Genomic DNA, 57671 nt, shown 5'->3' with positions numbered 1-57671 from the left:
ACCAGCACCTTGCCCGCGCCGGCGAGGATCACCAGCAGCACGCCGAGGCTGGCCGTGCCGGTCACCGGCCACACCGAGCGCAGCAGCGCGACGCCGGTGATCGTCAGCAGGCCGGCGAGGATGAAGGCCCCGTTCATCACGCCCGCCAGCGGCGAGCAGACGTGGTTGGACATGAACTGGCCGCAGGCGGTGTTGCCGAGGTCGCCGATGGAGTTGTCGCGCCAGCTGTAGGGCGGATGCCATTGCGCCGCCACCACGAACTGCGCGACGAAGTACTGCACCGAGGCGACGATCCAGAGGAATCCACCGATCGCCGCGCGCCGCTCCGCATTGGTCATGAGCCGGCCCTCCCAGTCACGTGCGAGGTTGACCCCACCGGGTCGGGCCGGCAACCGGCATCCCCCTATCGAGGGACGCTCAGGCCTGGCGGACGGTCGCCGCGAACGCGCCGAGCAGCAGGTACACCACGCCGCTGGAGCGGTCCAACCGCCGGCGGACCCGGGCCGTGCGGCGCAGCCGGCCGGCCAGCGCGCTGGCCAGCAGCGCGTACGTGCCGTCGCTGACGATGCCCAGCACGATGAAGCCGATGCCGAAGAACACCAGCTGGAAGGTGACCGAGCCGAGCGCCGGGTCGACGAACTGCGGCAGGAAGGCGGCGAAGAAGATCAGCGTCTTCGGGTTGAGCAGGTTGACGATCACGCCCTGGGTGAAGATCCGCCGCAGCGACGCCCGCGGCGGCTCGGCGGCCGCGTCCTCCTCGCCGCGGGACAGCCACAGCTTCTGGACGCCGAGCCAGAGCAGGTAGGCCACGCCGAGGTACTTCACCACCTGGAAGGCGGTCCCCGACGCGGCAAGCAGCGCGGACAGGCCGAACGAGGTGGCCAGCACGAAGAAGATCGTGCCGGTGTGCACGCCGAGCACCGAGACGAGGCCGGCGGCGCGGCCCTGGGAGACGGAGCGGGTGACGATGTAGAGCACCGCCGGGCCGGGGAACACCAGCAGCGCCAGGGTCGCCGCCACGAACAGCAGCAGGGTGGACAGGGTCGGCATCACCGCAGGGTAGCCCCGGAACCGCCGCCGCCGAACGGGATTTCGGCGGCGGCGGCCGACTTGATCAGACGTGCGGGTTCAGCGTCATGCCGAAGGCGCCCAGGATGTCCGGGGACTCCGTCCAGTACAGGTCGGCGTCGCTGTTGCCGGCCGACACCATGCCGCGCGCCTGCCGCGCGGTCGAGCTGGTCACGGTGAACACCAGGCCGCCGGAGTCGCCCTCGGTCGCCGCGTAGCCGGCCGCCCCGTGGACGCCGCGCACCGAGTGCGTGCTGCCGTCGTCCCACGAGATGGTGTACGTGACGTCCTGGTTGTTGACCTTGATGCCGCAGGGCACGCCGTGGCCGTTGTAATAGGACCGGGCGCCGTCCTGGCACACCGTCTGACCATTGTAGGAATACGCCGATGAATTGACCACGTACCACTTTCCGGTGGGCGTGTCGGCCTCGTCGGAGTTGGACCCGGCGCCACCCGAGGCGCCGGTGTCGATGACCTCGGCGTCCCAATGGTCATTCACCGACGTGGTGGTGCCGACGGAATTACCGAAATTGAAACCCCAACTGCCGACGGAGTCGCCCTCGCCGTAGACGTGCGCGCCGCTGGGGAAGCAGTGGGCGGCGGTGAGCAGATAGTCGTGACCGCCCTTCTCGGTGGCCAGGCCGGCGGTGCACTGGGCCCGGTAACCGGACTTGCGGGCATTGCCGAGCAGGACGTCGCCGCCGATGAACGGCTTGGTGTCATTCCACCGCCAGGTGTCGGCGGTGATCGGCTTCCCGGCCGTGACGGTGACCGGGATGCCGCTGCCCGCGCTCGCGGTCAGCGCCGACCGGAAGGAGGGCGACGCGGCGCTCTCCTTGGCGGTGACCTGGATGCCGGAGCCGTCGGGCGCGGCGGCCGCGCTGTAGACGGTCAGGTCGGCGGCCTTGACGCCGTCGTTGCCGGCCATGATCTTCGCGATGCCGGCGTCCAGCGCGGCCTTGGTGTAGTTCGCGTGGACGACGGTGGCCAGCCCCAGGTCGATGTCCGGGTGCGCCTTCTTGGCCGCGGCCAGCAGCTTCGCCGCCCGCCCCGCGTCGGTCGCGTACACGGTGACCCTGTTGTGGTCGGTGTCCACATAGAGGTTGCTGTACGTGTCGGCGAAGGCACCCCGTCCCTGCTCGCCGACGGCGTTGGCCACCGCGTCCAGCGGCGCCTCGGCCCGGAACTGCGCGATCACGGCCGGGTCGAGGCCGGTCGGCTGCGCGATGGCCGCGGCCGGCGCGCCGACCAGGCAGGCCGCCGCCAGCGGGGCCACGAACAGCAGGCGTCTCGCCCGCGTGGTGCTCATCATTGTGAATCGTTTCCCTTCCGATTCATGACGTTTTTGCATGCGTTCACGGCGCACGGCACACGGCATGGAAAGAAGGACACGACGGGACCTGCGGCAATCCATCCCCGTTGCCGCCGTACGGTCCAGCGAATCCCCCGTTTATGCCCCCGTTGCTTCAATCCCCTAGCCCGCTAAATTTCACCCGTGACCCCGCGACCCGGTACCGCCGTTCGGCCGACCGAGCGTGCCTGAAGCATTCGGTCGAGTGACCGGAGTTTATTCCCCGCGAACGGGCCTTTTACGCCGAGGTAACCAGTTCCGGCACCATGTCGTGGTCGGGCAGGGCGGTGTCGGCGTCGCGCACGGTCCGCACGAAGAAGCCGCAGAGGCCGACCAGCACGCCGAGCACGCCGGTGCCGAAGAAGACCAGGGCCATGCCGCCGCCGGGGCCGCCGGGCACGACCGAGCCGAACACCTTGAGCAGCGCGCCGCCGGGCTGCATGCCGGGCTCCAGCACGGTGTCGGCCAGCGGCCCGACCACCGCCAGCGCGAGCGGCAGCGCGAGGTTGTCGATGACCTGACGGGCGCCGAACACCCGGCCCTGCATGGCGGGGTCGACCTTCACCTGCCAGATGGCGTCGAGGTTTCCCCGCAGGAACGGCATGCACGCCCAGGAGCAGAACCAGCTGGCCGCCCACTCCACCATGCCGTCGCCCATGCCGAGCACGATCCGCCCCAGCGAGTAGTACGCCAGCACGGCCAGCAACACGGACCGGACGGGCCGCACGGCCGGCGGCCGTAACAGCATCACCACCCCGCCGACGACGCCGCCGACCGCGCCGACGGTCTGCACCAGGCCGGCGGCCAACTCGTCGTTCCCGGTGCGTAACAGCACCATCGGCGTGAGGACCTGCCAGCCCATCACGGACAGCATGCTCACCACGAAGAACGTCAGCTGGAGGCCGATCAGCGCCGGCCGGGCGGCGATGTAGCGGAAACCCGCGCCGGCGCCCTGCCACCAGCCGTCGGCACACGCGGCGGTGCGGTCGGGTTGCGGGATCTTCACCAGGAACACGGTGCCGACGGCGACCAGACCGGCCAGCACGGCGATCAGCACCACGGTGTTGATTCCCAGGCACCGCAAGGCAATCGCACCGAGTGTCGGCGCGACCACGTTCTGCACCGAGTCTGCGATCGTTCGCATGGCGTTGGCGCGGGACAGATCCTGCTTGGACACCATCAACGAGATCGTCGCCGAGTAGGCCGGCACCTCGAACGCCACCAACACGCCGATGATCGTGTTGGCCAGGAACAACTCCCACACCTGCACACCGTTCCAGGCGAACAGTGCCAGCAGCGTGGCGAGCACCACCACCGTGCCGGCGTCGCCGACGGCGATGGTCAGCCGGCGCGGCAGCCGGTCGATGGCCGCGCCCGCGAACGGGCTGCACACCATCGTCGCGACGAACGCGACGCCGGTCAGCAGCGAGAGGTCCAGCGCGCTGTGCGTGCGCATGAACAGCCAGACGCCGAAGCCGAAGTTCACCATCCGGGCCGCGCTGACCGAGAGGATCTGCCCGGCCCACAGCACCGAATACCCGCTCAGTCCGCCGTGACGGCTCCAGCTCACCACAGGCGCCCCATGGCGAAATCATCGGAGAGGCGACGCCGGCACCGCAAGATCAAGATCGACTTTCTGGGCATAGTGGCAGTCTGCCGGGCACATTCGGGCCTGTGACAAGTGCTCGGAAAGGACCATTCCCCACGTCCAACGTCCGGAATGGTCCCTTCACACCATCGTCAGGAGATCCGCTGGGTGATCAGCACCGACGCGGCCACCGACAGCAGCGAGATCAGCGTGCCCAGGGCCAGCCACGGCTGGCTGGCGTCCACCTGCTTGGTCTCGTAGCCGATCTGCGAGGCCAGCGAGTTGTAGACGTTCTGGAGCTGCCCGGCGCTGTGCGCGTCGTAGCTGTCGCCGCCGGACAGCCGGGCGATCTGCTGCATCTGCTGCTCGTCGCCGGGCACGTCCTCCTGCTGCCCGTCGATGTCGGCGGTGCCGCCCTTGGTGCCGAAGTAGATGCCGGAGATCGGCATCTGCGCCTGGTGCGCGGCCTTGGCCTGGGTGTACGCCCCGCGCGGCGCGTTCGGGTCCGCCGGGTTGTTCTCCCGGCCGTCCGACAGCAGCACGATGCGCGCCGGCGGCGGCCCGTCCGCGCCCGTGAGCAGCTTGCCGAAGGACTGGATGGCCTGCACCGCGGCGGCGATGGCATCGCCGGTGGCGGTGGCCTCGGCCGGCTTCAGCGCGTCGATGCCGGCCTTGACCTGGTTGCGGTCGGTCGTCGGCGACACCAGCACGGTGGCCGAGCCGGCGAACTCGATCAGCCCCAGGTTCACGCCGGGCGTCAGCTGGTCGGCGAACGACTTGGCGGCCGACTGCGCGGCGGCCAGCCGGGACGGCGGGATGTCGGTGGAGTTCATCGACAGCGACACGTCCATCACCAGCATCACGGTGGCCCGGTTGCGCGGCACCTTCTGCTCGGCGGTCGGCCCGGCCAGCGCGATGCTCAACAGGATCAGGCCGACGGCCAGCATCGCCGGCGGGATATGCCGCTGCCAGCCCGGCCGCCGCGGCGCGACCCGCTCCAGCAGCTCCAGGTTGGTGAAGCGCTTGGTGTCACGGACGCGTACCCGCTGCACCACGAGGTATCCGATGGCCAGGACGGCCACCACGGCGATCAGCAGCAACCACAACGGGTCCGTGAACCCGGTCAAACTCACTGTGCCCCCGCCTCGCTGACGCTCGGCGACGGCGTTCGCCGGCTCGCTGTGTCGATGGGTGAATCCGCAAGCTCCTTCACCCTGCGACTCCCCCGGACCAACGCCGTTTCCTGGCAACGACGAAGCGGACCATGTCGGCGATCCAGTCGGAGTCGGTGCGCAGCACCAGGTGCGCGCAGTTGGCCTGCCGCAGGCCGGCGGCGACCTGCGTCCGATGCTCGTCCGCGGCGGCGGAGAACTGGCGGCGCAGCAGCGGCGACGCGTTCACCTCACGCTGCCGGCCGGTCTCCGGGTCCACCAGCGTCACCAGGCCGACCTCGGGCAGGTCGATGTCACGCGGATCGATGATCTCCACGGCCACCAGGTCGTGCCGGGCCGACAGCCCGCGCAGCGGCCGCTCCCACGACAGGTCGCCCAGGAAGTCCGAGATCACCACGGCCAGCCCGCGACGGCGCGGCGGCCGGCGCAGCTGTTCCAGCAGCGACACCAGGTCACCGCGGACGCCTTCGGGCGCGCGCGGCATCGTGGCGACGCGGCGCACCAGGTTGCGGGCGTGCGCGAGACCGCCACGCGCGGGCAGCCGCACGGTGTCCTGACCGGTCGACAGCACGGCGCCGATGCGGTTGCCGCCACCGCCCGTCAGGTGCGTGAAGGCCGCCACGGCGGCGACGGCGAGGTCGCGCTTCTCGCACGCCGCCGTGCCGAAGTCCAGCGAGGCCGACAGATCGACCGCCATCCACGTCTCCAGCTCGCGGTCGGCGACCGTCTCCCGGATGTGCGGCTGCGTCGTACGAGCGGTGACCGCCCAGTCCATGCGGCGCACGTCGTCGCCCGGCTGGTACGGCCGCGCCTCGCCCGGCTCCGTGCCGGGCCCGGGCACCAGGCCCAGGTGGTTGCCCTGGAGCAGGCCGTCCAACCGGCGGCGCACGTCCAGCTCCAGGGTGCGCAGCGCCGCCTCCAGCTTCTCCTCACGCAGCACGGGAGGAGCCCAGCGGGGGCGTGGTTCCGTCACAGGCCCACCTCGCTGACGCTCGGCGGGACTGCGACCCAGGTCCCTGCGCCCAACGGTGACCTCGCAAGCTCGATCACAGACCCACCTCGCCAACGCTCAGCGGGACTGCGACCCAGGTCCCTGCGCCCAACGGCGACCTCGCAAGCTCGATCACAGACCCACCTCGCCAACGCTCAGCGGGACTGCGACCCAGGTCCCTGCGCCCAACGGCGACCTCGCAAGCTCGATCACAGACCCACCTCGCCAACGCTCAGCGGGACTGCGACCCAGGTCCCTGCGCCCAACGGCGACCTCGCAAGCTCGATCACAGACCCACCTCGCCAACGCTCAGCGGGACTGCGACCCAGGTCCCTGCGCCCAACGGTGACCTCGCAAGCTCGCTCACGGCCTACCGACCGGCGCGGGCGGCTGCATCGGCCCGAGGTGCGGCTGGAACGGCGGCTGCTGCTGGGGCTGCGGGCCGGTCATCGGCTGGCCGGCCTGCGGCCGCGCGGACACCTGCGGCAGCGGCACCGTCTGGAGCACGCGGGCGACGATGTGGTCCAACGGCACGCCGTCGGCCAGCGCGTCGTAGGACAGCACGAGGCGGTGCCGCAGCACGTCCGGCACCACGTCCACCACGTCCTGCGGCAGCACGTAGTCGCGGCCGCGGACCAGCGCCAGGGCGCGCGCGGCGGCGACGATGCCCAGGCTGGCGCGCGGCGAGGCGCCGTAGGCGACCCAGCCGGCGACGTCGGTCAAGCCGTGGTCGCCGGGCGAGCGGGTGGCCAGCACCAGCCGCACCACGTAGTCGACCAGCGCGTGGTGCACGAAGACCTTGGACGCCACGTCCTGGAGGCGCACCAGCTCGTCGGGACCGAGCACCTGCTGCGGCTCCGGCGGCGTGACGCCCATCCGGTAGACGATCTCGCGCTCCTCCTCGGCCGTCGGGTACTCCACGACGATCTTGAACAGGAACCGGTCGCGCTGGGCCTCGGGCAGCGGGTAGACGCCCTCGTTCTCGATGGGGTTCTGGGTGGCCAGCACCAGGAACGGGTCGGGCATCGGGAAGGTCTGGCCGCCGATCGACACGTGCCGCTCGGCCATCACCTCCAGCATCGCCGACTGCACCTTGGCCGGCGCGCGGTTGATCTCGTCGGCCAGCACGAAGTTGGCCACCACCGGGCCCAGCTCGACGTCGAAGGTCTCGCTGGTCTGGCGGTAGATGCGGGTGCCGAGGATGTCGGCGGGCACCAGGTCCGGGGTGAACTGGACGCGGCTGAAGCTGCCGCCGACGACGCGGGCGAAGGTCTCCACGGCCAGCGTCTTGGCCACGCCGGGCACGCCCTCCAGCAGCAGGTGCCCCTTGGCGAGCAGGCCCACGAGCATGCGCTCGACCAGCCGGTCCTGGCCGACGATCACCCGCTTGACCTCGAACACCGTGCGCTCCAGCAGCTGGGCGTCGCGGGCCGGGGTGTTCGGCGGCGTGCCCTCGGTGTTGGCGGGCTCGGCCACGTGCGGACCTCCTAGATGACGGCGTGCTCCGACGGTAGGTAACCGGATCACCGGTATGGGTGCTGTGAAGCTGCCCGGGCCAGGTCGACGGGCGTGTCCACGTCGGCGGTCTCCCCCGGCCGGGCGGCGACCGGGACGTAGTCCAACCGCCCCAGCGCCGAGCGCAGCGACGCGCCCGCCGGGTCCTCGGGCAGCACTCTACGCAGGGCGTCCGCCCGCCACACGCCGATCAACCACTGGGGGCGGCCGTCGTCCAGCACGGCCCCGTCGCGTTCGACGGCCGCACGCAGCCGAGCCACCGTGTCCGCCGTGACGCCGACGAGGTCGGCGGCGAGCACGGCTATCACCGGTGTCGTCACGAGATGCAGGCCGGCGGCCAGCGCGGCGACCGGACCGCCGCCGGGCGGCTGCTCCCGGGTCCAGACCACGGGCCTGGCCGTGGCACTCTCCGGCCCGACCACGACCACTTCCGACGCGGCGGCGACGGCCGTCAGGGCGCGGTCGAGCAGGGTGCTGCCGGCCACGACCAGCGCCGGCTTGTGCACCCCGCCCATCCGACTGCCGCGGCCGCCGGCCAGCAGCACCGCACCGAAGCCGGTCACCCCTGCGACTGCATCCGCCACACCGCCGGCCAGCCGCCGTGGTAGTTCTCCGGCTCGGAGATCGGCCCGACCGCGACCATGCCGCCGACCGTGCCGTCCTCGTCGATGAAGCGGACCTCGCTGTCCGTGTAGCCGTCCGGCAGGGACAGCTGCGCGACCTCGCGGGTGCCCGACCAGACCGCGGGCTGAGTGCCGTCGACGCCGACACTCATCCCGAAGGAGGTCACGGCGAGCAGCGTGGTCGCCTTGTCCGGCAGCTGGGGCGCGTCCGGCGACTTCCACAGCACTCCGGCCAACTGCGGCGAGCCGGACACCTCGGCGTAGCCGACCACGACGCCGTGGCGCAGTGCCACCGGGGTGGTGCTGGACGCGCCCGGAGGCAGGGCCAGCTTGGTGACGACGCCGTCCTTCAACAGGTACGGACCGTCGATGAGGTCCTCCATCAACACGGTGCCGTCGTCGTCGACCGCCTTCGGCGTCGAATGGGGCAGGGCTCCCTTGAGCTCCGTCGGCTGCTGGTTCGGCGCCGGCCAGTACAGCGGCACCGGGTTCATCGCGTCGCCAGACTTGCTGACGTAGCCGGCGAGGTCGCCGCGCGGCCCGATCACGGTCGCCCGCACGTCGTCGTACTGTCCGTACGAGCCGATCGGCACGAGGTTGTAGTCCGCGCCGTCGAACGTGAAGATCTTCAAGGCGCCGGCGGCGTCGGTGCTGTGCTCCTGGAGCAGGATCGTGTCGTCGTCGCTCTCGCCGTACACGGACGGCGTGTCGTAGCCGTCGGGCGCGTCGTGCATGACGGCCCCGTCCACGGTCCACGTCGTGAGCGTCATGTTGACGCCCTTACCGAACACCACGCCCGCGTAGCCGCCGTGCCCGTCGGCACCGCCCAGCATGGCGCGGGCGTCGTCGGGCACACCGTCCGGCCGGGGCAGCACCGACACCTGCCACTGTGGACCTGCGGCCACCGCCGCCCCGACCGCGGCGGGCACCGGTGCCGGAGCCTCCTGCACGGCAGCCGTTGCGGGCTTCGCCGCCGCCACGGGCTTCGTGGGCGCGGCGTTCGCGACCGGTGTCACCGAGGTCGTGGGCAGCGCGGGTGTCGCGGCCGCCACCAGCATGGCCGCAAACACGAGGCCGAACCGTTTCCACGCCATCGCTTCTCCCTCGTCCGCCGCTGCCCCAAGGTGCAACTCGGGCGGTTCGGGAGATTACCCTCCGTTTCACCCTTCGACGAGTTCCGCCAGCTTGTCGTAGGAGTCGTTCACGCCGTGCTCCATGCCGCTGGCCAGCATGGCGTCGCGGGCCTCCACCGACGGGAACACCGATCGGGTGCGCAGGCGGGTGCGTCCCCCGAGGTCGGTGTACGTCGCCGTCTCCAGGCTGACCTGGCCGGGGGCGCCCTCGAACTCGAAGGTCTGCACGACGCACTCGTTCGCGGCGACGGTGTGGAACACGCCGCGGAACCGGTACTCGTTGCCGTCGGCGTCGCGGTTGACGTACCGGTAGCTGCCACCGGGCCGGGCGTCGTACTCCTCGACGTCCATGGACAGCTCGCGCGGGCCGAGCCACTGGGCGATCAGCTCGGGGTCGGTGGCGGCGCGGAACACCTGCGCGGGCGTGGCCTCGAACTCCCGCTCGATCTCGATGAACGGGGTGCCGGGCTGGGCGGTGATGGTGGTCGCGTTCATGTCTCCTCCTTCTTGATGGCCTCCAGCACGGCGTCCAGGCGCCGGTGCCGCTGCTCGACGGCGAGCCGGTAGGTGTCGATCCACGCCGTCAGCTGCTCCAGCGCGCCCGCGTCGAGGTGACACGGGCGGCGCTGGCCGTCGCGGCTGCGGGTGATCAGACCGGCCGCCTCCAGCACCTGGATGTGCCGCGACACCGCCTGCTTGGTGATGTCGAACGGCTCGGCCAGCTCGTTCACCGTGGCGTCGCCCCGGGACAGGCGGGCGATCAGCGCCCGCCTGACGGGGTCGCCGAGCGCGGCGAAGGCCCGGTCCAGCTGCTCGTCGGAGGCCATTGTCAACCAATCTGTTTATCAACCGATGTGTTGACTATAGGCCCGGCGGGGAGAACTTGGCAACCGCCGCCCCGATCGCCTCGCCCATGGCCGGGCTGCCGGTGTGCCCGGAGTCCTCGACGATCGTCAGCTCGGCCCCGGGCCAGGCCCGGACCAGCTCCCAGGGGTAGATGAGCGGACAGCTCAGGTCGCGCCGGCCGTGGATCACCACGCCGGGGATGCCGGCCAGCCGGTGCGCGTCCCGCACCAGCTGCCGGTCCGCCAGCCAGGCCTGGTGGCGGGCGTAGTGCACGATGATCCGGACCATCGCGACCACGTCCAGCTGCTTGCCGTACTGCCCGGGGCGGCCGAGGGTCTCGTGCGCGATGATCGCGTCCTCCCACCGGCACCAGTCGGCCGCCGCCTGCTCGCGGACCGCCGGATCGGGGCTGGCCAGCAGCTTCTCGTAGCCGGCGAGCACGTCGTCGTCGGGCACGGCGGCCACGAACGCCTCCCAGGCGTCCGGGTAGAGCGGGCGCAGGCCGCCGCCGTAGATCCAGTCGTACTCGGCGGCCGAGCACAGGGTCGCGGAGATCAGCACGATTTCCGAGACCCGCTCCGGAAACCGCTGCGCGTAGGCCAGGATCAGCGTCGCCGCCCACGACCCGCCGTAGAGCAGCCACCTGTCGACGCCGAGGTGCTCGCGCAGCCGCTCCATGTCGGCGATGAGGTGCCCGGTCGTGTTGGACGCCAGGTCGACCGACGGGTCCGCGGCGCTCGGCACGCTCTCGCCGCAGCCGCGCTGGTCGAACAGCACGATGCGGAACAGGGCGGGATCGAAGGCCTTGCGGGCTCCCCGCATGCCGCCCGCGCCCGGCCCGCCGTGCAGGCACAGCGCCACCTTGCCGTCGGGATTTCCGTTGGCCTCCCAGTAGATCCTGTTGCCATCGCCCACATCCAGCAGGCCCGTCTCGTACGGCTCGATCGACGGAAACACAGTCATGCGCCGCACGCTAGTGATCACGCATCTCGCCGGCAGCGCATTTCTGCCCACCGTGGCTACACTCCGCACATGGACGATCGCTCCGCCGTGGATCGGCCGAACGCGTGACCGCACCGCTGCGCGTGCAGCTGCTGGGCCCGGTTCGGGCCTGGCGCGGCGACCAGGAGTTGAACCTGGGCTCGGCCGCCCGACGGGCGGTGTTCGCGATCCTGGCCCTGGCCGCCGGGCGGGCCGTGACCCGTGAGGAGCTGGTCGACGGCATCTGGGGCGAGGAGCCCCCGACCCGGGCGGTCGGCATCCTCCACACGTACGTCTCCGACCTGCGGCGATCGCTCCAGGAGCAGGTGCGCGCCGGCAGGCAGTCGGCGGCGCACGTGCTGGACTCGGTCGGCTCCAGCTACGCGCTGCGGATCGATCCGTCACAACTCGACGTCACCCGGTTCGACGAGTTGCGGGCCGGCGACCTGCGCTCGGTCTCGCAGGCGCTGGCCCTGTGGCAAGGCGAAGCGCTCTCGGGTCTGGCCGGCCCGTTCGCGGAGCTGCACCGGGCCCGGCTGGCGGAGCTCCGGCTGGCGACGCTGGAACGTCGCAGCGAGCTGCTGCTGGCGCTGGGCAACCACGACACGGCCATCGCCGAGCTCACGGTGCTGGCGCGCGAGCACCCGCGGCGGGAGGGCCTGCGCGGGCTGCTGATGACGGCGCTGTACCGAGCCGGCCGCCGTGACGAGGCGTTGGCGGAGTTCGAGGACGCCCGCGAGGTGCTGGTCGCCGAGCTCGGCCTCGACCCGGGGCCGGCGCTCCAGGACATCCACGATCGGATCGCGGCCGAGCAGCCGGTGCCCATTGCCGGCACGCCGGGAATGGACACCTCCGCCCGTCGGCCCGAGGCCCCGGCGGACTTCGTCGGACGGGCGCGCGAGGTGGCGTGGCTGCGGGCGATGGTGGTGGCGCTGGCCGACGGTGCCGGCGGCTGCGTGCTCGTCGACGGCGAGCCCGGCATCGGCAAGTCGGCGCTGCTGGCTGTCGGCCTCGCCGACGCCCCGGTCGCCGGCTGCCGGGTGGTGTGGGCGCTGGGCGAGGATCTGAGCCCGATCGGCCGGCTGCTGTCGTTCGTGGAGCAGGCGTGTGTGGAGGCCCCGCTGGTGCTGGTCGTCGACGACGTGCAGTGGCTGGACGAGACCGGTCTGCTGGCGTGGCACCGGCTGTCCCGGCTGACGCAGCAACTCCCGCTGCTGCTGGTCGGCGCCCGCCGCGCGACGCCCAATGCCCACGGCGTCGATCTCGGCCGCACTCTGCCACTCGGCCCGCTGCACGAGGACGAGGCGCACGAGCTCGCCGCCCGCCGCGTGCAGGCGGCGCTCGGCACCGAGCTGCGGGAGCTGGTCGACCTCGCCGCCGGCAATCCCGCGCGCATCCGTGAACTGGTCGACGGCCTGGCCCGGGACGCCCTGCTCCGCACCGTGGACGGCGTCGCCGAGGTGGAGAACGGTGTCGCCGGACACCGGTCGCGGCTTGCCGCCCGACGGCTGGAGTTCCTGTCCCCCAACGCCTTGGACCGGCTGCGGTGGGCGGCGCTGCTCGGCGTCGAGTTCGACCTGGCCGACCTGGCGGCGATCGTCGGCGCCTCCCCCGCCGACCTGGTCGGGGCGATCGAGGAGGCGACCGACGCCGGCCTGCTCGTGGACGCCGGGCACCGCCTGGCGTTCCGTGATCCGGCGGTGCGGCAGGCGTTGTACGAGGAGCGGCCGACCGCCGTGCTGACACTGCTGCACCGGGAGTCGGCCAAGGCGCTGTCCCACGCCGGCGCGCCGGCGGAACGCGTGGCCGCGCAGCTGTCGGTGGCCGGGGCATTCGATCCCTGGTCCGTGCAGTGGCTGCTGGCCAACGTGGAGGGCGTCGCCGGCCGCGACCTCGAGCTGGTGCTGGGCCTGCTGAACCGGGCGCTGGAAAGCACTTCGCCATCGGCGGAGGAGCGGGACGCGCTGCTGGTGAGCCAGGTGCGCTGGCAGTTCCGGGTGGGCCGGCAGCCCGAGGCAGCCGCCCGCGCGCTGCTCGACGTGACGCGGGATCCCGCGCACGCGGCGGAGATGCGGTGGATCCTGGCCTGTCTGACGTACCGGCGGGGCGATGTGGCGCAGGCGATCGAGGATCTCCGTGCGGCGGCGGTGAATCCGTCCGCCCCGGACTTCTGGGTGGCGCGGTACGACACGCTGCGCGCCCAGTTCGAACGGACCGGCCTGGACGACCTGGACACCGCCGAGGCGACCGCCACCGAGGCGCTGCGACACGCCACCGACACCAACGACGCCCCGGCCATCGCCGGCGCCCTGCACGAGCTCTGGTACGTGGAATCCGTGCGCCGCAACCACTCCGCCGCTCTGACCCACGTGAACAACGCACTCGCGGCAGCCACCGGGAACCCGCTGCTGATCGACCTCCAGCTCAACCTGCTCGGGGCTCGGCTGTTCAGCCTCCAGAACCTGGATCGCCTCACCGACGCCACCGACACGGTCGCCCGCACGCACGCGATGGTCCGCCGCACCGGCCGGCCGTCGGGGCGGGCGCACATCGGCGCGGCGGTGCACTACTACTGGCTGGGCCGCTGGGACGAGGCGCTGGCCGAACTGGACTCGATCGTCGGCGACGAGCCGGAGATCACCATCTTCGACCTGCGGTCCCGGGTGCCGCTGTTGCAGTACGGCTGCGCGGCGCTGATCACCGGCCACCGCGGCGACACCGAGCAGCTGCGGGCGCACCTGCGGACGGCGTCCGCGTACCCGGTGATCGCGCCCGGCGACCAGGAGAACAGCGACTTCTCGCTGGCGGCCAGGGCGATGGCGGCGGAGCAGGACGGCGACCTGGCCGGCGCGCTGGCGGCGTACGAACCGATCCTGGACACGTCCTACGGTCGGATGACCTTGCGGCACCAGTGGTTGCCGGACATCACCCGCGTGGCGCTGGACGCCGGTGTGAGAGACGTCGCTTACGAGGCACTGCGCCTGGCCGAAGCCGAGGAATCGTCGGAGAGCGGGCCAGCGCGGGCACACGCCGCCGCGCAGAGGTGCTCCGCGTTGATCGACGGGGATCCCGAGCCACTGCTGGCCGTGGCGCAGCACTACCGGGATGTCGGCCGCCGCATCGAGTTCGCCACCGTGAACGAGGACGCGGCCGTGCTGCTGGCCCGGCGCGGCGAGGTCGACCGGGCGCGGCAGACGTTCCAGGAAGCCATGCTCGTCTATGCGGAACTCGGCGCCTCCTGGGACATCCGGCGCGCCGAGTCCCGGCTGCGCGAGTTCGGCATCCGGCGCGCGGCCGTGTCCACCGGACAACCGACCGTGGCCGGCTGGCATTCGCTGGTCGGCGACGAGGTGCGGGTCGCGGAACTGGTCGCCACCGGCCGGAGCAATCCGGAGATCGCCGCGGAACTGGCGCTGTCCCGGCGGGTCGTGCAGGCGCACGTGTCGCGCATCATGCAGAAGCTGGGTGTCGCCTCGCGGCCCGACCTCGTGGGTAAGGTGACAGGGCATTCACGCGGCACCGCCTGACTGGGGAACTGTGGATCTGCGAGCCGAACTCCTGGGCCCGGTGTTGGTCCGGCGCGGCGACACCGAGTTGCGGCTCGGCGCGCCGCGGCAGCGCGCGCTGTTCGCCGTGCTGGCGTCCCGCCGGGAGCGGGTGGTGTCACGCGAGGACCTGATCAACGCGATCTGGGGCCACGAGGCGCCGGCGTCCGCCGAAGGCAGCGTCTACACCTACGTCTCGGGCCTGCGCAGCGCGTTGGAGCCCGGTCGTGGCAGCCGCGCCGCGACCGTGCTGCTGTCCGAGGGGCCGGGCTACCGCCTGCGGCTGCCCGACGTCGACCTGCACGAGTTCGACGCCCTTCACAAGCGCGCGTCGCAGGCCACGGACGACGCCGAGGCGATCGCCGCAGCCGATCGGGCGCTGGCGCTGTGGCACGGCGAGCCGCTGTCCGGTTTGCCCGGACCGTTCGCGGCGAGCCTGCGCGAACGGCTCACCACCGACCGTCTGGACCTGCTGGAGATCCGCGCCGCCGCCGGGCTGCGCGCCGGTCAGCACGTGGAGCTGGCGGCCGAGCTGACCGCGCTCGTACGGGAGAATCCCCTGCACGAAGGCCTGCGCGGGCTGCTGATGACCGCCCTGTACCGGATGGGGCGGCAGGCCGACGCCATCGAGCAGTTCCGTGCGGCGGCCAGGGTGCTGGCCGACGAGCTCGGCACCCAGCCCGGCGCTCTGTTGGCGGAGGTCCACCAGCAGATCCTCACCAACGACCCGGCGCTGGCCGCGGTCTCCACGCCGGCGCCGACCCGCCGCCCCTCCTGGACGTCCCGTCCGCGGCCACGGGCGCGTACCTTCGTCGCCCGTACGCACGAGCTTTCCGTGCTGCGGGAGGCGGTCCGGTCCGTGGCTGCCGGCAACGGCGGCGTGCTGCTGGTCGAAGGCGAGCCAGGGATCGGCAAGTCGGAGCTGCTCGCCACCGGCATGGCCGAGGCCACCGTGCAGCTGGTGTGGGGCGCCGGTGACGAGTTGGCCAGCCGGTTCCCACTGCGGCTGATGCTGGACTGCCTCGGCGTGGACGTCGATTCCCCCGATCCGGCGCGGGCGCGGGTCGCGGAGATGATGCGGCAGGGGCAGACCGTGCTCGGCGGCGGCGATCCCACCCTCGGCGTCGTCAACGAGCTGGTGGCGCTGGTGCGGGACATGTGCTCGCAGGGTCCGCTGGCGCTGGTGCTGGACGACATCCAGTGGGCCGACGAGGCCAGCCTGCTGGTGTTCAGCCGGCTGGCGCAGGCCACCGCGGAGCTGCCGTTGCTGCTGGTCGGGGCGTTGCGGCCGGTGCCGCGGACGGCGGTGCTCGACGGCGTGCGCGAGGTCGTGCGGCGCCGGGGCGGCGCGCTGTTGCAGCTCGCTCCGCTCGGCGGGCGCGAGGTCGCGGAGATGCTGCACGGGATCGTCGGCGCGACGCCGGGCGCGGGGCTGCTGGGTCTCGCCGACCGCGCCGCCGGAAACCCCTTGTACGTAGGCGAACTGGCGGAAGCTTTACTCCGCGACCAGCACGTCGAGGTGTCGGCCGGCCGCGCGGAGGTGTCCGCCGGCGACGTCGCGGTGCCGACCTCGCTCTCCTCGGCTTTGACGCACCGGCTGGGCTTTCTCTCGCCGGCGACGGCGGAGGTGGTGCGGCGCGCGGCCTTGCTCGGCACGGAATTCACCGTCTCCGACCTGTCCGCGGTGCTGGACCGGCCGGTTTCCGGGCTGCGGCCGGCACTGGAGGAAGCCGCCGCGGCGAAGGTGTTGCTGGCCAGCGGGAATCGGCACCTGTTCCGGCACGCCCTGATCCGGCAGGCGCTGTACGACGCAGCCTCGCCGACCGTGCGGACCGTGCTGCATCGGCAGGCCGCCGAGCGCCTGGACCGGGCCGGGGCGTCGATGGAAACCGTTGCGCGGCAACTGGTCGCCGCGCCGGTGGCGGTCGATTCGTGGGTGATCGACTGGATGCTGCGGCACGGCGAGCAGGTCGCCCACCGGGCCCCGGACATCGGCCTGGACCTGCTGCGGCGAGTGGTCGTCGGCTGCGAGCAGGACGATCCCAGGCACGTGGAGCTGACGGCCGTGCTGGCGCGGGTGCTGTACTGGCGGGACGAGCTGCCCGAGGACGAGGTGCGGTCGGTGCTCGCGGTGACCCGCGACCCCCGTCTCGCCGGCGAGATGCAGTGGATCCGGGCGGTGGTGCACTATCGCCGCGGCCAGGAGGCCCGAGCCGTTGCAACGCTTCGGGAAGCGGTGTCCGCGCCGGAGGTTTCGCCGATCTGGCAGGCCCGCTGCCGGGCGCTGCTGGCCGTACGGGAGGGCATGGGCCTCAACGAGATCGAGCGGGCCGAGGTCACCGCGGCCGCCGCGATCGAGAGCGGTGAGCGGGCCGGCGACGGCTTCGCCGTCGCGTATGCGTTGCAGGCGCTGTGGTTGTTCCAGTCCATCGCCCGCGATCACGTCGCCGCGCTGCGGTACGTGGACGAGGCGCTGGCCGTGGTCGCCGACGACCCGAGCCTGGCGCACCTGCACCTGAGCCTGTTGGACAACAAGGTGTTCAGCCTCCAGAACCTGGACCGCCTGCCCGAGGCCGACGACACCCTCGCCGCCGCCCGGGCCTTGGTGCAGCGCCGCCAACTTCCCGGCGGGCTGCCGATGTCGACCGCCGTGAACCACTACTGGGCCGGACGCTGGGGTGATGCCCTCGGCGAGCTGGCGGTGATCACGCAGTCGGGGCCGGAGCTGGCCTTCCTGGGACTGCGGGAAAGCAGCCCCCTGCTGCTGCTTTCGCACGGTGTCGCCGCCCTGATCGCGGCGCTGCGCGACGACGGCGAGCGGGTGGCCGCCCACCTCGCGGCCGCCGACGAGCTGCCCATGCTCACCACCGCCGACCGCGAGAACTGCGACTTCCTCCTGATGGCCGAGGCGCAGGCTGCCGAGCGCGACGGCCGCACCGAGGCCGCGTTGATCGCGCTGGAACCCGTGCTGGATCCCCGTTACGCGCCGATGATGCTGCGCCACCAGTGGCTGCCCGACGTCGTGCGGCTGGCCTTGCAGGCCGGGAATTCCGCGCTGGTGGCGCGGGCGCTGGAGATCTGCGACGGCGAGGCCGCCCGCGAGGTCGAGCCGGCCCGGGCGGCGGCCGCGTTGCTGCGTTGCCGGGGTCTGGCCGAGGGCGACACCGATCAGCTGACGAAGGCCGTCGCGCACTACCGGCGGGTCGGTCGGCCGGTGGAATTGGCGCAGGCGCTGGAGGATCTCGCCGTGCTGCTGGCGCGGTCCGGACGCCGCCCCGAAGGTGAGGCGGCCTTGGCCGAGGCCATCCGCGGCTACGAGGCCGTCGGCGCGATCTGGCCGGTGCGCCGCGCGAATGCCCGGTTCACCGGGCAGAACGTGGTCGCCGAGGACCGCCGCGAGGTTGGCTAGACTCCCCCGATGGGGGCAACTACGCGTGATCGGACCGATTCCCGCAAACTCTTCGCCGCGGCCGGGATTTCCCAGCTCGGCGACGGCGTCCGCACGGCAGCCCTGCCGCTGCTGGCCGTCGCACTGTCGCCGACGCCGGCCGCCGCCGGCGTCGTCGGCTTCGCCGGCACGGTCCCGATCCTGCTGTTCACCCTGCTCGGCGGGGCCCTCGCGGATCGGCACGACCGTCGCACGATCATGTGGCGTTCGGACCTGTTGCGCGGTGTCGTCGTCGGCGCGTTCGCCGTTTGGGTCCTCACGACCGCCCCGCCGCTGTGGGCGCTGGCCGCCATGACCTTCGTGCTCGGCAGCGTCGGCGCGATCTTCGACAACGCATCGAGCAGCTTCATCGCCGACCTGTTCGGCCCCGACCCGGCCGACCTGGCCGCCGCGAACGGCCGGTTCCAGGTCATTCAGCTCATCAGCTTCCAGTTCCTCGGGCCGCCGCTGGGGGCCGCGCTGTTCGCCGTCTCGACCGGCGCGCCGCTGGTGCTGGACGCGGTCTCGTTCGTCATCGCCGCGTTGCTGGTGCTGGCCATCCGCACCCGGCACGATCCGGCCCGCCCCGACCGGACCGCCACCCTGCGCGCCGACATCGCCGAGGGCGTGCGGTGGTTGTGGCGGCAACACGGCCTGCGCCTGCTGGCGCTGGAACTGGGGCTGGCCAACCTGTGCCTCCAAATGGGTACAACCATGCTGGCGCTGCTCATCGTGCACGTGCTGGCCGCGCCCGCCGCCGTGTACGGCGTCGTGCTGGCTGCCGGCGCGGTCGGCGGCTTGCTCGGCAGCCTCGCCGCCGGCGCGGTCCGCAAACGTCTGCGACCCGGGACCGGTCTCGGCCTGTCCATCGGTTTGATCGCCTGCGGCCTGCTGCTGGCCGGCGTAGCGTGGTCCATACCAGTTCTGGCGGTCGCCTACGCCCTCGGCGCGTTCGGCATCATGCTGTGGAACGTGCAGGCGGTGGTCATCCGCCAACGGCTGGTGCCGCGTGCGCTGATGGGCCGAGTCACCAGCGCCTACCGGCTGATCGGGTGGGGCGCGGGCCCCGTTGGGGCGGCGCTGGGCGGCGTGCTCGGCACCGTGCTCGATGTGCGAGCGCCCGTCATCATCGGCGGCGTGGTGCTGGCGGCGTCGTTGACGCTGGTCCCACGCCTGGCGGCGCTGGAAACAACTGGCACGGTCCAGTGATGATCCCCACGGTGAACCTGGTCAAGGCTAGGCGAAACGCCAGATCGTGTGCACTGTAGACACCTGGATCCCGTGCTCGGCGAATCACCGGGCGGGGTCGGGCCGAGATCGGGGAAGATCCCCCGAGGCGTTCACGTGTGAACCGAAATCGGTCGCGGAACGGTCATCGTGAAGGAAGATGGAACACGGGGGCCAGCGACGGACGGACAGGAGCCGTGATGGGTCGGACACTGGGCGTGGTCACCGAGTCGGCCGCCGGCGAGACGCGGGTGGCGGCCACCCCGGCGACCGTGCGCCAACTCTCCGCTCTCGGCTACGAGGTGCTGGTCGAGTCCGGCGCCGGCGCCGCCGCCAGCTTCCCCGACGAGGCGTACGCGCAGGCCGGGGCCCGGATCGCGGACCGCGGCGAGGTGTGGGCGACCGACGTCGTGATCAAGGTCGATCCGCCCACCGAGTCGGAGATCGGCGCCCTGCACGAGGGCGCCACCCTCATCGGCATGATCGGCCCCGCGCTGCGGCCGGAACTGGTCGAGGCGCTGTCGGAACGGCCGATCACCGCGCTGGCGATGGACGCGGTGCCGCGCATCTCCCGGGCGCAGTCGCTGGACGTGCTCAGCTCGATGGCCAACATCGCCGGTTACCGGGCCGTCATCGAGGCGGCCAACGTGTTCGGCCGGTTCTTCACCGGCCAGGTCACCGCCGCCGGCAAGGTCCCGCCGGCCAAGGTGCTGGTGGCCGGCGCGGGCGTGGCCGGGCTGGCCGCGATCGCCACCGCCAGCAGCCTCGGCGCGGTGGTGCGGGCGACCGACCCGCGCGCGGAGGTCGCCGAGCAGGTGAAGTCGCTGGGCGGCGAGTTCCTGGCCGTGAACGTGGAACAGGAAGCCAGCACCGACGGATACGCCAAGGCCACCTCCGAGGCGTACGACAAGCGGGCGGCCGAGATCTACGCCGAACAGGCCCGCGAGGTCGACATCATCGTGACCACCGCGCTGATCCCGGGCCGGCCGGCGCCGCGCCTGGTGACCGCCGCGCAGGTGGCGACCATGAAGCCCGGCAGCGTGATCGTCGACATGGCGGCCGCGCAGGGCGGCAACGTCGAGGGCACCGTCGCCGGCGAGGTGGTGGTCACCGCCAACGGCGTGACGATCATCGGCTACACCGACCTGGCCGGCCGGCTGCCGGCGCAGGCCTCGCAGCTGTACGGCACCAACGTGGTGAACCTCCTCAAGCTGCTGACGCCGGGCAAGGACGGCGAGATCGTGCTGGACTTCGACGACGTGGTGCTGCGGGCGATGACCGTGGTCCGCGACGGCGAGACGACCTGGCCACCACCCAAGATCAGCGTCAGCGCCGCGCCACCGCAACAGCAGCAGGAAACCCCGGCGCCGCAACAACAACCGACGCAGCCCCGTCGCGCCCGGCACGCGCTGGTGGCGGCCGCCGCGGTGGCGCTGTTCCTGCTGGTCGGCTTCTCCCCCAACGAGTTGATCGGTCACCTGACCGTGTTCGCGCTGTCGGTGGTGATCGGCTTCTACGTGATCGGCAACGTGCACCACGCCCTGCACACGCCGCTGATGTCGGTCACCAACGCCATCTCCGGCATCGTGGTCGTGGGGGCGCTGCTGCAACTGGGCCGCGGCAGCATGGTCGTCACCGTACTGGCCGCCGCAGCGGTGTTGTTGGCCAGCATCAACGTCTTCGGCGGATTCGCCGTCACCCGGCGCATGCTCCGCATGTTCTCGAGGAGCTGACCCATGACCGTGGCAACGGCGGCCCAGGCCGCATACCTCGTCGCAGCGCTGCTGTTCGTGCTGAGCCTGGCCGGACTGTCCAAGCACGAGACGTCCCGCAACGGCGTCGTGTTCGGCATCGCCGGCATGACGCTGGCCCTGGTGGCGACCATCGTGTTGGCGCTCCGGGGAATGGCCGTGCTCGGCGTCGTGCTGTTGATCGTCGCGATGGTGGCCGGCGGCGGCATCGGACTGTGGCGGGCCCGGGTCGTCGAGATGACCGGCATGCCCGAGCTGATCGCGCTGCTGCACAGCTTCGTCGGTCTGACCGCGGTTCTGGTCGGCTGGAACGGCTATCTCGACGGCGACGCCGGCGACCTGCCCGGCATCCACCATGCCGAGGTGTGCATCGGCGTGTTCATCGGCGCGGTCACGTTCACCGGCTCGATCGTGGCCTTCCTGAAGCTGTCGGCCCGGATCAAGTCCGCGCCGATGACGCTGCCGGGCCGGCACTTCCTCAACCTCGGCGCGCTGGTCGCCTTCGCCGTGCTGACGATCTTCTTCGTCGTCACGCCGAATCTCGGCCTGCTGGTCGCGGTGACGGCGATCGCGCTGGCCCTGGGCTGGCACCTGGTGGCCTCCATCGGCGGCGGCGACATGCCGGTGGTGGTGTCCATGCTGAACAGCTACTCCGGCTGGGCCGCGGCGGCCTCGGGGTTCCTGCTGGACAACGACTTGCTCATCGTCACCGGCGCGCTGGTCGGCTCCTCGGGCGCCTACCTGTCGTACATCATGTGCAAGGCGATGAACCGCTCGTTCATCTCGGTGATCGCCGGCGGCTTCGGCGTCGAGGCCGGCACGTTCGCCGCGATCGAGCAGGGCGAGCACCGGGAGATCACCCCGGAGGACACCGCCGACCTGCTGCGCGACGCCGAGTCGGTGATCATCACCCCCGGCTACGGCATGGCCGTCGCGCAGGCCCAGTACCCGGTCGCCGAGCTGACCCGCAAGCTCCGGGAACGCGGCGTGAACGTCCGGTTCGGCATCCACCCGGTGGCCGGCCGGCTGCCCGGGCACATGAACGTGCTGCTGGCCGAGGCCAAGGTGCCGTACGACATCGTGCTGGAGATGGACGAGATCAACGACGACTTCGCCCAGACCTCGGTGGTGCTGGTGATCGGCGCCAACGACACGGTCAACCCGGCCGCCGACGATCCCGGCAGCCCGATCGCCGGCATGCCCGTGCTGCACGTGTGGGAGGCGCAGAACGTCATCGTGTTCAAGCGCTCCATGGCCGTCGGCTACGCCGGCGTGCAGAATCCCCTGTTCTTCAAGGACAACAGCCGCATGCTGTTCGGCGACGCCAAGGAGCGCGTCGAGGACATCGTGCGGGCGCTGTCGGTCACTCCGGCGCCGGTTCCCTGACCCAGCTGGCGGTCCAGGTGGCGCTTCGCCGCGTGGACCGCCAGTTCTTCGCCAGGTGCCGGCGGAGTGCCACCAGCCCCGGATGCGGGTTGTCGGCCCGCCAGATCAGCGAGTGCGGGTAGACCGGCGTCGGCGCGGTGACCGGGATCAGCCGCAGGCCCTCGGTTCGGGCCGGCCGGACCCCGGTGCCCCAGAACGTCGCGAGCTCCGGTGTGTCGGCGATCAGGCCCAGCATGTGCTCGCTGCCGAAGTTCGGTCCGGTGGCGTCGATGGACAGGCCGAAGGCGGCGGCCAGCTCGTCGTAGAAGACGCCCCACTCCGCGCCGGGCACGATCCCGGGAATCCAGATCCGGTGCCCGGCAAGGTCTTTCGGCGTCAGCTCGACGGCGTCGGCCAGCTTGTGGCCGAGGCCGACCAACAGGTGCAGGGGTTCGTCGTGCACGCGCATCGTGCGGACGCCGTCCGGCGGCGGAGTCGGCTGGGCGCAGAACGCGGCGTCGATCGTGCCGGCCTGGAGGGCGGCCATGGCGGCGGCGCCATTGGGCAGCGTGACCACTTCGAGCTCGATTTCCGGGTGCTGGCCGTGGAATTCCAGCAGCATCGCCGCGCAGACCGATCGGCGGCCGAGCACGTCGACCCGCAACGGCCGCCGCCCGGGGCGCACGGATTCCCTTGCGCGGTCGGCCGTTTCGAGCAGGGCGCGGGCGTGTGGCAGGAACGCCTCGCCGTCCGTGGTCGGCCGGATGCCCCGTGCCGTGCGGGTGAACAGCCGGACGCCGAGGTCCTTCTCCAGGGCGGCGACGCGTTTGGAGACCGCCTGCTGGCTGATGCCGAGCTCGTCGGCAGCGTCCTGGAACCGGCCCTCGTCGGCGGCAACCACGAAGGTCCGCACCGCGTTGAGGTCCACCGGCCGAGGCTACAACCGTCGGTTGTGGCTCGCCGGGGCGGGGTTGTTTGATCCGGAGCGAGCCGGCCGCAGATGATCCGGTTCATGGGTAGGGACTTCGGCCGGCTGTGGGCCGCGTACGCCGCGAGCACGGTCGGCACCTGGTTCGCGTTCGACGCCTTCCCGCTGGTGGCGATCCTGGTGCTGCACAGCAGCCCGGCCGAGGTGTCGCTGCTGGCCGCCACCGGCCTGGTCGTCGGCGCGCTGCTCGCCGTGCCGCTGGGACCGTGGATCGAGTTCCGCCGCAAGCGCCCCGTGATGATCGCGACGGACCTGCTCCGGTTCGGGGCGCTGCTGACCCTGCCGCTCGCGTATGCCTTGGGCGGCTTGGCTTTCTGGCAGCTCGTGGTCGTGTCGATGGTGGTCGCGGCGGCGGACATCGTGTTCACGGCCGCCAGCGGGGCGTTCCTGAAGTCGTTGGTGGCCGGACCCGATCTGCTCGCCGCCAACAGCCGCTTCGAGGCCACCACCTGGGCAGCGACCGCCGTCGGCCCACCGCTGGGCGGGGTGGCGATAGCAGCGGTTGGCCCGTTGACGACGGTCGTGGCCAACGCCGTCAGCTTCCTGCTGTCGGCGCTCGGCATCCGCTCGATTCGCCATGGCGAGGCCGTTCCCGGCCTCGTGCCCCGGCTCACTCTTGCCGAAGTCTTCGACGGCTGGCGGCACATCCTCCGCCACCCCGTGCTGCGGCCGCTGTTCCTCAACAGCGCCCTGTTCAACGGGCTGCTCATGGCCACCGCGCCGCTGCTGTCCGTGCTGATGCTCGGCGACCTCGGCTTCGCACCGTGGCAGTACGGCCTGGCCTTCGGTATCCCCTGCCTCGGCGGCCTGGTCGGCTCTCGGCTGGCCCGCCCGCTCGTGGCCCGCTTCGGGCCGCGCCGCGTGCTGCTCGCCACCAGCATCCTGCGCGTGATCCCCGTGCCGTTCCTGGCCCTCGTGACGCCGGGGCTGCCCGGGCTGCTGCTCGTGATCGGCGTCGAGTTCGGGATCATCACCTGTTGCAGCGTCTACGCCCCCGTGTCTGCGACCGCCCGGCTGGAGAACTCCACGCCCGACACCGTCGCCCGGGTGCTGTCCGCGTGGTCCGTCACCACCAAGGTCAGCATCGCCGCCACCACCGCCGGCTGGGGCCTGCTGGCCGGCCTGCTCGGCCCCCGCACGGCCATCGCCGCCGCCGGCATCCTGATCCTGCTGACCCCGCTGGCGATGGTTCAGAGGACGCGGGTGGCGTACGGCATGATCTCGCCCCAGCGCACCGGCACGACCCGGACGTAGGAGCCGGAGTACGGCGCCTCGATCATCCGGCCGCCGCCGATGTACATGGTGACGTGGTGGATGTCGCTGGGGTTGCCGTAGAACAGCATGTCGCCGGGGGCCATCTGGGACAGCGGCACGTGCGCGCCGGCGTAGTACTGGTAGCCGCTGTAGTGCGGCAGGTAGATGCCGACGCCGGCGAAGGCGTAGACCATCAGGCCGGAGCAGTCGAAACCGATCTTGTTGTAGTCGCCGTAGTAGTCGGCGTCGCCGCCGCCGTCGCTGAAGCCCCGGCTGGGGCCGCTCGGCGTGCCGCCGCCCCACGCGTACGGCATGCCCAGCTCGGCCATCGCGCGGGCGATCACCGCGGCGGCGCGACCGGCGGCGGCCACGGGGACGGACGGCGGTGCCGGGCGGTTCGCCACCGGACGGCTGGCCGCCGCGGCGGCGGCTGCGGCGGCCGCCGCTTCGTCTTCCTTCTTCTTCTCCGCCTGCCAGTCGTCGTAGCGCTGGCGCTGCGCCTGGAGGTCGGTGACGTTGGCCTGCGCCGCCGACAGCTGGCTCTCCATGTCCGACCTGGACGCCTGGAGCTGTTTCTCCTGGTCGGCCTCGGCCTGCCGGGCCGCGATCGCGGCCGCCATCGCGGCGTCCACCTTCTTCTTGGCGGCGTCGGCCTCGTCCTGCTTCTGCTTGGCGATCTCCAGCGCCTTGCGGGCGGCGGAGTCCTTGTTGGCCCGGTCCACGTCGGCGCGCTGCGCCACGTCCATGGCCTTCAGCTCGGTCGCGCTGACGGCGTTGAGCATCTGCACGCGGGCCAGCAGGTTGTCCGGGCTCGTGGCGTCGAACAGGGCGGAGAAGCCACCGACGGCGCTGCCCTGCGAGAAGCTGGCCGCGGCGAAGTCGTCGAGGCGCTTGCGGGCGTCGTCCGTCGCCCTGGCCGCGGCGTCGGCCTCCAGCTTGGCGGCCGACGCGTCGTCGCCGGCCTGCTTCGCCGCCGCCTGCGCCGCCTCGAGGTCGACCCGGGCCTTGTTGACCTCCTCCATCCGGGCCTCGACCTGGTCCTGGAGGTCGGACAGCTTGGCGTCGGCGGCGGCCACCTGGTTGGACAGGTCGCCGACCTTGGCCGCCTTGTCCTTGACGGCGTCCTGGCCGGCGCTGATGTCCGAATCGGAGGGGTTGCTCGGCGGCGGGGGCAGGGCGGCGCCGGGCGCGGCCGCTCCCACCAGGACGGCCAGGACCACCCCGGCCAGCACTGTCGCTCGGACTCGGACCACCGCACACCTCCTCGCGCGGCTGGGCCGAACGGAGCAGCAGCACTGCGCCGAACGGCGTCAACCAGGCACGATGCCACTGTGCCACTCGTGCCCCATCTGACGCCACACATCCCGTTGAAAACTCACCCACCATCAACCACTCGTGTAACACAAACGGCCTAATACGCCCGCGAGTCCCGCCCACGAACAGGGCGAATGCGTGAAACGAATTCACACATTCGCCCTGACGCCGAGCGGGACTCGCGGGATTGGTTCAGTTGACCTTGCGGTCGCGGCCAGACCAATACGGCTCGCGGAGCTTGTACTTCTGGATCTTGCCGGTGGCCGTGCGCGGGATCGACTCCCGGAACTCCACCGACGTCGGCGCCTTGTAGCCGGCGAGCCGCCGCTTGCAGTGGGCGATCAGCTCGGCCTCCCCCACCGCCGCCCCGTCGGCCAGCACGACCAGCGCCTTGATCGTCTCGCCCCACTTCTCGTCGGGCACGCCGATGACCGCCACCTCGGCCACCGCCGGGTGGCTGAACAGGCAGTCCTCCACCTCGATGGACGACACGTTCTCGCCGCCGGTGATGATCACGTCCTTGCGCCGGTCGGAGATGACGACGTGGCCCTCGTCGTCGATCGAGCCGCCGTCGCCGGTGTGGAACCAGCCGCCGTCCAGGGCGTCGGCGGTGGCCTCCGGGTTCTGCCAGTACCCGTCCAGCACCACGTTGGACCGGGCCAGCACCTCGCCGCTGTCGGAGATCGCGATCCGCGCGCCGAGCGCCGCGCCGCCGGCCCGGGAGAGCTTGGCGGCCCGCTCCAGCGGCGGCAGGTCGAGGTCCTGCGGCCGGGTCCGGTTGAACGTGAGCAGCGGCGACGTCTCGGTCAGGCCGTAGATCTGAAGGAACTCCCAGCCGAGCTCGTCCTGCACGCGGGCGATGGTCCGGGTCGGCGGCGGCGCGCCGGCGCACACGATCCGCACCTTGTCCCGCCCGGGGATCTCGCCGCTCCACGTCTGCGCGGCGTCCAGCACCGCGTTCCACACGGCCGGCGCCCCGCACATCAGCGTCACGCCGTGCTCGTCCACGCGCCGCAGGATCTCGGCCCCGTCGACCTTGCGCAGCACGATGTGCCGCGCGCCGACGCCGGTCAGCCCGTACGGCATGCCCCAGCCGTTGCAGTGGAACATCGGCAGTGTGTGCATGTAGACGTCGCGTTCCCACGCCCGCGTGTGCATCGCGAAGGTGACGGCGTTGACCCAGATGTTCCGGTGCGTCAGCTGCACGCCCTTGGGCCGGGCGGTCGTGCCGGAGGTGTAGTTGATCGTCGCGGTGGCGTCCTCGTCGGGCTCAGACCACGGCCGCGGCTCGGTGTCGAAGCGCATCAGCTGCTCGGTCTCCGGGCCGAGCACGAACCGGTGCGCCGCGGTCACCTCTTTCAGCGACTCGTCCAGCTCGGGGTCGACCAGCAGCGCCGATGCCCCGCTGTGCTCGACGATGTACGCGATCTCGTCGGCCCGCAGCCGGAAGTTGACCGGCACGCAGATCCGCCCGCTGGCCGGGGCCGCGAGCAGCAGCTCCATCAGCCGCGCGGAGTTGTGGCTGACGACGGCGACCCGCTCGCCCTCGCCGACGCCGAGCGCGTCCAGGCCGGCCTGCCAGGCGCGGACCCGCCCGGCGAGCTCGCGGTAGGTGGTGGTGGCGACGGGATCGGCCGGCTGGCTCGGCTCGTCCACGATCGCGACGCTGTCGGCGAGGACCGTCTGTGCACGGTCCAGGAAGTCACTGACGGTGAGTGGGACCCGCATCCATGCACCTTAACTACCAAGTCGAAGGATCGCCCCATGTCGACAGGCGCCCCTTGGGCTCGATCGTTTCAGCGGCCACCAGCGCGGGCAACGACTCGCTCAGCGGCTCCCGCACGACGGCGTCGGCCAGCTCGTCGAACGGCGTCGGCTCGGCGTTGCAGATCAGCAGCCGCGCCCCGGCCCGCACGGCCAGCTCCGGCAGCGCCGCCGCCGGGTACACGGTCAGCGAGGTGCCGGCGGCGAGGAAGAGGTCGCAGTCCAGCGTCGCCCGCTGGGCCCGGCGCAGGACGTCCTGGTCGAGCTCCTGTCCGAACGAGATGGTCGCCGACTTGATGATCCCGCCGCACACATGGCACGGCGGATCAGCCTCGCCGGCGGCGACCCGCGCCAGCGCCTCCGCCATCGGCGCGCGGTTCCCGCAGCTCAGGCACTCCGTCTCGATCAGCGACCCGTGCAGCTCGACGACCAGCTCGGGATCGGAGCCGGCGCGCTGGTGCAGCCCGTCGATGTTCTGCGTCAGCAACGCCCGCAGCCGGCCGGAGCGCTCGAGGTCGACCAGCGCCGTGTGCGCGGGATTGGGCTCCGCCGTCCACGCGGGATGCACGGCCCGGCTGCGCCAGGCCCGTTGCCGCACCTCGGGATCGGCGAGGTAGTCCTGCAGCGACGACAGCCGCTGCGCCTCGGGATCCTTGGTCCACACGCCGTTCGGCCCGCGGAAGTCGGGGATGCCGGACGCCGTCGACACGCCCGCCCCGGTCAGCACGGTGATGCGCCGCGACCCGCCGATCAGCTGCATGGCCTCCCGCATGCCCTCCTGGCTACGCCACCAGGCGGCCCTTGTCCAGCCGGAGCCGGCGATCGGCCACCGCGTGCACCCGCGGATCATGCGTCGCCGCGATCACCGCTGTGCCGCGGTCGGCCACCCGGCGCAGCACCGTCAGCACCACCTCGGCGCTGGCGTGGTCGACGTGCGCGGTCGGCTCGTCGGCGAGCAGCACCGCCGGCTCCACCACGATCGCCCGGGCCAGCGCCGCCCGCTGCTGCTGGCCGTACGAGACCTCGTTCGGATACCGGTCGGCGAGGTCGCCGATGCCCAGCTCGGCCAGCACGGCGACGCTGCGCGACCGCGCCTCCGGCGATCCCGTGAGCAGCAGCGGCAGGGCGGTGTTCTCGGCCAGGGTCAGCTCGCCGGCCAGCCCGAGCGCCTGCGGCAGCACGGCGCAGCGCTGCCAGCTCGGCGCGCCGTCCAGCTCCTCGTCCCGGATCAGCACGCTGCCGACGTCCGGCCGGTCGAATCCGCACAGAATGGACAGCAGCGCGCTCTTGCCGGAGCCGGACGGCCCGCCGATGGTGACGAATTCGCCCGGCTCGACGGCGAGATCGACCCCGCGCAGCACCTCGACCCGCCGGAAGGACCGGCCGATCCCGTTGGCCACCAACGCCATCACGCCACCCGCCCCGAGCTCATCCGCACGACCCGGTCGGCGAGGTGGACGAGCCGGTCGTCGTGCGACGCGACCGCCACCGGAACTCCCCGGTCCACCAACACCTTCAGCGAATCCAGCACGAGCCCCGCCGACGTGTCGTCCAGCTGGGACGTCGGTTCGTCGGCGAGCACGACCTTCGGCTCACGGGCGAGCGCGCAGCACAGCGCCAGCCGCTGCTGCTGGCCGCCGGACAGCGCCGGCACGCGGTAGTCGCCCATGCCTTTGAGGCCGACGACATCAAGCAGATCGAGGTCCGCCTTGCGCCCAGCGCCCCGACGACCATTACTTTGGGCGGCGGCGATCACGTTCTGCGCGGCGGTCAGCTCCGGCAGCAGGTTCTCCAACGGGTTCTGGAACATCAGCGCGATGGTCTGCCGCCGCAACGCCCGCAGCTGCCGGTGCGACCGTCCGCTCACCGCCTCGCCGCCGAGTTCGACGACGCCCCGGGTCGGCCGCTCCACCAGCGCCAACACCCGCAGCAGCGTCGACTTCCCGGAGCCGGACGGCCCGGCGAACACGGTGATGCCCTCGTCGGGCACGGTGACCGTGACGTCGTCGATCGCCGTCACGGCACCGGCCGGCGTCGGATAGTCGACGCCGACGCCTTGGGCGACAAGGACATCAGCCACGGATCAGCTCCCCGACTCGGGCGGTGCGCACGCCACGCACCGCGATCCAGCCGGCCACCGCGACGACCGCCAACCCGGCGACCACCGCCAGCAGCACGAACGCCACCGAGTCCGGCAACGCCACCACCGGCCGCAGCCACGGCGCGGGATCCAGGCGCGGCACCGAGAACGCGGCGGTGACCAGCCCGGCCGTCACGCCGGCCACCAGCACCGATCCCGCCACGGCGCCGAATTCCAACAGGTGGCTGACGATCAGAGTGGCGGGCCGTAGCCCCATCCGCGTCGCCAGCGCGCCGGACAGCGCGGTCTGCTTGCGCCGCGCGCCGACCGCGAGCAGCAGCGAGGCCGCGGCGATCACCGCGAGCAGCGCGCCGACCGACGCGATGTAACCGAAGGTCCAGGCCACGGTGTAGAAGGGCAGCGCGTCCAGGGCCATCGCGGTCGTCTTGTACGCGATGTGCTCGATGCCGGCGGCGGAGAGCTGCTTGAGCACGGTGTCGGGGTCGTCGCGGGACCAGACGTAGAACGAGTTGATCTCCGACGCGGTGGTGTTGTCAGACCGGGCCGTCACGTAGCCGACGTTGGACGGCATGCCGGGGAAGATCGGCAGCGTGCCGATCGTGTGCAGCGGCGTGAAACCCGGGACGGTGATCGATCCGGTCGGCGCGCCGCCGACGGCGATCGCCGCGCCGTGGCCGAGCTTGCCGACCAGGTCCAGGGTGTCGGCACGGCGCTCGGGGTCGATCCACGCGCCGTTCGCGAACGTCTTCGGGTCGACCGCGACCATGTTGCTGACGCCCCGGTCGACCACGCCGACCACCGTGACGTGCGCGTCCACTGTGGACGGCAGCGCCGGGTTGCGCTCGCCGAAGGTGGTCGAGATCTGCACGGACGTCGTGGCGCCGATGAGGTTCCCGGACTTGCCGGCCAACGCGTTCTGCTCGGCCCGGTTGACGCTGTTGCCGACGGCGAGTGTGCCGACGGCGAGGACACCCACCAGCAGGACGCCCGTCGCCGCCGTGCTGGCCGCCGCGAGCCGGCGCACCGCCAGCTGCACCGACGGCAGCGACCACACGCTCAGCCGGTGCGACCAGGCCAGCAGCAGCCGCCCGAGCCGGGCGGCGACGCCGGCGATCACCACCACCACGAGCACCGGGAACGCCAGTGCGAAGGCGTCCAGCGGCAGCGTGACGACGCCGACCTTCGGCGTCGGAGCGGTCAGGCGGAGCCACGAGATCACGGCGGCGACCGCGACAGGCAGCTCAAAGGGAATCATCCGCAGCACCCGGGGAATCCGGCGAGCCGCCGCAGGCGCCTGGAACATGCGGTGCGTGCGCCAACTCGCCGTCGCCGTCAAAACAACCGCGGCTGCGGCGACGGCCCCGAGCACAACCAGCGTCGCCCAGGTCGTAGTGCCTGGATCGAGGGCGGCGACCGGGGCGTACCAGGGCAGGGCCAGCCTCGCGACGACCAGACCGACGATCGCCCCGAACAGCAGCGGTCCGCCGAGTTCGAGCAACGCCTTGGCCCCCAACGACACCGGCGAGCTGCCGCGGGCCCACAGCAGCCGCAGCGCGGACTGTCGGCGCTGGCACCACTGCGCCGCGATCGCGCCGACGCCGGCCAGGCCGACCAGCAGGCTGATCGCAGTCAGCGGCAGCACGAAAGCGATCACATTGGACTGGGCCTTGGCCGCCTCGGCGAGGGCCGCCGCGAACGGCTGGCTCACCACCGCGACAGGCGCGAGCCCGTCGGCGGTGAGCCTCGTACGCAGCGCGGTGGCCAGGTGGTCGCTGCGGGCGGCGAGATCCCGCGCCTCCGCCAGCGTCTTCGGCAGCGCGACCGGGAACCGCGCCGAGAGGTCCAGCCGCCGGTTCAGCTTGGCGACGTCCTCGAGCGTCGGCAGGAAGGCGGTCGTGGAACTGACGCCGTCGCCGGCGAGCGGGTTGTTGAAGACCGTCGCGACCTCGCTGCACCAGAACGACGGCAGCGGCTCGTCGAGGTCGGAGTAGATCGCCGTCACCGGCGGGACGGCCGTGCCGATCGCGCCCAGGCCGATGTGCGCGTCGCTCGCGGCGCTCTGTGCCAGCCACGTGCCGTTCGGCGCGCCGCCTCGCACCACGTGCAGGTTGGCCGTCGCGTCGTCGCGGAAGCCGAACCGCAGCCACGGCGGCTGGATGTCGCCGAGGTCCGGGTGGTACGTGCGGGTGTACGCGCCGAACACCGTCTGCGGGAACCCCTGCTGCGCGGCGACTTCTCGGACGTCTCGGGCGACCTTCTCGGCCTGCGAGGGCGTCGCGCCGAGCCCGTTGACCGTCGGCGCCAGCGACTGCGGGCAGGAGCGGCCCGCCTGGTAACTCAGCGCGGCGTTTCCGGTGCTCACCGCACACAGCACGGCCGATGCGGCGACAAAAGCCAGGAGCAGGCCCGTTACCGTCGCCACGACGACGGAACTGCCGCTGCTCAGGCCGGTGCGAGCGGAAGTCCGCCACGGCAGCTGCATTGACGGAGATTAACCGGAGCGGCCGCTTCCTCGTCGGGCTTTGCCCGAACACGAAGGAACCGTGGCGCTTCCTGCCCCATCAGGAAGCGCCACGGTCCTTTTCTCCCCCTTCGGTGCTCACCCGCCCCGTTCCCCGACAACGAGGCGGGTGGTCCCTCCCCCGGTCCGGGCGGTCCTAGACCGCGATCTGGTCCCGCTCGTCCCGGCCGCGCTGCCGGCGGTGCTCGATCGGGTAGAAGTCGTCGAGGAACCGGGTGTTCTCGCGGGCCATGCGGACCCGCTGGGTCAGCTCGTCGTCACCGGTCTGCTGGCGGCTCAGCGTGCGGACCTCCTGCCAGCCGTAGATCACGGCCAGCACCGCGGCGGCCATCACCACGGCCAGCGCGACGGCGACCACGCCGCCCACGTGGACCTGCGTGAGCAGCACCACCACGGCCCAGAGTTGCACCGCGGTGAACACTGCGGTCAGGACGACCCTGGCGAAGACCCGGCCGTAGGGCCTGCGTTCCTCGTTCTGAGTGTTCATCTCTGGTCCCCTCCTCTACCCGCCTGATCAGGCCGGTATGACAGTTGTAGCCCGGCGCGGCGGTGAGTTCTGCGTCACCTGACACAGAACGGAACTTCCGTGAGGAAATTTCGCCGTGCACTTGCACGATGGACACCGCCGGTTCGCCGTGTGGTTCGCTGTCGGGCATGACTGAACGGATCGGACCGCCGCTGACCGCCGGCGAACGGGAGACGCTGCGGGCGTTCCTCGACTTCCACCGGGCGACGCTGGCCGTCAAGTGCGAGGGCCTGAGCGACGAGGACCTGCGCAAGCAGGCCAGCCCGCCGTCCACGCTGTCGCTGCTGGGGCTGGTCCGGCACCTGACCGAGGTGGAGCGGACATGGTTCCGGATGGTGATCGACGGGGAGGATGTGGGGCTGGTGTACTCGCCGTCCATGGACTACCAGGCGGCCTATGACGCCTCTTCGGCGACGCGAGAGGAGGCCTTCGCGTTGTGGGAGGCCGAGGTGGCGCGGTCGCGGGAGATCGAGCTGGCGGCGGAGTCGCTGGACGTGACGGCGTACAACGCGCGGTGGGAGGAGGAGGTGTCGCTGCGGCTGGTGATGCACCACATGATCCACGAGTACGCGCGGCACAACGGTCACGCCGATTTCCTGCGCGAGGCGCTGGACGGGGTGACGGGGGTCTAGGGCTTCCCGCGGTGAGGTTCCGCCACCGGAGCCTCACCGCACCAGTTCGCGCAGCCGCTCGATCCGGTGAATCACGAACCAGCCCCGCCCCGTCGTGATCACCCCCTCCTCACGAAGCTCCCGCAACACCCGTGCCATCGATTCCCTCGACGTGGACGCCGTCTCCGCCAGCTCCTGCTGCGTGAACGGCGAGGCGATGTGCACGCCGTCGACTCCGACCTTCCCCAGTCGAGTGGACAGGTCCAGCAGCAGCGTCACCACCCGCTGCATGGTGCTGCCGCCGCCGTACTCCGCGCGCTGCTGATCGGTCTCCCGCAGCCGCCGCGCGATCACCTGGAGCAGCGACCAGCCGATCCGCGGGTGCGCGTCGCACAGCCCCTGGAGCCGGACCGCCGGCAGCAGCAGCACGTCCACCGCGTCGATGGCGGTCATCGTGGCCGATCGGGGCTCGCCGTCGATCGCGGACAGCTCCCCCAGCACCTCGCCCGGCCCGCACACCGCGAGCATCACCCCGTGCCCGGCCGCCGCCCCCGCGATGACCTTGATGTGCCCGCTGAGCACCACGTAGACCTGCTTGGTCTCCTCGCCCTGGCCGACGATCACCTCGCCGGCGGCGAAGCCGCTGCGGGTCGACGCCGCGGCGAACGCGGCCTGCTCGGCCGGTGTCAGCCGCCCCCAGAACGTGCCGGCCGGACCGGTCAGCGCGATCACCTCCCCTATGGTGTTGGGCAAGAGTAATTGCTGGGAGGGCACGACACGGATGTCTGACCGTCAGCCTTCGGTGTACCGGGCGATCCTCGTGGTCGACGTCGAGGGGTTCAGCGGTGACCACCGCACCGAGGACCACCGCCGGATCGTCCGCGCCGGACTGCGCGAGATGCTCACCGCCACGCTCGCCCCGCTCGGGCACGACTACCAGGCCGGATTCCACAACGACACCGGCGACGGCGTGGTCGTCTTCGTGCGCCCGGACGTGCCGGAGAGCTGCCTGGTGCACCCGTTCCCGCAGGCGTTGGAGACGATGCTGCGCGAGCACAACAGCCGCTACGCGGAGGGCGCGCGGATCCGGCTGCGGGTGGCCCTGCACCACGGGCTGGTGTTCTTCGACGACGGCGGCGCGACCGCCGCGGCGGTGATCCACGCGTGCCGACTCGTGGACAGCGAGCCCGTCCGCAGCATCCTGAAAAGCGGCGAGTCACCCCTTGCGCTGATCGTGTCCGACCACTTCTTCCACGAGGTGGTCGTCAACGAACCGACCGCGGCGCCGGGCACCTACGCCAAGGTTCAGGTCAGCGCCAAGGAGACGGACTGCACCGGCTGGTTGCGCGGGGGCACCACGGTCACCACGCAGGCGGTGCTGCCGAAACCGCCGCCCCTGCCGCCGGTGCTCGAATCCGAGGACGGCGTCGTTCGGGTGGTATCGGGCGGTGAACGCCTGGTCGGTCAGCTCGTGCAGGCGATCCGGCAGTCGCCGCAGCTGCTCGCCGCCACGCGAAGCCGTTGGCCGCAGCACGACCTGCACAGCACCCACGACGAGGCGCTGCACGCGCTGTCGGAGGCGTTCCTGCGGCTGCCGTCGATGGTGGACGATGTCGCCCGTCGCGACGTGCTCGAGGAACTGCCGATGCAGATCCGAGTGTCCATCCCGCGCAACAGCCGCGCCCGCGCCGACGTGCGCGCGATCGTCCGCACGTGCGTCACCCGCAACGGCGGCCTGGCCGCCCTGCTGACGGCCGTGCAGCGCATCGAGGGGGACGACAGCCTCGACATCGACGCGCTGCACGGGGACGTGATCACGATCCTGGCGTCGCTGCTCGACCAGGAGTGATCATCGCCACGGTCGGACCATCGCGGTCAGCATCGACTGGGTCGAATCGTCCTCGGCGATCTCCCATGTGAACGCGCCGCGCAGCCCGGCGCCGCGGGCGTAGTCGGAGCGGATGCCGATCGAGCGCGGGTTCTCGTAGCTGACGAACTTCTGCCCGGCGGCGTTGTACAGCCACGGCGACTGCGCATTCGGGTCCCAGTGCTGCTCCCACGCCGGGTCCGCCAGCAGCTTCTTGATGTCGCCCCAGCTGCCCGGGTCGAAGGTGGTGTCCCACTGCTGGAACAGGCCGTGGTTCGGGCCGGCCTGCGTCACGTGGAAGCCGCGCCCGTAGTACGGCACGCCGAGCACGATCCGGTCCGCCGGCACGCCGTGCTGCTCGTAGTACCGGACCGCGCCGGTGACGTTGTTCCAGCGTTTCATCGGCTGTCCCAATGGATCCGCCGGCACCGGAGCCATCGGCGCGTTGAACGTGGACACCGTGGAGAAGCCGGTGCCCATGTCGTAGGTCATCAGGTTGATCCAGTCCAGCACCGTCGCGATGCCGCCCAGGTCGAAGCTTGCCGCCGGATCGTAGGGTCCCTCGGTCTGCAGCCGGCCCGCCGGCAGCGCCGCCGTGAGCAGCTTGTGCGAGCCGCCCAGGCCATCCAGCTGACGCCGGAACTCCTTGGCCAGCAATGTCGCGTTCTGCCGGTCCTCCGGTCGTGCCGGGATCTCCGCCGGCCCGCCGGACACCGGGAACTCCCAGTCGATGTCGACGCCGTCGAACGTGCCCTTGTAGGTGCCGAAGAACGTGTTCAGGCAGGCGGTGACGAGCTTCTTGCGGGAGGCGTCGGTGAGCGCGGCGTCGGAGAAGCCGCCCGCGCCCCAGCCGCCGACGGAGATCGACACCTTGAGATTGGGGTGGGTCGCTTTGAGCTGCTTGAGCGCCGCGAAGTCGGCAGCGGCTCCGTCGGGCACCGTGCACACGCCGTTCGCGATGGTGGAGAAGGCGTAGAAGACGTTCGTGACGGTGTTGGCCGGGATCTGCGACACCGGGAAGGAGCCGCTCTCCCAGCCGGCGAAGTACGCCCCGACGACGTGGTTGGTCGGCGCGGGCCGGTCGGTCGCGGCGGACGCAGCACCCGTGACCGTGCCGGCCACGGTCAGCGCGGCGAGGCCCAGGCTGGTCAGGCGCAGGACGGTGGCTACACGCAGGGAGGACATGCTCGTCACTCTGTAGTGGATCGATCACGAGGAGCAAGGCGCCGGTGCGTTGAGTGCCCTAAATTCGCCTGTTCAGCCGGTCAGCGCCCAAGGCGCGGCAGGTCAGCCGGTCAGCACCAAGGCGCCGGTGGCGGCGGCCAGGCAGGCCAGCGCGGCGACCAGACCGGTGCGCAGGAACCTCGGCCACGCCACCTGCACGCCCGCCGACCGGCACCGCTCGTACCAGAGCAGCGTCGCCAGCGAGGCCCACGGGGTGACGATCGGGCCCACGTTCGTGCCGATCAACAGCCCGAGCAGCTGGTCGTGGTTGGCGGTCGGCACCACGGCCTCCCCCGCCGTGTAGGCCGGCAGGTTGTTCAGCAGGTTGGACAGTCCAGCCCCGGTGCCGGCGGCCCGGAACACGCCGCCCGGTCCGTCGCTGTCGCCGATCACCGCGTGCATGATGCCGGCCAGGCCGTGGTCGCTGATCGTCTGCACCACGAAGAACAAGCCGGTGACGAACACCAGCAGCCGCCACGGCAACAGGCCCCAGCGCAGCGAATCCCGCTTCCGCACCACGAACACGACGACCACGACCGCCGCGCACACCGGCGACACCACCGCCAGCTCAAGACCAGCCACCACCCCGGCGACGAAGATCACGCAGGCCGCCGCGCAGGTCCAGAACAGCACCGGATCGGCCGGCCTCGGCGCCGCCGGCGGCTCGTAGCGGTCCACCCCGCGCCTGCCCCGGTGCCAGTAGAAGATCCACAGGCAGGCCGCGGTCGCCGCCACCGACGCCAGCTCCGGCAGCACCATCCGCTGCGCGAACTCCGGCGCGCTCAGCGCCACCCGGTTCATCGCCAACAGGTTCGTCAGATTCGACACCGGCAGCAGCAGGCTCGCGGTGTTCGCCAGCCACACCGTCGTCATCGCCAGCGGCGGCCCCGGGATGTCCAGCTTCTTCGCCACCGCCAGCATGACCGGCGTCAGCAGCACCGCCGTCGTGTCCAGGTTCAGCGTGGCGGTGGTGATCGCCGCGAACAGCACGCACAGCACGAACAGCAGCACGAAGTCGCCGCGTGCCAGGATGGTCAGCCGGATCGCGATGGTGTCGAACACCCCCGCCTCGGCCGTCAGCTCGGCCAGCACGATCACCGCGCCGAGGAACACCAGGATCGGCCCGATCCGGACCATGGTGGCCTGCGCCTGCTCGACCGGCAGCAGCCCGCTGCCGAGAAACACCAGTCCGACCGCAAGCAGCCCCAGCGCCACCCAGTCCAGCGCGTCCAGCCTCAGCCGCACCGGCCCATCCTTTCGATCCGCATCGTCCTTGCGCCCCATCACATTCACGGCCGCGCTCGATCCCCGCCCCCGCCGGTTCACGCCCGTGCCCGATTTCCGCCCCGCCGGTTCACACCCGCACCCGATCCGGCACCCGGTTCATACCGGCACCCGACCCGGGATCGCCGGTTCAAGCCCGCACCCGCTCCCGGCCCTCGCCGGTTCACGGCCGCCGACCCGATCCGCACCCCGCCGGTTCACGGCCGGGGCCGCATCCGGCTGCTGGGGTCCCACAGCAGGAAGTCGCCGTCGTCGCTGGCGCTGGCGATCAGCGGCTGCCCCTCCACCCGGACGCGCGTCAGCGCGCGCACGGTCCCACCGTGCGCCTGGTACTCGCCGACGAGGTCGCCGGTGCGCACGTCCCAGAACTGGATCAGGCCGCCGAAGCCGCCGCTGGCCAGCAGCCGGCGGTCGCCGACCCGCACCGGCCCCAGCGCGCCGACGTGCCCCAGCCCGCTGTCCATCACCAGCCGCACCTCGTCGCCGGGATCGCCGACCGCGATGGTGCCGTCCTGACATCCGGCGGCCAGCCGGCCGTCGACCACCGTGAGCGTCACGACGCCGGCCAGGCCGTCGTCGAACGTGCCGAGCAACTCGCACGACGCCGGATCCCACAGCAGGACCCGGCCGTCGCTGTCCGCGCTGGCCAGCAGCGGGCCGCGGGTGCCCTCGATCGCCGCCAGCGACACCACCTCGGCCGCCGGCCCGCGCAGCACCTGCGACTCCTCGGCCCGGTCCAGCGGCCACAGCCGGATCGTGCCGTCGGCGCTGCCGCTGGCCATGAACCGCTCGCCGTGCACCAGCAGGGGAGTCACCGTCCACACCTCGCCGGTGTGTTCGGCCCGGGTGGACAGGTGGTCGCCGGTGTCGGCGTCCCAGATCCGCACGGTGCCGTCGGACGACCCGGTCGCGAGCAGCACCCGCCCCGGCCCCGGCACCGACGCCAGCGCCCGGATCGTGCTCCGGTGCCCGCGCAGCGTCCGCTCCTCGGAGAAGCCGGACAGCTCGTGCAGGTGCACGGAGCCGTCCAACGCCCCGCTGGCCAGCAGCGTCCGGTCCGGCAGCAGCACGGACGTAAGCGCCCACACCGCGCTGGACCGCACCGACTGGAGCTCGTCGGTCTGGTACGTGATCGGGTCGGCGAGCCGGATCGTGCCGTCCACGCCGCCGCTCGCCAGCTGGACGCGCCCGGCGACCTCGACCGCGGCCAGCGCCCACACCTCGCCGGTGTGGTGGCTGAACCGGTGTTCGACGCCGTCCCGCGCGGTGCGCGGGTTCCACAGCCGCACCGTGCTGTCCGCGCTGCCGCTGGCCAGCAGGTCGCCCTGCTGGGTCGGCACCACCGCCAGCGTGCGGATGGTGCTGACATGCCCGACGAACGAGTTGACCAACGCGCCGGTGCGCGGGTGCCAGAGGTGGATCATGCCGTCCGCGCCGCCGCTGGCCAGCAGCGACTCGCCGTTCACCGTGATCGTGGTCAGCGCCCACACCGTGCTGCGGTGCGCCTGGATGGTGCGCAGCACGGAGCTGGTCTCCGGGTCCCACAGCCGGATGGTGCCGTCGGCGCCGCCGCTGGCCAGCAGCTCGCGGCCGGCGACCTCCACCGACGCCAACGCCCACACCCGGCCGCCGCGGCGCACCAGCGTGCGCAGCCGCTGCCCGCTGCCCGGGTCCCAGAGCTGGATCATCGACCCGGACCCGGTGCCGGCCAGGCAGATCCGGCCGCCGACGCGGACCGTGGTCAACGCCCACACCTCGCCCTCCAGGAACCGGCTCTCCCGGCGCAGCTGCCCGGAGTCCAGGTCCCAGGTGCGGACGATGCCGTCCACGCCGCCGCTGGCGATCATGCCGTGGTCGCCGTCGGCGGCCGGGATCGCCGCCAGCACCCGGACGGGGCCGGTGTGGCCCTCCAGGTTGAGCACGGTCTGCCCGCTGGCCACGTCGATCAGCCGCACCGCGCCGTCCGCGCCCCCGCGGGCCAGCAGCGACCGGCCGACCGACCGGACCTCGGTCAGCACCCACACCGGCCCCTGGCTGTCGGGCTCGCCGACGTGCGCGTCGTCGCCCGGAAACGGCGGCGGCGGAAAGCGCAGCACCTCCGGCGGCGTGGTGCGCGCCGGCCGAGCCGCCACCCGGCCGAGGCAGTCCACGATGGAGTTCAGCGCCGTCCGGGCGTCCTTGCCCTCGAAGGTGACGCCGTCGATGCGGTCCACCATCTCGGCCTGCAGCAGCCCGGCGTGCACGGTCACCGCCAGCACCCGGCCGTCGCTGCTGGGACTGTCGATGAGTGCCTGCAACCACGCCTCGCCGGCGTAGGGCAGCGCGATCGTGCTCGCGGAGATCACGGTGATGACGTAACGACCATGCTCGAGCGCCTCGGCCGCGAGCCGGCGCAGACCGTCCGAGGTGGACGTCTCGGCGAGCGGCCTGATCACCACCGCGTAGCCGAGCCGGTCCAGCTCCCACCGCAGCCACTCGGCCCAGGCGTAGTCCCGGGGGTGGTAGCTGAGGCAGATCTGCGACGCCAACCGCTCCGTTCGCTCTGGTTCTTCGGTCACCACCTCCCCATCCACATCCTGCGCTGCTGCCTCGGATCCGTCCAAAGTGGTCAGTTCGACCAGCGCCGACGACGGCTCGTCCTCCGGTGCCGGCACGAGCTCGCTCCAGCGCCTGGCCGCCTGTGAGTACGGCGGCCCCAACGCCTCCAACACGGTGTGCAGAACTCGGGCGAACGCCATGCTGTCCGCGGACAACCTCGGTCCGTCGTGCCCGAAAGGGTTCGCCAGCATCGCCGCGAAGTCCAGCGGCTGCCCCATCCTGCTGCCCACGTACCTCGACACTTCGCCGAAGACCCGCACTGCCTCGTCGCGTCGCAGTGTGCCGAGCAGATTTTCCCTGACGCCCTTGCGGAAATCATACTGCACTTCGTCCGGGTCCTCACCCGGCTGCTCGTCCCCGATCCGGTGAAGCAGTTGTCCCAGGAAGACTTCCGCCAGATGGGCCGGGCCCGACTCGGGCAGCGTCGTCGTCTGCACCAGCCGCATCACCGGCAGGTTCAGCGGCGCGGTCGCCAGGTACGACGCCAGCCGGAACGCCGTCGGCGAGGCCGTGGCACGGAAGGCCTGCACCAGGTCCAGCGGATCCTCCGGCGGCGCGTCCACCATCCATTCCGGACGCGTGCCCACCTCGCCACCGGCCAGCATGACGATACCGTCCACCCAGCCGCGGTTCTCGCCGGCCAGCAGCGACGCCCAGCGGCCGATCCAGCGCGGGTTCAACTCCATCACGGGGATGGCGATCCCCGTCTGCGGCGGCGCGCCGAACGCCTGGTTGCGCGCCTGGAACTCGAACCGCCGGAACGGCAGCCCGGACTCGAAAGCCCGCAGCCGCACCGGCACCGGCACCACACCGGTGCGATGCCACAGCCGCTGCGGCAACGGCTGCACGATCGCCACCGAGCCGGTCTTCGACCACGTCGCCAACAACCGTGACATGGCACCGGAAAGCCACGCCTCGCCGACGCAGTCGCTGAGCACCAGCACAAGCCGACGGCCACTCGGGTCGATCAGCTCGCGCGGGCTGCGGCTGGGCGCACCGGGGCGACACAGTCGCGGATCCTCGTCGCGACTGTCCATCTCCCACACGCGCACGTCGCGGAACGCCCCCATACGCTCCAACAACACCCGCAGTTCCGTCGCCGCGCGCCGCCAGATCCGCATGGACGGCCCGGAATCGACGACAAGCGCGACTTCCAGCCACCGCGTCATCTCCGGCTGCCACTCCGGCAGCCACAAGCCCGTGTCCGCGATGTGGTCGGCGGTGTCCTGCTCGTTCACGACGAGCCGGTGCGGATCCGGCACGCGCCGCTTCAACGGCCGCAGTGCGCGCTGCAATCGCAGGTTGTCCGGCAGCGCCGGCGCCGCCGGGCTCAGCATCGTCAACGCGCTCACGCCGTTGACGTAGTTGCCGCGTCCCGGCAGGTGCATCGCCGCCGCGGACGCCGGCACCTCCTTCGCGCCCGGCGACGGCCGGTGACCCAAGCGTGGCTTGGGTTCCGGGTCCACGCCGCCCAGCGCCGCCTGTTCCTCGGGCTCCACCGGCGGCGGCGGCGCCTCCCGCTCCCGCGCCGGCTCGCCGGTCCCGGCGGCACGGCCGTCGCCGAGGTGCCCGGCCAGCCAGATGGCGTCGGCCAGTTCCTCGCCGGTGACCTCCAACCGGGCGGCCGCCAGGGCGTCGACGAGCCGTTCGAGCGTCATTGGCCCGGTTGGCTGAGCGGCCGCAGCAGCGCGTCGAGCAGCCGGGACCGGGTCTCCTCCGGCGGTCGGCCGCCCGAGGAGGCCAGGTAGATCGCGTTGAGCAGCTGGTCGTTGGCGAGGTCGCCGACGCGCCGGTCGTCCAGGAAGCGCTCGATGACGTCCTCGCTGGCCGCCACCACCTCGGGCCCGAGATGCGCGGTGACGATCTCCGTCAGCTGCTGGCGGTTCGGCGTGCGGATGTCCACCCGCAGGCAGCGGCGCAGGAACGCCGGCGGGAAGTCGCGCTCGCCGTTGCTGGTCAGCACCACCACCGGGAACGCGTTGCACCGCACCCGGCCGCGCTGGATCGGCACGCGGTCGGTGCCGTCGGCGATCATCACCTCGACCGTGGCCTGGTCGTCCGGCAGACGGGTGAGCTCGGGAATCTCGAACTCGCCCTCCTCGAACACGTTCAGCAGGTCGTTGGGCAGGTCGACGTCGCTCTTGTCGATCTCGTCGATGAGCAGCACGCGCGGCCGCTTCTGCGGCAGCAGCGCGGTGCCCAGCTTGCCCAGCCGGATGTAGCGGCCGATGCTCGGCGGCGCGGCCTGCTCGCCGCTGTTGGTGCGCAGCAGCGGCCGCGTGCCGCCCTGGCGCAGGCTCGCGTCCTGGAGGCGGCCGACCGCGTCGTAGCGGTAGAGGCCGGTCTCCAATGTGGACCGGCTGGTGATCGGCCAGCGCAGCACCGGCCCCAGCTTCAACTCGTGCGCGATGCTGTAGGCCAGCGTGGACTTGCCGGTGCCGGGCTTGCCCGTGACCAGCAGCGGGCGGCGCAGGTACAGCGCCGCGTTGACGATCTCGGTGACCTCGGCGTCCGCCCGGTAGGTGGTCGCCCGCTCCTGCTCGCCCAGCTTGCGTCCGCCGGAGCCGTCGGTGCCCAGCTGCGGCTCGACCAGGGGCTGACCGCCGAACTCCCGCCAGCGCGGTGGCGGCGGGAGGCGGTCGATGCCGTCGTGCGGCTCGCCGGCGCCCCGGTAGATCAGCCAGTCCTCGTCCCCGGTCATGGTGGGGATCCTCCCGTTGAGCTCGGCGCGGACAGCCCGAGCCGCGGCTCGGGCAGGCGGGACGGGTCGTCCCAGAGCAGGCTGAGGTGGTTGCCGCAGTGGTCGTCGACGGCGCCCGGCGCGTCGGCGTCCTTGCGAGCGCGCAGCGCGTGGTCGGGCAGCCGCGGAAGCGGGCCGTTGGTGAGCAGGTCCGTCAGCTGCAGGTGACCGCCCTCGCCGTGATGCTCACGGCACCACAGCGCCACCGGCGTGCCGGCCCACACCGCGGCCCCCAGCACCGAGTCCACCGCCTGGTGCTCCAGCGGCGGCGGTCCATGCCAGGCCACCGCCACGGGTTGGTCGCCGGTCAACTCGCGGTACAGCCGCTGCGGGTCGCGGCCGTCGACGTCGGCCATCCACCGCACCGCCGACTCCGGGTGCAGTCCACTGTGCTCCTGGAGCCAGCGCCACTTCGCCCACCACTGCTGGCGTAGCGGCAAAGACGTCGTGCGCAGGCGGTCCAGGCTGCGCACCACCACGGGGTAGTAGACGCCCAGCCGGCTGCGGAACGGGCCGCCCTGCGTGATCAGCCACTTGTCCACCGGCTCCACCAGCAGGCGGTGCGGCAGGATGAACTCCACCATCGGCTCCACGGAGTCCGCCACCAGCATGCTGCCGCATTCCAGCAGCGCGCGGTCGATGACGTCCGGGATCTCGTCCAGCGAGTACGAGTGGTCGTCACGTGCCAGCGTCTGGCTGTCGGAGTCCAGCCACAGCCACACCGACACCTGGAACCGGTTGTGGTCCAGGCCGTCCTCGTCGATCTGCACCAGCAGCGAGGGACGGCCGCCCGGCTTCGTGGTGTGGAAGTGCGCGCTCTCCCGCGCCGCGGCCAGCAGCTGCGGCGGCAGCTCGCAGCGCCGCACCAGATCCGCGTTCCAGCGTCGCAGCGCGCCGGCGGTCTGACCGCGACCGTCCACAGCGGCCGCCAGGTACTCCACGAACACCAGCAGCGGCGGCAGTTGTCCCGGCGGCGTCATCATGTTGACGAGTTCGTCCACCACGCCGAGCAGATCGTTGGGGACCGACTCCAGCGGCGGCGCCAGCGGGCCCGCCGCCGCGCGGTACAGGCTGTGGGAGTCCACCTCGGACGTCAGCGCCGCCAGCAGCTTGCGCAGGTCCGCGCGCTCCGCGGCCTGGAGGATCTCCAGCGGAATGTGCGCCGCCACCAGCTCGGCCGCCTCGTCCACGCGGTAGTGCCCCGGACTGGTCAGCCGCAGCGCGTCCACCAGCTTGCGCAGGCCGCCGTAGTGCTTCTGGCACTCCTCCACCAACGCGAGCGTGTACAGCCGGTCGCTCTTCTGCATCGGCACGTCGAAGCCGGGTCCCAGCCGGTTGCGCAGCTCGGCGACCACCAGGGCGCGGCTGTCCGGGTCGTGCAGTTCCTCCACCTCGAGCAGCAGCGTCACCAGGCGGTTGCGCACGGGTTCCGGCAGCTGCGGTCGGCCAGCAGACACCACGCGCGCCTCCCCGTCGCTCACGATCATCGCCGGGCCATCGTAGGTCGCCGCCGGTCGTCCGGCCCCGTCGCGGCCCAGGCTAGCCATCGATGGGATGTTCGTCTGCGTCAAATGGCACGTAAGCACCCGGGCGCTGCGCACATCGGGTGACAGATCGGATCGGCCGTATCCCGCGCACGCTACGTTCGCTCCTGGTAACGGAGAGCTTCGCCAGCCGCGCCGCTGAGCCGGCGTGCGGGCCACCTGGTGAAGGGGAAGCGGTGGCCCGCACGCCAACCAGTGCGGTCAGCCGATCGGCCGACGCGGGTACGGGATCGGCAGATCGGGCGCCGGCACCTCGGGCCGCGGCTCGTGCTTCGACCTCGTCATGGTCGCCTCCCTCATGGTTGGCGATGTGCTCCCTGACAAGGTTGTCGGCGCGTCAACGGGCCACCTTGCGCCGTTCGACGCGAAGGGACTAGCCCAATCACCGAATTGGCCCAAACGGCCCACCCGGCGAACAGGTTTCAGAACCGCCGCCGACCTACCCGGTACGCCACCCCCACGCACGCGACGCCGACCAGCAGCGCCACCACCACCTGCACGACCACCGCCCCCACCGGCGCCGGCCGGCTGTCGAACAGCAGGTGCGCCATCGCGCCCACGGGCGGCAGCTTGTTCGCCACCAGCAGCGCCAGTGACACCCCCACCACAGCCACCAGCGACCACCCCGTCGTCGGCACGATCGGCCGCGCGCAGAGCACCCCCAGTCCGATTCCCGTTACCGCGGCGATGACGTGCGCCGTGAACCCCAGCGCCACGTCGGACACCGCGTACGGGTGGTGGTGAATCACCGCCGGCACGAAAGTCGCCACCAACACGAGCACACCGTTGACCACGAGCGCCGCCCCGACGAGACCGCCGAGCAGCCGCCGCCAACCGCCCACGGCAGCGATGGTGACGTGCCGCTGCACGGGATCCTCGTTGTTGACGAGCACCACCGTCAGCCACGCCGCCAACGGGAACAGCACCATCTCCGACACGCCGTACGGTGGCAGCGGCGTGCCGGGATCGCCGCCGTAGAGGATGCCGGTGGTCGCGAGGTACACGAACACCGGCGGCAGCCACCGCTGCGACTTGAACACGTCGGCGAGCAGGTACCGGATCACTACACCCTCCGCACCGACTGCACGCCGGGCAGCGCCGCCACCTGGTCCACGGCGTCCGACGTGCACGTCACCACGACGTCGACCAGCCCCGACTCCTCGACCGGCTGCAGCACCCCCGCCACCATCCGGTACACGGTGGCGCCGGGCAGCTTGGCGGCGGCACCGGTGTGGTCGGTGACGAGCACGGTCGCGGCGGTCTCCACCACCAGCTCGCTGAGCACCTCCCGGGCAGCGACGTCGAGACCCGCCCACGGCTCGTCCAACACCAGGAAGCCGTCGACGGAGCCGAAGGTCTGGGTGAGGCCGACCTTCTGCGCGTTGCCTTTGGACAGTTCCGACATCGGCTGGTCCAGGTCGCCGGCGAAGCCGAGCCGGTCGAGCAGGTCGCTACGGGTGGGCAGCCGCCGCATACGCGCGAAGTGCCGCAGGTACGCCCGCGCCGACAGCCGCAGCTGGTCGGGGAATCGTTCGGGCAAGTACGACACGGAGGTGGGCCGCCCGCGCACCGCACCCTTGGTCGGCACGGTGACGCCTGCGGCGATACGCAGGAGGGTGGACTTGCCGCAGCCGTTCTCCCCGAGCACGACAGTCACCGATCCCGACGCGAGGGTCGTGTCGATCCCGGACAGCACCATCGGCCCGCGGCCGTAGCGCATCCACACCCCGTCGACCGTGATCAAGAACACCCCTCCCGACGGCCGATCCTGGCACAGGCAGTGAGAGATTCACGTGAACGATCCGCCGCCGCCCGCCACCCGGGTTCGCCGCCGACGCCTGGACCGCAGGCCCATGTCGATCGAGTCAGTCCATCGATCGACATGGGACAAGGGAAGGCGTCGGCTTGGAGGCGAACCCGCCCCGCGCGGCGAAGACAGCCCCCCTTGATGCCGAATACAGGACAAGCGTACTGTTAAGGCTGAGCAGGGTCCGGCGGCGCACCCGACCAAGGTGCGCGACACTCGGTCCCTACCTTCCCGAACTGACCAGCGCCGTCGCACGATGGAGTTTGACGTGACTGCACCTGCGAGCAAGGACAGCTTCGGCGCCCGTGGCACGCTCACCGTTGGGGACGCCTCGTACGAGGTGTTCCGGCTGAGCGCGGTCGACGGCGCGGAGCGCCTGCCGTACAGCCTCAAGATCCTGCTGGAGAACCTGCTGCGCACCGAGGACGGTGCGAACATCACGGCCGACCACGTCCGTGCGCTGGCGAGCTGGGACCCGAACGCGGATCCCGACACCGAGATCCAGTTCACCCCCGCCCGGGTGATCATGCAGGACTTCACCGGCGTGCCCTGCGTGGTGGACCTGGCCACCATGCGCGAGGCCGTCACCCAGCTGGGCGGCGACCCGGCCAAGGTGAACCCGCTGGCGCCGGCCGAGCTGGTCATCGACCACTCGGTCATCGCCGACATCTTCGGCCGCCCGGACGCCTTCGAGCGCAACGTGGACCTGGAGTACGAGCGCAACCGCGAGCGCTACCAGTTCCTGCGCTGGGGCCAGTCCGCCTTCGACGAGTTCAAGGTCGTGCCGCCCGGCACCGGCATCGTGCACCAGGTCAACATCGAGCACCTGGCCCGCGTGGTGATGATCCGCAACGGCGTCGCCTACCCGGACACCGTGGTCGGCACCGACAGCCACACCACCATGGTCAACGGCATCGGCGTGCTGGGCTGGGGCGTCGGCGGCATCGAGGCCGAGGCGGCCATGCTGGGCCAGCCGGTCTCCATGCTCATCCCGCGCGTCGTCGGCTTCAAGCTGCACGGCGAGCTGCCCGCCGGCGCCACCGCGACCGACCTGGTGCTGACCATCACCGAGATGCTGCGCAAGCACGGCGTGGTCGGCAAGTTCGTCGAGTTCTACGGCTCGGGCGTGTCGGCGGTGCCGCTGGCCAACCGCGCCACCATCGGCAACATGAGCCCCGAGTTCGGCTCCACCTGCGCCATCTTCCCGATCGACGGCGAGACGGTCGACTACCTCAAGCTCACCGGTCGCAGCGCCGAGCAGGTCGCGCTGGTCGAGGCGTACGCCAAGGAGCAGGGCCTCTGGCACTCCGACGACCACGAGCCCGTCTACTCCGAGACCCTGGAGCTGGACCTGGCCACGGTCGTGCCGTCGATCGCCGGCCCGAAGCGCCCGCAGGACCGCATCGAGCTGGCCGAGGCGAAGCGCCGCTTCCAGCTCAACGTGCGCGACTACGTCAAGGCCGACGACAACGTCGACGAGGAGATCGACGAGTCGTTCCCGGCCAGCGACGCCCCTGCGCACAACGCCGCCGCCAACGGCGCCCGCCCGCGCAAGGTCGTGTCGGTGACGCTGGAGGACGGCACCGAGACCACGCTGGACCACGGCCACGTGGGCATCGCGGCGATCACCTCCTGCACCAACACGTCCAACCCGTCGGTGATGATCGGCGCGGCGCTGCTGGCCAAGAACGCGGTCGAGCGCGGCCTGTCCCGCAAGCCCTGGGTGAAGACCACCCTGGCGCCGGGCTCCAAGGTCGTCATGGACTACTACGAGAAGGCCGGCCTGACCCCGTACCTGGACAAGCTGGGCTTCAACCTGGTCGGCTACGGCTGCACCACCTGCATCGGCAACTCCGGCCCGCTGCCGGAGGAGATCTCCGCCGCGGTGCAGGAGAACGACCTGGCGGTCGTGTCGGTGCTGTCCGGCAACCGGAACTTCGAGGGCCGGATCAACCCGGACGTCAAGATGAACTACCTGGCCAGCCCGCCGCTGGTGGTGGCCTACGCGCTGGCCGGCACGATGGACCTGGACCTGACGACCGAGCCGATCGGCACGGACAACGAGGGCAAGGACGTCTACCTGGCCGACATCTGGCCGTCCCCGCAGGACGTGCAGGACGTCATCTCGCACGCGGTGACCGCCGAGATGTTCACCAAGGACTACGCGGACGTGTTCGCGGGCGACGAGCGCTGGCAGTCGCTGCCGACGCCGACCGGCAACACGTTCGAGTGGGCTGACGACTCCACCTACGTGCGCAAGCCCCCGTACTTCGAGGGCATGGCGCTGGAGCCGTCGCCGGTCACCGAGATCGGCGGAGCCCGCGTGCTGGCGCTGCTGGGCGACTCGGTCACCACCGACCACATCTCGCCGGCCGGCTCCATCAAGGCCGACTCCCCCGCCGGCAAGTACCTGACCGAGCACGGCGTCGAGCGCCGGGACTTCAACTCGTACGGGTCGCGCCGCGGCAACCACGAGGTGATGATCCGGGGCACCTTCGCCAACATCCGGCTCAAGAACCTGCTGCTGGACGGCGTGGAGGGCGGCTTCACCCGCAACTTCCTGGCCGACGGCGAGCAGACCACCATCTACGACGCGTCGGTGGCCTACGCCGAGGCCGGCGTGCCGCTGGTGATCCTGGCCGGCAAGGAGTACGGCTCGGGCTCCTCGCGGGACTGGGCCGCCAAGGGCACCAGCCTGCTGGGCGTGCGCGCGGTGATCGCCGAGTCCTTCGAGCGCATCCACCGCTCCAACCTGATCGGCATGGGCGTGCTGCCGCTCCAGTTCCCGGCCGGCGCGACCGCCGCGTCGCTGGGCCTGGACGGCACGGAGACGTTCGACTTCGCCGGCGTCACGGAGCTCAACAACGGCGCCACGCCGCGCACGGTCAAGGTCACCGCGACCAAGGCGGACGGCGGCAAGGTCGAGTTCGACGCCGTCGTGCGCATCGACACCCCCGGCGAGGCGGACTACTACCGCAACGGCGGCATCATGCAGTACGTGCTGCGCAAGATGGTCAACAGCTGACCTGAGCAGCCCGAAGGGCCGTCGCCGGAATCCCCGGCGGCGGCCCTTTTTTCGTTCACCCGTTCTAGCGACTAGCCGCCCGCATTGCGACGCATTACGTTGATCCCATGCCCGCAGAAACCCCCGACACCCCCACACCCGATCAGGAGGACGCCAATGACCCGATGATCACAACTTCCCTGCGCCTGCCCCAGTCCGTGCTGGACCGCGTCCGCGTGCTCGCGACACGGGACGGCGTCAAACCGACCGCCCTGATAAGGAGGTGGACCGAACAGGCCTGCGCCCGGGAATTGGCCGATGTGGGACCACGCCCCACGATCGATGTCTTCCCGGAACCGCCGATACCGATCGAGGTGCTCGTGCGACAGGCCGTGCAGGAGGAACTCAAGCCGCTGCTGGACGCCGTGGCCGGGCTCGCCCCGCCCTCGTCGTGACCACGCGTGTCCCGCAGTGCCGAAAGTCCCGCCTCGCGCAGGCTTGACCTACTCCATTCCGGGTATTGCGCGAGAGTTCCGTTCAGCCGAGCCCGGCAACATCGGTAAAACTCTTCAACAAACCGTGCACGGCCCGTAGCTACGGGCGGCACCCGCCGATAGGATCCGAAACGATCCTTGGGCGGTGAGCATGTGACGCGCGTGGGTCCACTATTCCGCCACATGCAGCACGGAGTGGAACGTGGTCAGCGGCACTGGAATGCGGGCGCAACTCTCCATCGGCGAGTTGATAATCCATCTGCGGGGACAGCACGGTCTGACCCAGTACGAGTTGGCCGATCAGCTGGCGGGGGTGTCCGGCAACGACGCGGTGACCAGGGAGGAGGTGTCGCGCTGGGAGCGCGGCAAGCGCATCCCCGGACCGTACTGGCGCAACTGGCTCAGTGAGGTGCTGGGCTGTCCGTCGGAACGCTGGGAGAGCGCGGCACTGGCCGCCCGCAAGTCCCGGCGGATCCCGGTGCAGCGGCGGCAGACCGCGGGCTGAGGAACCGGCACGGCCGGGCATCGTCGGGTCCGCCATCTCGACGACGCCGGTCGCGGCCGTGGATTCAATTGATACAACGGACAACTACTCAAGCATTGAAGCGGTAACCCCGATAAAACCGCGGATTCACATTTTCGAACCAAACGGCGTCTTGACCGTGGCAGCCGCGTATGACAACGTGTCGTCGTCCCGCCGCCCCGGACCCTGTGAGGGTGGGCGTTGTCCTTACGACGGTTGACACATTCACTTTTCTGCGTGGCCCTGCTGTGTGTGCTCCCCCTGCCGGCGGCACACGCGCAGAGCGTCCCGGACCGGGACGGCCGGATCCAGACCACGTCGGGTGGCCTGGCTCCGATGCAGGCCAACGGTGTGGCGTCGACGCCACAGCTCGGATGGAGCAGCTGGAGCTTCGTGCGCAGCAATCCGACCGAGGCGAACATCGAGGCGCAGGCGAAGGCGATGCACGACAGCGGGCTCGTCGCGCACGGCTACACCTACCTCAACATCGATGATTTCTACTACCTCAACCCGGCGACCACAGTGGACGCCGGCGGCCGCTGGGCGATCGACCCGAACCGCTTCCCGCACGGGATGGCGGCGGTCGCGAACTACGTGCACGGCCTCGGTGAGAAGTTCGGCATGTACCTGACGCCCGGCATCCCGGTCGCCGCGTACAAGCAGAACACGCCGATCGAGGGCACCACGTGGCACGCCCAGGACATCGTGTCCGACACCAGCAAGTTCGAGACCAACTACAACTTCGGCAACGGGTCGATGTACTACATCGACTACGGCAAGAACCCGTCCGCCGCACAGGCGTTCCTGAACTCGTGGGCCGACCAGCTGGCGTCCTGGGGCGTCGACTACGTCAAGCTGGACGGCGTCGGGACCTGGGACATTCCCGACGTGCAGCACTGGTCGCAGGCGCTCAACCAGGCCGGGCGGCCGATCCACTTCGAACTGTCCAACTCACTGGCGCTGTCGGACGCCGCGACCTGGAAGCAGTACGCCAACGGCTGGCGGATCGAAGGCGACGTCGAGTGCTACTGCAACACCCTGACCAACTGGAACAACGTGTCCCAACGCTTCGGCGATCTGCCGAACTGGACGGACTGGGCGAGTGCGGGCGGGTGGAACGACCCGGACTCCCTGGAGATCGGAGGCAACAACACCGGACTCACCGCGGACGAGCGGCGCACGGCGATGACCCTGTGGGCGGTCACCGCGTCGCCGATCACCCTGGGCACCGACCTGACCCAGCTCACGTCGGACGACCTGTCGCTGCTCACCAACGACGAGGTGCTCGCGGTCGACCAGCGTGGCAACGCGGCCCGGCCGGTGGACCGGCTGACCCAGCTCCAGACCTGGGCCACCGGCAACGCCGACGGCAGCTACACCGTGGCGCTGTTCAACCTCACCGGCTCCACCGCGACGGTGACGGCCCGCTGGAGTGATCTCGGCTTCGGCGGCACCGCGAGCGTGCGGGATCTGTGGACGCACACCGACCTCGGCAACGCCACCGACACGTTCAGCGCCTCGCTGGCGCCGCACGCGTCGCGGCTGCTGCGGGTCGTGCCGAACGCCGGCTTCCACTACACCGGCATGTACTACACGGTCGCCAACGCCAACGGAGCGCTCGACGTGACGTCGTCCGCTGACGGCTCTGCGGTGGTGCAGCGACCTGGCAACGGGGCGGCCGATCAGCAGTGGCAGGCCGTGCCCACCGGGGCCGGCACCGTGAAGCTGGTCAACCGGAGCACCGGTCGGCTGCTGACCGTGCCGAACGCCAGCCCCGGCGCGACGCTCGTGCAGTCCCACGACACCGGCGCCGCCGCGCAGTGGCGGGTGTCCGGCGGCACGATCACCAGCGCCCAGGACGGTCTCGTTGTCGGCGCCGGCGCCAGCACCGTCGTGCAGGCCGTCGGCACCGGGGCCGCGGACCAGCAGTGGCAGCTGACGCCGGCGGTCGATGCCGGCACACGGTTCAAGGTGGTCAACCTGAACAGCGGCGGGCGGATGGACGTCGACAACGACTCCACCGCCGACGGCGCCAAGGTGTTGCAGTGGGAGGACAACGAGCGCACCGACCAGCTGTGGACGTTCGCCCCTGCCGGCAACGGGCTCTACACCATCACCGACGTCAACAGCGGCAAGCTCCTCAACGTGCCGGGCGCCTCCACCAGTCAGGGCACCCAGCTGATCCAGTACCACGACGACGGCAACCTCAACTCGCGCTGGCGTCTCGTCGACGCAGGCCCCAACCGCGTGAAGATCGTCAGTGCCTCCAGCGGCCTGGAACTCGACGCCTACAACAACTCCCTGTCCGACGGCGCCGCCGTCATCCAGTGGCCCGACAACACCGGCGCCAACCAGAAGTGGACCCTCGTGCCGGCTTCCTAGGCCCCGCGGGTCCCGCCCGCTCGAAACTCGTGGCACGAGCCTGGAGAACGGCCTTTATGGACGAACCCTAGCGGCTCTGAGCTGCACCTATCGGCCTGACGGGGTAGCCGCAAGCCTGCGCTGTAGCAGCGCTGCTTGCGGTTGCCCCGTCAGGCACCGAACAGTGCCTGCGCCCATGTCCCCGGCGGCCTCGTGCTCATGTGGTCACCGTCACCCGCTATCGTGACGTGCTCGTCCGGTCGTCCTCGCCCGCTACCGTTGTCCAGCCGGTGAAAGGTCGACCCGCCTTCACCGCGTGGCCAGATCACCAACCGTGGGAGTGAGTCCTTCGTGCGACCACGCACCGAGTTCGCCCGCCTCATCCGGCGGTAGGGCTGTGGAACTGTTCGACATCGCCGAGGAGTTGCTGCCCGGCGTCAGCCTCTCGTCGGCCTTCGTCGCCGTGGACGGCAACGTCCACGACGTCCTGCTCATCCCCGGCGTCGCCGCCGTCCGCGTCAGCAAGCGTCCGTTGGCTGCCGCTTCGATGCCCCGCCGCGTCGAGGTTCTGCGTCAGCTCGCGGCTTCCGGTCTCCCATTCCAGGTGCCCGAGCCCCTGACTCCCGTCACCATGTTCGGCTCCCGTGCCGCCGTCGCCGTGTCGTGGATCGACGGCACGGCGTTGCCCGAGGGCGAGGGTTCTCCTCAGCAGGTCGCCGACGTTCTCGACGCCGTCCGCTCCGTGCCCCTGACTCCCACACTCATGGCTGTCTTGGACGACCGGGAGTCGGGTCCTTCGTGGTCTTCCGTCATCGAGTCCTCGGTGCTGCCCCTGCTGCCTTCCCGTTGGCAGTCCGAGGTTCGCCGCCGTCTCGACGCCGCTCTTGCCCTGGACCCCGTCCCCGACGCCTTGGTCCACGGCGACCTCGGTGGCTCCAATGTGCACTACTCGTCCGACGGCACACTGCTCGGCATCCTCGACTGGGACCTGGCCATGCCCGGCGACCCCGCCATCGACGCCGCCCTCATGGCTTGGCACGGTTGGGACACCGTTCGCCGCGCCGTCCCCGCCGCCACCTACCACCGTGCTCGCACCTGGGACGCCCTCCTCGGCGTCGGCCACCTCGTCGCCACCATGAACGGCCGCCCCATGACCAATCCCGCCGGCTTCCTCCAAGCCGTCCTCCCCTGGCTGGAACACCACCCCTGACCCCCGCGAGTCCCGCCCACAGTCACACCGAAATGCGTGAATTCGTTACACGCATTTCGATGTGACGCTCGCCGGGACTCCCGGTGCGGGCCGGATCACGGGCAATGGGCAGACTCGCGGGCGATGGGTCGGCCCGACTGAACTCGGGCGCGTCCGGTCGCCAGAGACAGGTCAAGCAAAACGGCTGGGCAAATCGCTCGGCCGGGCCACGCGACAAGGGACACGCGACGAGGGACGCGCGCCCCGGTCGGGCCAGCCAGCAAGACACACTCGCCAGCGACGGGCCAGCCAGCAAGACACACTCGCCAGCGACGGGCCAGGCGGCGAGAGACACCGGCCAACGTCGGGCAAGCCGGCAGAGGCGCACCCGCCAGCGACGGGCCAACCGGCAAGAGGCAGCCGCCCGGCGGCGCGCCAGCCGGCAGGAGCCACCCACGGCGACTGACCACGCGGCGAGAGCCGCCCGCCGACGGCGGGCCAGCCGGCAGCAGCGGGCCAGCCGGCAGGAGGCAGTCGCCGGCGGTGAGCTGGGAGGCACCCACCGCCAACAGGTCAGGCGGTGAGGGTGGACTCGCGCATGCTGTCCAGCACCTGCAGGCGGTCCTCGGCGAGGATGCGGCGGGTGGTGAGGCGGTCGGGGTAGCAGCGCATGAACATGCTGGTGAAGTGGGTGCCGTAGTGGATCACCTCGTCGGGGAGGCCGCCGGTGAGGGGGCGCAGCGAGGCGGCGAAGTCGGGTTCGTGGAAGTAGGCGATGGAGTAGCGCTCCCGCTCGGCCAGTTTGACCTTGTGCGGGGTGGAGAGGAGGGCGCCGTTGGTGAGGAACTGGAGGATGTCGCCGGGGAAGACGGTGAAGGTGCTGGGAACCGGAGAGACGAGGTTCCAGGGCGCCTCTCGTTCGAAGGCGCCGGCGGAGCTCTCGTGGTCGAGCCAGTTGCGGGGGCGCTTCTCGCCGATCACGGGGGGACGGACGTAGAGGCCGTTGCCGACGTCGTCCTGGGTGGCGATGACGAGCATGCCGTAGTCGGTGTGGGCGCCGATGCCACGGGCGGTCGCGGCGGAGCGGGCGGGGAAGCGCAGCACGCGCATGTGGTGCCAGCCGTCGGTGGCCAGCGAGGTGAGTGCGGCCATGTCGGACAGCCCGAGGCCGAGGGCGGCGAGCTTGAGGACCTTGTCGCCGACGAGGCCGAACTGCGACATCAGGGCGGTCATCACGTCGCGATAGACCGGACCGGGCCACGGCACGGGACCGTGGCATGGCCAGCCGGCGCGCACCCGGGGATCGCCGAGCGGCACGTCCTTGCAGACGGTGAAGATCTCGGAGTAGTCCCGTTCGCCGGCGGTGACCTCCTCGCCGGACGCGACGTAGCCGGCATAGGTGAGGTCGCTGACCAGCGGCGTCTTGGCCTCCAGCGGCTGGGCGAAGAAGCGGCGGCTCTCCCGCAGCGCGGCGGCGGTGACGGCGTTGGCGACGGTGCCGGTGGCGACCTGGAAAATACCGTCGGACTGCCAGGTGCGGATCATCTCGACGCCCAGGGCGATGTCCCAGATCGAACCGGAGACCTCGGCGGGCAGCTGGAAGGTTCGAAGTGTCGTCATGGCGTCCACACGGTCGTGCGGGCGCAAACGGTTCTACGGACCGCCGACACCGGGCCGAAAGTTACGTGCACCGGTCACTGTGTTCTCGCCACGCGTTCCGCGCGGGTCGGTTCGCCCCACGAGGCCGATGCCTTCCCTCGGCTTGTGGGGATCGATGGACCGACTCGATCCCCACAAGCCCGCGGTCCAGGCATCGGCCGGCGAACCGCGCCGGTCACGACACCACTGACCGCGTCACTCCGCGCGGGACAGCGACACGGCGAACCGGTCGGCGCTGTCGGTCCACCAGTGCGACAGGCCGAAGCCGGCGTCGGCCAGTTCGGCGGTGACGCGCTCGCGCCGGAACTTCGCCGAGATCTCGGTGCGCAGCTCCTCGCCGGCGGCGAAGTCGACCTCGATGCCGGCGCCGGGCAGCCGGACGTGCATCGAACGAACCGCCCGAAGCCGCATCTCGATCCACTCGTTGACGTCGTCCCACAGCGCCACGTGCTCGAAGGCGTCGGCGTCGAAGTCGGCGTCGAGCTCCCGGTTGACCACCCGCAGCACGTTGAGGTTGAACTCGGCGGTCACGCCCTGCGCGTCGTCGTAGGCGGGCACGAGCACCCCGGGATCCTTGACGAGGTCGGTGCCGAGCAGGAGCCACTCCCCCGGCTCGAGCACCTCCCGGATGGAGCCGAAGAACTTGGCGCGCTCGGCCGGCAGCAGGTTGCCGATGGTGCCGCCGAGGAACGCCACCAGCCGCGGGCTGTCGCCGGGCAGCAGCGCCAGGTGCTCGGTGAAGTCACCGACGACGGCGTGCACGGCCAGCCCCGGGTACTCGCCGACGATCGTCTCGGCGGCCGCCCGCAGGGCGCTCTCCGACACGTCCATCGGCACGAACTGGTGCAGCGACCCGTTGTCCCGCAAGGCGTCCAGCAGCGTCCTGGTCTTGTCGGACGAGCCGGAGCCGAGCTCGACGAGGGTCCGCGCAGAAGTCACCGCGGCGATCTCGGCGGCCCGGGCCCGCAGCACCTCCCGCTCGGCCCGGGTCGGGTAGTACTCGGGCAGCTCGGTGATCTTCTCGAACAGGTCGCTGCCCACCGCGTCGTAGAACCACTTGGGCGGCAACGACTTGAGCGGTCCGGCCAGCCCGGCTCGCACGTCGTTGCGCAGCGCACGGGCCAGGTGGTCGGCGGTGAGGTGGTTCTCCACTACCGGATTCGTCATTGTTCCTGCCGTCCTGGATCCAGGGGTCGGATGTCCACAGTGGTCTTCGAGGCGAACACGATGCTGCGGTCGGGCACGGCGACCCACGCGGGGTCGTCGTCGATCGGCTCGGACGCGACGGTCACCGCGCCGGGCCCGGGCCGCACCCACAGCGAGTGCCACCACGCGGTGGCGACGAGCAGCTCGTCGTTGCCCAGCAACAGGTTCAAGCGGGAGTCGGGCGCGGCGACGGCCACTTCCAGCATGACCGCCTCGATCGCGTCCACCGGTTCCTGCCCGGCCCGCAGCCGGTGCCGGACCAGCGCCCACAGCAGCGCGGCGTCGGTCGGGGCGTCCAGCGTGAGCAGGTCGGTCACCGGCAGCCGCTGCGCCAGCAGCTCGACGCTGTGCGGCCAGCCGCGCACGACTCCGTTGTGGCTGAACAGCCAGCGCCCCTCGGCGAACGGGGCACTGGCCGTCTCCACCACGGGCATGCCGACGGTGGCGGACCGGACCGCGGCGACCACGGCGGTCGCCCTGGTCGCCGCGGCCAGCGAGGCGAACGCGGT

Annotated in this window: 44 protein-coding genes (2 of these 44 running past the window's edge); 13 read left to right on the top strand and 31 right to left on the bottom strand. The window is 71.4% G+C overall.

The annotated features are described in order from the left end of the window. The 12 genes from BCF44_RS07215 to pip all read right to left on the bottom strand — a co-directional run. Nucleotides 1-338, bottom strand: the 5' portion of a protein-coding gene (locus tag BCF44_RS07215; protein WP_116173336.1) for a DUF998 domain-containing protein. Its footprint begins 310 nt before the window's first position; only the first 338 of its 648 coding nucleotides appear in the window; it begins with the start codon at nt 336-338; its stop codon lies beyond the left edge, outside the window. Nucleotides 339-417: 79 nt separating this feature from the next. After that, nucleotides 418-1050 carry a LysE family translocator gene (locus BCF44_RS07210; RefSeq protein WP_116173592.1) on the bottom strand — a complete coding sequence of 211 codons (633 nt, stop codon included), beginning with the start codon at nt 1048-1050 and terminating at the stop codon, nt 418-420. 64 nt (nt 1051-1114) lie between these two features. Further along, entirely contained in the window at nt 1115-2377 is a 1263-nt protein-coding gene (locus BCF44_RS07205; RefSeq protein ID WP_147328418.1) for a chymotrypsin family serine protease, read from the bottom strand. Between the two features lie 280 nt (nt 2378-2657). Next, complete coding sequence (locus BCF44_RS07200) at nt 2658-3989, bottom strand: MFS transporter (protein WP_170217377.1); 1332 nt, start codon at nt 3987-3989, stop codon at nt 2658-2660. A gap of 170 nt (nt 3990-4159) precedes the next feature. After that, nucleotides 4160-5140, bottom strand: a complete 981-nt coding sequence (locus BCF44_RS07195; protein WP_116173333.1) for a VWA domain-containing protein — start codon at nt 5138-5140, stop codon at nt 4160-4162. Nucleotides 5141-5216: 76 nt separating this feature from the next. Then, nucleotides 5217-6152 carry a DUF58 domain-containing protein gene (locus BCF44_RS07190; RefSeq protein WP_116173332.1) on the bottom strand — a complete coding sequence of 312 codons (936 nt, stop codon included), beginning with the start codon at nt 6150-6152 and terminating at the stop codon, nt 5217-5219. A gap of 381 nt (nt 6153-6533) precedes the next feature. Beyond that, nucleotides 6534-7646 carry an AAA family ATPase gene (locus BCF44_RS07185; protein WP_246014874.1) on the bottom strand — a complete coding sequence of 371 codons (1113 nt, stop codon included), beginning with the start codon at nt 7644-7646 and terminating at the stop codon, nt 6534-6536. A gap of 47 nt (nt 7647-7693) precedes the next feature. Beyond that, nucleotides 7694-8248, bottom strand: a complete 555-nt coding sequence (mobA, locus tag BCF44_RS07180; protein ID WP_211352921.1) for a molybdenum cofactor guanylyltransferase — start codon at nt 8246-8248, stop codon at nt 7694-7696. Then, complete coding sequence (locus tag BCF44_RS56550; RefSeq protein WP_211352920.1) at nt 8245-9402, bottom strand: hypothetical protein; 1158 nt, start codon at nt 9400-9402, stop codon at nt 8245-8247. Before BCF44_RS56550 ends, mobA begins: the two co-directional genes overlap by 4 nt. Nucleotides 9403-9468: 66 nt before the next feature. Further along, nucleotides 9469-9936 (bottom strand): SRPBCC family protein, encoded by a 468-nt coding sequence (locus BCF44_RS07175; RefSeq protein ID WP_116173331.1) that lies wholly within the window; start codon nt 9934-9936, stop codon nt 9469-9471. Further along, nucleotides 9933-10268, bottom strand: coding sequence for an ArsR/SmtB family transcription factor (locus BCF44_RS07170; RefSeq protein ID WP_116173330.1), 336 nt, complete (start codon nt 10266-10268; stop codon nt 9933-9935). Before BCF44_RS07170 ends, BCF44_RS07175 begins: the two co-directional genes overlap by 4 nt. Nucleotides 10269-10302: 34 nt before the next feature. After that, nucleotides 10303-11250: a prolyl aminopeptidase gene (gene pip, locus BCF44_RS07165; RefSeq protein WP_116173329.1), complete on the bottom strand. Its 948-nt coding sequence runs from the start codon at nt 11248-11250 to the stop codon at nt 10303-10305. Between the two features lie 104 nt (nt 11251-11354). Between pip and BCF44_RS07160 the strand changes: the two genes are divergently transcribed. From BCF44_RS07160 to pntB, 5 genes are all read left to right on the top strand, one after another. Then, nucleotides 11355-14795, top strand: a complete 3441-nt coding sequence (locus BCF44_RS07160; RefSeq protein WP_116173328.1) for a BTAD domain-containing putative transcriptional regulator — start codon at nt 11355-11357, stop codon at nt 14793-14795. Between the two features lie 10 nt (nt 14796-14805). Further along, nucleotides 14806-18222 carry an ATP-binding protein gene (locus BCF44_RS07155; protein WP_116173327.1) on the top strand — a complete coding sequence of 1139 codons (3417 nt, stop codon included), beginning with the start codon at nt 14806-14808 and terminating at the stop codon, nt 18220-18222. A gap of 9 nt (nt 18223-18231) precedes the next feature. Further along, nucleotides 18232-19449 carry an MFS transporter gene (locus BCF44_RS07150; RefSeq protein WP_116173326.1) on the top strand — a complete coding sequence of 406 codons (1218 nt, stop codon included), beginning with the start codon at nt 18232-18234 and terminating at the stop codon, nt 19447-19449. A gap of 218 nt (nt 19450-19667) precedes the next feature. After that, a complete protein-coding gene (locus BCF44_RS07145; protein WP_116173325.1) occupies nt 19668-21200 on the top strand; it encodes a Re/Si-specific NAD(P)(+) transhydrogenase subunit alpha in 1533 nt (510 codons plus the stop codon). Nucleotides 21201-21203: 3 nt separating this feature from the next. Next, nucleotides 21204-22604 carry a Re/Si-specific NAD(P)(+) transhydrogenase subunit beta gene (gene pntB / locus BCF44_RS07140; RefSeq protein WP_116173324.1) on the top strand — a complete coding sequence of 467 codons (1401 nt, stop codon included), beginning with the start codon at nt 21204-21206 and terminating at the stop codon, nt 22602-22604. On the opposite strand, the gene BCF44_RS07135 is transcribed toward pntB, so the two are convergent. Further along, on the bottom strand, nt 22582-23511 hold the full coding sequence (locus tag BCF44_RS07135; RefSeq protein ID WP_116173323.1) for a LysR family transcriptional regulator: 930 nt from the start codon (nt 23509-23511) through the stop codon (nt 22582-22584). The two genes, pntB and BCF44_RS07135, sit on opposite strands and share 23 nt — an antisense overlap. A gap of 84 nt (nt 23512-23595) precedes the next feature. Between BCF44_RS07135 and BCF44_RS07130 the strand changes: the two genes are divergently transcribed. Beyond that, complete coding sequence (locus BCF44_RS07130) at nt 23596-24825, top strand: MFS transporter (RefSeq protein WP_379799920.1); 1230 nt, start codon at nt 23596-23598, stop codon at nt 24823-24825. On the opposite strand, the gene BCF44_RS07125 is transcribed toward BCF44_RS07130, so the two are convergent. The 7 genes from BCF44_RS07125 to BCF44_RS07095 form a co-directional block, all read right to left on the bottom strand. After that, the gene (locus BCF44_RS07125; protein ID WP_116173321.1) at nt 24762-26078 is read right to left on the bottom strand and encodes an NlpC/P60 family protein; all 1317 of its coding nucleotides are present in this window, start codon (nt 26076-26078) and stop codon (nt 24762-24764) included. The two genes, BCF44_RS07130 and BCF44_RS07125, sit on opposite strands and share 64 nt — an antisense overlap. A gap of 253 nt (nt 26079-26331) precedes the next feature. Next, a complete protein-coding gene (locus BCF44_RS07120; protein ID WP_116173320.1) occupies nt 26332-27867 on the bottom strand; it encodes an AMP-binding protein in 1536 nt (511 codons plus the stop codon). A 13-nt stretch (nt 27868-27880) separates the two neighbouring features. After that, nucleotides 27881-28675 carry an SIR2 family NAD-dependent protein deacylase gene (locus tag BCF44_RS07115; protein WP_170217376.1) on the bottom strand — a complete coding sequence of 265 codons (795 nt, stop codon included), beginning with the start codon at nt 28673-28675 and terminating at the stop codon, nt 27881-27883. A gap of 10 nt (nt 28676-28685) precedes the next feature. After that, nucleotides 28686-29312, bottom strand: a complete 627-nt coding sequence (locus tag BCF44_RS07110) for an ABC transporter ATP-binding protein (RefSeq protein ID WP_116173319.1) — start codon at nt 29310-29312, stop codon at nt 28686-28688. Next, on the bottom strand, nt 29312-29983 hold the full coding sequence (locus tag BCF44_RS07105; RefSeq protein ID WP_116173318.1) for an ABC transporter ATP-binding protein: 672 nt from the start codon (nt 29981-29983) through the stop codon (nt 29312-29314). The genes BCF44_RS07110 and BCF44_RS07105 overlap by 1 nt, the downstream gene beginning before the upstream one ends. Next, a complete protein-coding gene (locus BCF44_RS07100; protein ID WP_116173317.1) occupies nt 29976-32486 on the bottom strand; it encodes a hypothetical protein in 2511 nt (836 codons plus the stop codon). The genes BCF44_RS07105 and BCF44_RS07100 overlap by 8 nt, the downstream gene beginning before the upstream one ends. Nucleotides 32487-32661: 175 nt before the next feature. Then, nucleotides 32662-33012, bottom strand: coding sequence for a hypothetical protein (locus tag BCF44_RS07095; protein ID WP_116173316.1), 351 nt, complete (start codon nt 33010-33012; stop codon nt 32662-32664). Nucleotides 33013-33179: 167 nt separating this feature from the next. On the opposite strand from BCF44_RS07095, the gene BCF44_RS07090 reads away from it, so the two are divergent. Continuing rightward, nucleotides 33180-33683, top strand: a complete 504-nt coding sequence (locus BCF44_RS07090) for a DinB family protein (protein ID WP_116173589.1) — start codon at nt 33180-33182, stop codon at nt 33681-33683. 33 nt (nt 33684-33716) lie between these two features. Here the strand turns inward: BCF44_RS07090 and BCF44_RS07085 are convergent, their stop codons facing one another. Then, entirely contained in the window at nt 33717-34394 is a 678-nt protein-coding gene (locus BCF44_RS07085; protein ID WP_147328417.1) for a Crp/Fnr family transcriptional regulator, read from the bottom strand. A gap of 49 nt (nt 34395-34443) precedes the next feature. On the opposite strand from BCF44_RS07085, the gene BCF44_RS07080 reads away from it, so the two are divergent. Next, nucleotides 34444-35511: an effector-associated domain 2-containing protein gene (locus BCF44_RS07080; protein ID WP_147328416.1), complete on the top strand. Its 1068-nt coding sequence runs from the start codon at nt 34444-34446 to the stop codon at nt 35509-35511. On the opposite strand, the gene BCF44_RS07075 is transcribed toward BCF44_RS07080, so the two are convergent. The 7 genes from BCF44_RS07075 to BCF44_RS07045 form a co-directional block, all read right to left on the bottom strand. Then, on the bottom strand, nt 35512-36714 hold the full coding sequence (locus BCF44_RS07075; protein ID WP_116173313.1) for a glycoside hydrolase family 18 protein: 1203 nt from the start codon (nt 36712-36714) through the stop codon (nt 35512-35514). A gap of 102 nt (nt 36715-36816) precedes the next feature. Then, complete coding sequence (locus BCF44_RS07070) at nt 36817-37998, bottom strand: ArsB/NhaD family transporter (protein WP_246014873.1); 1182 nt, start codon at nt 37996-37998, stop codon at nt 36817-36819. A 236-nt stretch (nt 37999-38234) separates the two neighbouring features. Next, nucleotides 38235-42293, bottom strand: a complete 4059-nt coding sequence (locus BCF44_RS07065) for an SAV_2336 N-terminal domain-related protein (protein WP_116173311.1) — start codon at nt 42291-42293, stop codon at nt 38235-38237. Continuing rightward, nucleotides 42290-43336, bottom strand: a complete 1047-nt coding sequence (locus tag BCF44_RS07060; protein WP_116173310.1) for an AAA family ATPase — start codon at nt 43334-43336, stop codon at nt 42290-42292. The genes BCF44_RS07065 and BCF44_RS07060 overlap by 4 nt, the downstream gene beginning before the upstream one ends. After that, nucleotides 43333-44922, bottom strand: coding sequence for a VMAP-C domain-containing protein (locus BCF44_RS07055; RefSeq protein ID WP_147328415.1), 1590 nt, complete (start codon nt 44920-44922; stop codon nt 43333-43335). The genes BCF44_RS07060 and BCF44_RS07055 overlap by 4 nt, the downstream gene beginning before the upstream one ends. 419 nt (nt 44923-45341) lie before the next feature. After that, nucleotides 45342-45983 (bottom strand): hypothetical protein, encoded by a 642-nt coding sequence (locus BCF44_RS07050; RefSeq protein ID WP_116173308.1) that lies wholly within the window; start codon nt 45981-45983, stop codon nt 45342-45344. Then, the gene (locus BCF44_RS07045; RefSeq protein ID WP_147328414.1) at nt 45983-46663 is read right to left on the bottom strand and encodes an ATP-binding cassette domain-containing protein; all 681 of its coding nucleotides are present in this window, start codon (nt 46661-46663) and stop codon (nt 45983-45985) included. The genes BCF44_RS07050 and BCF44_RS07045 overlap by 1 nt, the downstream gene beginning before the upstream one ends. Nucleotides 46664-46994: 331 nt before the next feature. On the opposite strand from BCF44_RS07045, the gene acnA reads away from it, so the two are divergent. The 5 genes from acnA to BCF44_RS07020 all read left to right on the top strand — a co-directional run bounded on the left by acnA (nt 46995) and on the right by BCF44_RS07020 (nt 54318). After that, nucleotides 46995-49751, top strand: a complete 2757-nt coding sequence (gene acnA, locus BCF44_RS07040) for an aconitate hydratase AcnA (RefSeq protein WP_116173306.1) — start codon at nt 46995-46997, stop codon at nt 49749-49751. Between the two features lie 107 nt (nt 49752-49858). Next, on the top strand, nt 49859-50185 hold the full coding sequence (locus BCF44_RS07035; protein ID WP_147328413.1) for a ribbon-helix-helix domain-containing protein: 327 nt from the start codon (nt 49859-49861) through the stop codon (nt 50183-50185). A gap of 241 nt (nt 50186-50426) precedes the next feature. Then, entirely contained in the window at nt 50427-50729 is a 303-nt protein-coding gene (locus tag BCF44_RS07030) for a helix-turn-helix transcriptional regulator (protein ID WP_342775574.1), read from the top strand. A gap of 255 nt (nt 50730-50984) precedes the next feature. After that, nucleotides 50985-53129, top strand: coding sequence for an alpha-galactosidase (locus BCF44_RS07025; protein WP_116173303.1), 2145 nt, complete (start codon nt 50985-50987; stop codon nt 53127-53129). A gap of 376 nt (nt 53130-53505) precedes the next feature. Further along, complete coding sequence (locus BCF44_RS07020; RefSeq protein ID WP_116173302.1) at nt 53506-54318, top strand: phosphotransferase family protein; 813 nt, start codon at nt 53506-53508, stop codon at nt 54316-54318. Between the two features lie 552 nt (nt 54319-54870). On the opposite strand, the gene BCF44_RS07015 is transcribed toward BCF44_RS07020, so the two are convergent. The 3 genes from BCF44_RS07015 to egtC all read right to left on the bottom strand — a co-directional run. Further along, nucleotides 54871-55917 carry a 2-oxoglutarate and iron-dependent oxygenase domain-containing protein gene (locus BCF44_RS07015; protein ID WP_116173588.1) on the bottom strand — a complete coding sequence of 349 codons (1047 nt, stop codon included), beginning with the start codon at nt 55915-55917 and terminating at the stop codon, nt 54871-54873. A 234-nt stretch (nt 55918-56151) separates the two neighbouring features. Then, on the bottom strand, nt 56152-57123 hold the full coding sequence (gene egtD / locus BCF44_RS07010) for an L-histidine N(alpha)-methyltransferase (RefSeq protein ID WP_116173301.1): 972 nt from the start codon (nt 57121-57123) through the stop codon (nt 56152-56154). Then, on the bottom strand, nt 57120-57671 hold the 3' portion of the coding sequence (egtC, locus tag BCF44_RS07005; RefSeq protein WP_116173587.1) for an ergothioneine biosynthesis protein EgtC. The gene runs 210 nt beyond the window's last position; 552 of the gene's 762 nt are visible here — the last part of the coding sequence; the start codon falls outside the window, past its right edge; its stop codon occupies nt 57120-57122. The genes egtD and egtC overlap by 4 nt, the downstream gene beginning before the upstream one ends.

Source organism: Kutzneria buriramensis, from assembly GCF_003387475.1.
GTDB classification, from domain to species: domain Bacteria; phylum Actinomycetota; class Actinomycetes; order Mycobacteriales; family Pseudonocardiaceae; genus Kutzneria; species Kutzneria buriramensis.
Note: the sequence above shows the minus strand (reverse complement) of the source record. Positions and strands in the feature narration are given on the sequence as shown.

What these genes read in the sequence shown, in the direction of transcription:
- pntB (WP_116173324.1), top strand. Translation starts at nt 21,204, where the DNA reads ATGACCGTGGCAACGGCGGCCCAGGCCGCATACCTCGTCGCAGCGCTG.
- egtD (WP_116173301.1), bottom strand. Translation starts at nt 57,123, where the DNA reads ATGACGAATCCGGTAGTGGAGAACCACCTCACCGCCGACCACCTGGCC.
- BCF44_RS07145 (WP_116173325.1), top strand. Translation starts at nt 19,668, where the DNA reads ATGGGTCGGACACTGGGCGTGGTCACCGAGTCGGCCGCCGGCGAGACG.
- BCF44_RS07170 (WP_116173330.1), bottom strand. Translation starts at nt 10,268, where the DNA reads ATGGCCTCCGACGAGCAGCTGGACCGGGCCTTCGCCGCGCTCGGCGAC.
- BCF44_RS07115 (WP_170217376.1), bottom strand. Translation starts at nt 28,675, where the DNA reads ATGCGGGAGGCCATGCAGCTGATCGGCGGGTCGCGGCGCATCACCGTG.
- BCF44_RS07065 (WP_116173311.1), bottom strand. Translation starts at nt 42,293, where the DNA reads ATGACGCTCGAACGGCTCGTCGACGCCCTGGCGGCCGCCCGGTTGGAG.
- BCF44_RS07100 (WP_116173317.1), bottom strand. Translation starts at nt 32,486, where the DNA reads ATGCAGCTGCCGTGGCGGACTTCCGCTCGCACCGGCCTGAGCAGCGGC.
- BCF44_RS56550 (WP_211352920.1), bottom strand. Translation starts at nt 9,402, where the DNA reads ATGGCGTGGAAACGGTTCGGCCTCGTGTTTGCGGCCATGCTGGTGGCG.
- BCF44_RS07110 (WP_116173319.1), bottom strand. Translation starts at nt 29,312, where the DNA reads ATGGCGTTGGTGGCCAACGGGATCGGCCGGTCCTTCCGGCGGGTCGAG.
- BCF44_RS07150 (WP_116173326.1), top strand. Translation starts at nt 18,232, where the DNA reads ATGGGGGCAACTACGCGTGATCGGACCGATTCCCGCAAACTCTTCGCC.
- BCF44_RS07210 (WP_116173592.1), bottom strand. Translation starts at nt 1,050, where the DNA reads ATGCCGACCCTGTCCACCCTGCTGCTGTTCGTGGCGGCGACCCTGGCG.
- BCF44_RS07075 (WP_116173313.1), bottom strand. Translation starts at nt 36,714, where the DNA reads ATGTCCTCCCTGCGTGTAGCCACCGTCCTGCGCCTGACCAGCCTGGGC.
- BCF44_RS07035 (WP_147328413.1), top strand. Translation starts at nt 49,859, where the DNA reads ATGCCCGCAGAAACCCCCGACACCCCCACACCCGATCAGGAGGACGCC.
- BCF44_RS07080 (WP_147328416.1), top strand. Translation starts at nt 34,444, where the DNA reads ATGTCTGACCGTCAGCCTTCGGTGTACCGGGCGATCCTCGTGGTCGAC.
- pip (WP_116173329.1), bottom strand. Translation starts at nt 11,250, where the DNA reads ATGACTGTGTTTCCGTCGATCGAGCCGTACGAGACGGGCCTGCTGGAT.
- BCF44_RS07130 (WP_379799920.1), top strand. Translation starts at nt 23,596, where the DNA reads ATGGGTAGGGACTTCGGCCGGCTGTGGGCCGCGTACGCCGCGAGCACG.
- BCF44_RS07205 (WP_147328418.1), bottom strand. Translation starts at nt 2,377, where the DNA reads ATGAGCACCACGCGGGCGAGACGCCTGCTGTTCGTGGCCCCGCTGGCG.
- BCF44_RS07060 (WP_116173310.1), bottom strand. Translation starts at nt 43,336, where the DNA reads ATGACCGGGGACGAGGACTGGCTGATCTACCGGGGCGCCGGCGAGCCG.
- BCF44_RS07055 (WP_147328415.1), bottom strand. Translation starts at nt 44,922, where the DNA reads ATGGCTAGCCTGGGCCGCGACGGGGCCGGACGACCGGCGGCGACCTAC.
- BCF44_RS07015 (WP_116173588.1), bottom strand. Translation starts at nt 55,917, where the DNA reads ATGACGACACTTCGAACCTTCCAGCTGCCCGCCGAGGTCTCCGGTTCG.
- BCF44_RS07095 (WP_116173316.1), bottom strand. Translation starts at nt 33,012, where the DNA reads ATGAACACTCAGAACGAGGAACGCAGGCCCTACGGCCGGGTCTTCGCC.
- BCF44_RS07090 (WP_116173589.1), top strand. Translation starts at nt 33,180, where the DNA reads ATGACTGAACGGATCGGACCGCCGCTGACCGCCGGCGAACGGGAGACG.
- BCF44_RS07120 (WP_116173320.1), bottom strand. Translation starts at nt 27,867, where the DNA reads ATGCGGGTCCCACTCACCGTCAGTGACTTCCTGGACCGTGCACAGACG.
- BCF44_RS07175 (WP_116173331.1), bottom strand. Translation starts at nt 9,936, where the DNA reads ATGAACGCGACCACCATCACCGCCCAGCCCGGCACCCCGTTCATCGAG.